50 protein-coding genes, 1 other RNA gene and 1 pseudogene (1 of these 52 only partly in view) are annotated in these 56,367 nt (G+C 65.7%); 36 read left to right on the top strand and 16 right to left on the bottom strand.

Annotated elements, in window-relative coordinates:
• The first annotated feature begins 43 nt into the window (after positions 1-43).
• From JHD77_RS07480 to JHD77_RS07495, 4 genes are all read left to right on the top strand, one after another.
• On the top strand, positions 44-562 hold the full coding sequence (locus JHD77_RS07480) for an Hcp family type VI secretion system effector (protein WP_003083317.1): 519 nt from the start codon (positions 44-46) through the stop codon (positions 560-562).
• Between the two features lie 199 nt (positions 563-761).
• Positions 762-2,837 carry a type VI secretion system Vgr family protein gene (locus JHD77_RS07485; protein ID WP_031755294.1) on the top strand — a complete coding sequence of 692 codons (2,076 nt, stop codon included), beginning with the start codon at positions 762-764 and terminating at the stop codon, positions 2,835-2,837.
• The gene (locus JHD77_RS07490) at positions 2,834-6,103 is read left to right on the top strand and encodes a hypothetical protein (protein WP_023115812.1); all 3,270 of its coding nucleotides are present in this window, start codon (positions 2,834-2,836) and stop codon (positions 6,101-6,103) included. The genes JHD77_RS07485 and JHD77_RS07490 overlap by 4 nt, the downstream gene beginning before the upstream one ends.
• 578 nt (positions 6,104-6,681) lie before the next feature.
• Entirely contained in the window at positions 6,682-7,305 is a 624-nt protein-coding gene (locus JHD77_RS07495) for a hypothetical protein (RefSeq protein WP_003099240.1), read from the top strand.
• Between the two features lie 143 nt (positions 7,306-7,448).
• On the opposite strand, the gene argH is transcribed toward JHD77_RS07495, so the two are convergent.
• Positions 7,449-8,843 carry an argininosuccinate lyase gene (argH, locus tag JHD77_RS07500; protein WP_003114030.1) on the bottom strand — a complete coding sequence of 465 codons (1,395 nt, stop codon included), beginning with the start codon at positions 8,841-8,843 and terminating at the stop codon, positions 7,449-7,451.
• Between the two features lie 224 nt (positions 8,844-9,067).
• Here argH and algZ point away from each other — a divergent pair, with 224 nt between their 5' ends.
• From algZ to rsd, 8 genes are all read left to right on the top strand, one after another.
• On the top strand, positions 9,068-10,144 hold the full coding sequence (gene algZ, locus JHD77_RS07505; protein WP_003096404.1) for an alginate biosynthesis two-component system sensor histidine kinase AlgZ: 1,077 nt from the start codon (positions 9,068-9,070) through the stop codon (positions 10,142-10,144).
• Between the two features lie 4 nt (positions 10,145-10,148).
• Positions 10,149-10,895, top strand: a complete 747-nt coding sequence (algR, locus tag JHD77_RS07510) for an alginate biosynthesis regulator AlgR (protein WP_003096397.1) — start codon at positions 10,149-10,151, stop codon at positions 10,893-10,895.
• Between the two features lie 108 nt (positions 10,896-11,003).
• A complete protein-coding gene (hemC, locus tag JHD77_RS07515) occupies positions 11,004-11,945 on the top strand; it encodes a hydroxymethylbilane synthase (RefSeq protein WP_003114031.1) in 942 nt (313 codons plus the stop codon).
• On the top strand, positions 11,942-12,697 hold the full coding sequence (locus JHD77_RS07520; RefSeq protein WP_031755295.1) for a uroporphyrinogen-III synthase: 756 nt from the start codon (positions 11,942-11,944) through the stop codon (positions 12,695-12,697). The genes hemC and JHD77_RS07520 overlap by 4 nt, the downstream gene beginning before the upstream one ends.
• A 26-nt stretch (positions 12,698-12,723) precedes the next feature.
• Positions 12,724-13,854 (top strand): uroporphyrinogen-III C-methyltransferase, encoded by a 1,131-nt coding sequence (locus JHD77_RS07525; protein WP_003123705.1) that lies wholly within the window; start codon positions 12,724-12,726, stop codon positions 13,852-13,854.
• A complete protein-coding gene (locus JHD77_RS07530) occupies positions 13,851-15,089 on the top strand; it encodes a heme biosynthesis protein HemY (protein WP_003096390.1) in 1,239 nt (412 codons plus the stop codon). Before JHD77_RS07525 ends, JHD77_RS07530 begins: the two co-directional genes overlap by 4 nt.
• A gap of 178 nt (positions 15,090-15,267) precedes the next feature.
• A complete protein-coding gene (locus JHD77_RS07535) occupies positions 15,268-15,759 on the top strand; it encodes a disulfide bond formation protein B (protein ID WP_023122875.1) in 492 nt (163 codons plus the stop codon).
• A gap of 279 nt (positions 15,760-16,038) precedes the next feature.
• Positions 16,039-16,521, top strand: coding sequence for a sigma D regulator (gene rsd / locus JHD77_RS07540; RefSeq protein ID WP_003120370.1), 483 nt, complete (start codon positions 16,039-16,041; stop codon positions 16,519-16,521).
• A 61-nt stretch (positions 16,522-16,582) separates the two neighbouring features.
• Here the strand turns inward: rsd and JHD77_RS07545 are convergent, their stop codons facing one another.
• Positions 16,583-17,212 carry an FKBP-type peptidyl-prolyl cis-trans isomerase gene (locus JHD77_RS07545; RefSeq protein ID WP_004347374.1) on the bottom strand — a complete coding sequence of 210 codons (630 nt, stop codon included), beginning with the start codon at positions 17,210-17,212 and terminating at the stop codon, positions 16,583-16,585.
• A gap of 125 nt (positions 17,213-17,337) precedes the next feature.
• On the opposite strand from JHD77_RS07545, the gene JHD77_RS07550 reads away from it, so the two are divergent.
• Complete coding sequence (locus JHD77_RS07550; RefSeq protein ID WP_034022345.1) at positions 17,338-18,411, top strand: AlgP family protein; 1,074 nt, start codon at positions 17,338-17,340, stop codon at positions 18,409-18,411.
• Here JHD77_RS07550 and JHD77_RS07555 read toward each other — a convergent pair.
• Positions 18,408-18,887 (bottom strand): TIGR02444 family protein, encoded by a 480-nt coding sequence (locus JHD77_RS07555; RefSeq protein WP_003099227.1) that lies wholly within the window; start codon positions 18,885-18,887, stop codon positions 18,408-18,410. The genes JHD77_RS07550 and JHD77_RS07555 overlap by 4 nt on opposite strands.
• Positions 18,888-18,932: 45 nt before the next feature.
• Here JHD77_RS07555 and JHD77_RS07560 point away from each other — a divergent pair, with 45 nt between their 5' ends.
• The 6 genes from JHD77_RS07560 to JHD77_RS07585 all read left to right on the top strand — a co-directional run bounded on the left by JHD77_RS07560 (position 18,933) and on the right by JHD77_RS07585 (position 25,606).
• On the top strand, positions 18,933-20,849 hold the full coding sequence (locus JHD77_RS07560) for an ATP-binding cassette domain-containing protein (RefSeq protein ID WP_031640894.1): 1,917 nt from the start codon (positions 18,933-18,935) through the stop codon (positions 20,847-20,849).
• The gene (locus JHD77_RS07565; RefSeq protein WP_003457815.1) at positions 20,849-21,427 is read left to right on the top strand and encodes a mechanosensitive ion channel family protein; all 579 of its coding nucleotides are present in this window, start codon (positions 20,849-20,851) and stop codon (positions 21,425-21,427) included. Before JHD77_RS07560 ends, JHD77_RS07565 begins: the two co-directional genes overlap by 1 nt.
• 6 nt (positions 21,428-21,433) lie before the next feature.
• Positions 21,434-22,192, top strand: coding sequence for a TerC family protein (locus JHD77_RS07570; RefSeq protein ID WP_003123699.1), 759 nt, complete (start codon positions 21,434-21,436; stop codon positions 22,190-22,192).
• 229 nt (positions 22,193-22,421) lie between these two features.
• Entirely contained in the window at positions 22,422-23,051 is a 630-nt protein-coding gene (locus JHD77_RS07575) for a LysE family transporter (RefSeq protein WP_003096365.1), read from the top strand.
• A gap of 104 nt (positions 23,052-23,155) precedes the next feature.
• Positions 23,156-25,057, top strand: a complete 1,902-nt coding sequence (locus JHD77_RS07580; RefSeq protein ID WP_031640262.1) for a cytochrome c/FTR1 family iron permease — start codon at positions 23,156-23,158, stop codon at positions 25,055-25,057.
• Positions 25,058-25,123: 66 nt separating this feature from the next.
• Positions 25,124-25,606, top strand: a complete 483-nt coding sequence (locus tag JHD77_RS07585) for a YaiI/YqxD family protein (RefSeq protein ID WP_031640893.1) — start codon at positions 25,124-25,126, stop codon at positions 25,604-25,606.
• Here JHD77_RS07585 and JHD77_RS07590 read toward each other — a convergent pair.
• The 3 genes from JHD77_RS07590 to JHD77_RS07600 form a co-directional block, all read right to left on the bottom strand.
• On the bottom strand, positions 25,591-26,064 hold the full coding sequence (locus JHD77_RS07590) for a thioesterase family protein (RefSeq protein ID WP_003118044.1): 474 nt from the start codon (positions 26,062-26,064) through the stop codon (positions 25,591-25,593). The genes JHD77_RS07585 and JHD77_RS07590 overlap by 16 nt on opposite strands.
• 95 nt (positions 26,065-26,159) lie before the next feature.
• A complete protein-coding gene (elbB, locus tag JHD77_RS07595; RefSeq protein ID WP_003099212.1) occupies positions 26,160-26,828 on the bottom strand; it encodes an isoprenoid biosynthesis glyoxalase ElbB in 669 nt (222 codons plus the stop codon).
• A gap of 163 nt (positions 26,829-26,991) precedes the next feature.
• Complete coding sequence (locus JHD77_RS07600; protein ID WP_003096354.1) at positions 26,992-27,582, bottom strand: DedA family protein; 591 nt, start codon at positions 27,580-27,582, stop codon at positions 26,992-26,994.
• Between the two features lie 244 nt (positions 27,583-27,826).
• On the opposite strand from JHD77_RS07600, the gene hemB reads away from it, so the two are divergent.
• Positions 27,827-28,840, top strand: coding sequence for a porphobilinogen synthase (hemB, locus tag JHD77_RS07605; protein ID WP_003096352.1), 1,014 nt, complete (start codon positions 27,827-27,829; stop codon positions 28,838-28,840).
• A gap of 17 nt (positions 28,841-28,857) precedes the next feature.
• On the top strand, positions 28,858-31,068 hold the full coding sequence (gene ppk1, locus JHD77_RS07610; protein ID WP_003099209.1) for a polyphosphate kinase 1: 2,211 nt from the start codon (positions 28,858-28,860) through the stop codon (positions 31,066-31,068).
• On the opposite strand, the gene ppx is transcribed toward ppk1, so the two are convergent.
• Positions 31,055-32,560, bottom strand: a complete 1,506-nt coding sequence (ppx, locus tag JHD77_RS07615; protein ID WP_003114040.1) for an exopolyphosphatase — start codon at positions 32,558-32,560, stop codon at positions 31,055-31,057. The genes ppk1 and ppx overlap by 14 nt on opposite strands.
• 198 nt (positions 32,561-32,758) lie before the next feature.
• Between ppx and trxA the strand changes: the two genes are divergently transcribed.
• The 5 genes from trxA to JHD77_RS07640 all read left to right on the top strand — a co-directional run bounded on the left by trxA (position 32,759) and on the right by JHD77_RS07640 (position 39,161).
• Positions 32,759-33,085 (top strand): thioredoxin TrxA, encoded by a 327-nt coding sequence (gene trxA, locus JHD77_RS07620; protein ID WP_003096336.1) that lies wholly within the window; start codon positions 32,759-32,761, stop codon positions 33,083-33,085.
• 244 nt (positions 33,086-33,329) lie between these two features.
• A complete protein-coding gene (gene rho / locus JHD77_RS07625) occupies positions 33,330-34,589 on the top strand; it encodes a transcription termination factor Rho (protein ID WP_003096334.1) in 1,260 nt (419 codons plus the stop codon).
• Between the two features lie 70 nt (positions 34,590-34,659).
• Complete coding sequence (locus tag JHD77_RS07630) at positions 34,660-36,648, top strand: acyltransferase family protein (RefSeq protein ID WP_031755290.1); 1,989 nt, start codon at positions 34,660-34,662, stop codon at positions 36,646-36,648.
• A 78-nt stretch (positions 36,649-36,726) separates the two neighbouring features.
• Positions 36,727-38,193, top strand: coding sequence for a 4-hydroxy-3-polyprenylbenzoate decarboxylase (gene ubiD / locus JHD77_RS07635; RefSeq protein WP_003096332.1), 1,467 nt, complete (start codon positions 36,727-36,729; stop codon positions 38,191-38,193).
• Positions 38,193-39,161, top strand: coding sequence for a CDP-6-deoxy-delta-3,4-glucoseen reductase (locus JHD77_RS07640; protein ID WP_003096331.1), 969 nt, complete (start codon positions 38,193-38,195; stop codon positions 39,159-39,161). Before ubiD ends, JHD77_RS07640 begins: the two co-directional genes overlap by 1 nt.
• A 36-nt stretch (positions 39,162-39,197) precedes the next feature.
• Here the strand turns inward: JHD77_RS07640 and glpT are convergent.
• Positions 39,198-40,543 (bottom strand): annotated as a pseudogene (gene glpT, locus JHD77_RS07645) (glycerol-3-phosphate transporter).
• 249 nt (positions 40,544-40,792) lie between these two features.
• On the bottom strand, positions 40,793-41,770 hold the full coding sequence (locus JHD77_RS07650) for an NADPH:quinone oxidoreductase family protein (RefSeq protein ID WP_003114042.1): 978 nt from the start codon (positions 41,768-41,770) through the stop codon (positions 40,793-40,795).
• 154 nt (positions 41,771-41,924) lie between these two features.
• On the opposite strand from JHD77_RS07650, the gene JHD77_RS07655 reads away from it, so the two are divergent.
• The 4 genes from JHD77_RS07655 to JHD77_RS07670 all read left to right on the top strand — a co-directional run bounded on the left by JHD77_RS07655 (position 41,925) and on the right by JHD77_RS07670 (position 47,499).
• A complete protein-coding gene (locus JHD77_RS07655; protein ID WP_003096328.1) occupies positions 41,925-42,344 on the top strand; it encodes a flagellar basal body-associated protein FliL in 420 nt (139 codons plus the stop codon).
• 206 nt (positions 42,345-42,550) lie between these two features.
• Positions 42,551-43,624: an HlyD family secretion protein gene (locus JHD77_RS07660; RefSeq protein ID WP_003136086.1), complete on the top strand. Its 1,074-nt coding sequence runs from the start codon at positions 42,551-42,553 to the stop codon at positions 43,622-43,624.
• On the top strand, positions 43,621-46,371 hold the full coding sequence (rbbA, locus tag JHD77_RS07665) for a ribosome-associated ATPase/putative transporter RbbA (protein WP_003114043.1): 2,751 nt from the start codon (positions 43,621-43,623) through the stop codon (positions 46,369-46,371). The genes JHD77_RS07660 and rbbA overlap by 4 nt, the downstream gene beginning before the upstream one ends.
• 3 nt (positions 46,372-46,374) lie before the next feature.
• Entirely contained in the window at positions 46,375-47,499 is a 1,125-nt protein-coding gene (locus JHD77_RS07670; protein WP_003099197.1) for an ABC transporter permease, read from the top strand.
• 9 nt (positions 47,500-47,508) lie between these two features.
• On the opposite strand, the gene JHD77_RS07675 is transcribed toward JHD77_RS07670, so the two are convergent.
• Positions 47,509-47,967 carry an EVE domain-containing protein gene (locus tag JHD77_RS07675; protein ID WP_023105651.1) on the bottom strand — a complete coding sequence of 153 codons (459 nt, stop codon included), beginning with the start codon at positions 47,965-47,967 and terminating at the stop codon, positions 47,509-47,511.
• 184 nt (positions 47,968-48,151) lie between these two features.
• Between JHD77_RS07675 and JHD77_RS32655 the strand changes: the two genes are divergently transcribed.
• On the top strand, positions 48,152-48,283 hold the full coding sequence (locus JHD77_RS32655; RefSeq protein ID WP_003096323.1) for a hypothetical protein: 132 nt from the start codon (positions 48,152-48,154) through the stop codon (positions 48,281-48,283).
• Between the two features lie 50 nt (positions 48,284-48,333).
• Here JHD77_RS32655 and JHD77_RS07680 read toward each other — a convergent pair whose 3' ends face one another.
• The 4 genes from JHD77_RS07680 to JHD77_RS07695 form a co-directional block, all read right to left on the bottom strand.
• On the bottom strand, positions 48,334-48,945 hold the full coding sequence (locus JHD77_RS07680) for a 5-formyltetrahydrofolate cyclo-ligase (RefSeq protein WP_003096321.1): 612 nt from the start codon (positions 48,943-48,945) through the stop codon (positions 48,334-48,336).
• A gap of 9 nt (positions 48,946-48,954) precedes the next feature.
• A non-coding RNA gene (gene ssrS, locus JHD77_RS07685) (6S RNA) lies at positions 48,955-49,133 on the bottom strand.
• Between the two features lie 33 nt (positions 49,134-49,166).
• A complete protein-coding gene (locus JHD77_RS07690; RefSeq protein WP_003096316.1) occupies positions 49,167-49,481 on the bottom strand; it encodes a cell division protein ZapA in 315 nt (104 codons plus the stop codon).
• Complete coding sequence (locus JHD77_RS07695; RefSeq protein WP_003096314.1) at positions 49,478-49,687, bottom strand: TIGR02449 family protein; 210 nt, start codon at positions 49,685-49,687, stop codon at positions 49,478-49,480. Before JHD77_RS07695 ends, JHD77_RS07690 begins: the two co-directional genes overlap by 4 nt.
• Positions 49,688-49,875: 188 nt before the next feature.
• On the opposite strand from JHD77_RS07695, the gene JHD77_RS07700 reads away from it, so the two are divergent.
• From JHD77_RS07700 to JHD77_RS07720, 5 genes are read left to right on the top strand one after another with little or no spacing between them, the layout of a single operon-like run.
• On the top strand, positions 49,876-50,430 hold the full coding sequence (locus JHD77_RS07700; RefSeq protein WP_003099193.1) for a YecA/YgfB family protein: 555 nt from the start codon (positions 49,876-49,878) through the stop codon (positions 50,428-50,430).
• 9 nt (positions 50,431-50,439) lie between these two features.
• On the top strand, positions 50,440-51,774 hold the full coding sequence (gene pepP, locus JHD77_RS07705) for a Xaa-Pro aminopeptidase (protein WP_003096308.1): 1,335 nt from the start codon (positions 50,440-50,442) through the stop codon (positions 51,772-51,774).
• 7 nt (positions 51,775-51,781) lie between these two features.
• Positions 51,782-52,966, top strand: a complete 1,185-nt coding sequence (ubiH, locus tag JHD77_RS07710) for a 2-octaprenyl-6-methoxyphenyl hydroxylase (protein WP_003099190.1) — start codon at positions 51,782-51,784, stop codon at positions 52,964-52,966.
• Positions 52,967-52,970: 4 nt separating this feature from the next.
• Complete coding sequence (locus JHD77_RS07715; protein ID WP_003099189.1) at positions 52,971-53,453, top strand: hotdog fold domain-containing protein; 483 nt, start codon at positions 52,971-52,973, stop codon at positions 53,451-53,453.
• Positions 53,454-53,481: 28 nt separating this feature from the next.
• Complete coding sequence (locus JHD77_RS07720; RefSeq protein WP_003120388.1) at positions 53,482-54,699, top strand: 2-octaprenyl-3-methyl-6-methoxy-1,4-benzoquinol hydroxylase; 1,218 nt, start codon at positions 53,482-53,484, stop codon at positions 54,697-54,699.
• A gap of 36 nt (positions 54,700-54,735) precedes the next feature.
• On the opposite strand, the gene JHD77_RS07725 is transcribed toward JHD77_RS07720, so the two are convergent.
• Positions 54,736-55,557: a hypothetical protein gene (locus JHD77_RS07725; RefSeq protein ID WP_003124860.1), complete on the bottom strand. Its 822-nt coding sequence runs from the start codon at positions 55,555-55,557 to the stop codon at positions 54,736-54,738.
• Between the two features lie 38 nt (positions 55,558-55,595).
• Positions 55,596-56,367 carry the 3' portion of an MFS transporter gene (locus tag JHD77_RS07730; RefSeq protein WP_003124861.1) on the bottom strand. The gene runs 422 nt beyond the window's last position, so 772 of the gene's 1,194 nt are visible here — the last part of the coding sequence; the start codon falls outside the window, past its right edge — the gene reads right to left on this strand; its stop codon occupies positions 55,596-55,598.

Raw genomic sequence — 56,367 nt, forward strand, 5'->3', positions numbered from 1 at the left:
CCGGCATATCGCCTGGGCACTTTCAACGACAAGGAACGTATCCATGGCAACCCCCGCCTACATGTCCATCACCGGCACCAAGCAGGGCCTGATCACCGCCGGCGCCTTCACCGAGGATTCGGTCGGCAACACCTACCAGGAAGGCCACGAGGACCAGGTGATGGTCCAGGGCTTCAACCACGAAGTGATCATCCCGCGCGACCCGCAGTCCGGCCAGCCGACCGGCCAGCGCGTGCACAAGCCGGTGGTCATCACCAAGGTCTTCGACAAGGCCTCGCCCCTGCTGCTGGCCGCCCTGACCTCCGGCGAGCGCCTGACCAAGGTCGAGATCCAGTGGTACCGCACCTCCGCCGCCGGCACCCAGGAGCACTACTACACCACCGTCCTGGAAGACGCGATCATCGTCGACATCAAGGACTACATGCACAACTGCCAGGACCCGGGCAACGCCCACTTCACCCACCTGGAAGACGTGCACTTCACCTACCGCAAGATCACCTGGACCCACGAAGTCTCCGGCACCTCCGGCTCCGACGACTGGCGCTCCCCGGTCGCCGGCTGAGCCGCGACCGCCGCACGCGGCCAGCCTCGCTGGCCGTCGTGCCCTCGATGACCCATAGCGCCGTGGCCAGGAAAGCCCGCGCCGGGTCGATGCCGCTTTGTTTGTTGTAGGCAGCTTCCGATCGAGCCTGCGCGCCCTTGTCTCGCCCGCGCCAGGCAGGACAATCGAATCGGTCGCCTGCGCCAGTGAGGGACAACGGATGTTCGCAGCAGCCAACCAGACCCATTTCAGCCTCGCCATCGACGGCCTCGCCCTCGACCTGCAGGTGCTCTCCTTCAGCGGCCGCGAAGCCATCAGCCAGCCGTTCGCCTTCGACCTGGAGCTGGTCGGCGAACGCCCCGTGCCGGACCTCGAAAGCCTGCTGCACAAACCCGCCTTCCTTACCCTCGGGCCCGCCGGCAACGGTATCCACGGCCTGGTGCGCAGCGCCGGACAGGGCGACTCGGGCAAGCGCCTGACCCGCTACCGCATCACCCTCGTCCCGCAACTGGCCTACCTCGCCCAGCGCACCAACCAGCGCATCTTCCAGCACCTCACGGTGCCGCAGATCGTCGGTCGGGTGCTGGAGGAACACGGCATCCTCGCCGACGCCTACCGCTTCCAGCTCGGCACCCGCTACCCCGAGCGCGAATACTGCGTGCAGTACGACGAGAGCGACCTGCAGTTCGTCCAGCGCCTGTGCTGCGAGGAGGGCATCCATTTTCATTTCCAGCACAGCGCCACGGCGCACCTGCTGGTATTCGGCGACGACCAGACGGTGTTCCCGCGGCTCGCGCCGGTGGCCTACCAGCAGGACTCCGGCCTGGTCGCCGACCGGCCGGCGGTCAAGCGCTTCGGCGTACGCCTGGAAACCCGCACCAGCCGCGTCACCCGCCGCGACTACGACTTCGAGAAACCGCGCCTGACGCTGGAAAGCACCGCCCGCGGCGAAGCCCGGCCGGACCTCGAGGACTACGACTATCCCGGTCGCTTCGTCGACCGCGAGCGCGGCAAGCACCTGGCCAGGCGCGCCCTCGAACGGCAGCGCAGCGACTACCGCCTGGCCGAGGGCCGCAGCGACCAACCGTTGCTGCTCAGCGGCCACTTCCTGCCGCTGGCCGCCCATCCCCAGGCGGGCTGGAACGACCTCTGGCTGCTCACCGAGGTGATTCACGAGGGGCGGCAGCCTCAGGTGCTGGAGGAAAGCATCGTCTCCGATGCCTCGGCGAGCCCGGACGACTTCCGGCAGGGTTACCGCAACCGCTTCCAGGCCACGCCCTGGGAGGCGTTCTTCCGTCCCCCACCGACGCCGCCGAAGCCGCGCATCCTCGGCACGCAGAGCGCGGTGGTGACCGGCCCGAAGGGTGAGGAAATCCACTGCGACCGCTACGGTCGGTTGAAGGTGCAATTCCACTGGGATCGCGAGGGCCAGGCCGACGACAGCAGCAGTTGCTGGTTACGCGTTGCCTCCGGCTGGGCGGGAAGGAACTACGGCGCCATCGCCATCCCGCGGGTCGGCATGGAGGTACTGGTGACCTTCCTCGAAGGCGATCCCGACCAGCCGCTGGTCACCGGCTGCCTGTTCCACAGGGAACATCCGGTGCCCTACGAACTGCCGGGGCACAAGACCCGCAGCGTCTTCAAGAGCCTCAGCAGTCCTGGCGGCGGTGGCTACAACGAGCTGCGCATCGAGGACCGCAAGGGCCAGGAGCAGATCTTCGTCCATGCCCAGCGCGACTGGGACGAAAACATCGAGCACGACCAGAAGATCCGCGTCGGTCACCAACGCCACGACACCGTGCAGGCGAATAGCTACAGCGAGTTCAAGGCCGAGGAACACCGCACCACCCACGCCGAGCGCAAGGTGGAGGTCCGCGCCAGCGACCACCTCACCGTAGCCAACGACCAGCACCTGAAGATCGCCAGCGGCCAGTTCGTCGAGGCCGGCCAGGAGATCCACCTGAGCAGCGGTCTGAAGGTGGTGCTGGAGGCCGGCGCCGAACTGACCCTCAAGGGCGGCGGCAGCTTCCTCAAGCTCGACGCCAGCGGCGTGACCCTCTCCGGGGCCAACGTCCGGGTCAACTCCGGCGGCAGCCCGGGCAACGGCAGCGGCGCGGCGCCGCTGTTGCCGGGGCCGCCGCTCGACGCGGATGCGGCGACAGCGGGCCAGGTACTGGACAACCCGGCGCGTAGCCGTCCCGAGCGGAAGGGGCCGGAACAATTGATCGTCGATGTCTGGGGAGACCCGGCGCAAGGAAGCCAGGTCGTACTGTTGCCACCGGAGAGCGAGGCATGAGCGGATTCCAGGACCAGAGTATCGACGAAGGCGTGCGCAAGCGCACCGCCTACCAGAACGATCGGCGTGCACGACTGGCATTGAACGTCGAGCGACAGGACGGCGGTATCCTGCAGATTCCGGTGGCCAGCGATATGCTCGGCCATGAGGAGCACGAGCGTATCCAGCAGAACACCTTCCTGGCTGTGATGCCGCTGGTCCGCCTGCCAACGCTGGGCAAGGCCGGTTATGGCGACCAGCTGCCCGCCGGCGCGCTACCGCGGGCGGGACGGATCTACCTGTTCCAGGACGGCAAGTTGTGGCGCGAACTGGAATGTGATGGCAAGGGCAACCTGTTCGAAGTCGATCTCCTGCAGGGGCGCAGCCAGCGTGCGGACAAGCGTCCGGCCGTAGGCAAGACACAAGCGCTGATCCTGGTGCCGGTGCTGGTCAAGGGGCAGTTCGTGATCCCACGCTACACCATGGCCTATAGCGAAACTCCCTGGCCTTGGTCGTACATCGACTGGCTGGAGGAGGACCCGCAGCGGGTCAACCGGCGCTGCCAGCAGATGGCGTCCGCTTGGAACGCCTCGGTGGCCAACCAGCACTGGAAAGCCTCCATCCATCAACCCGCGCTGGTCATTGATCATCACGCCCAGGGTTTGCGACCTCGCGACTTCAACGTCGAGAGCGCGCTGGAAGACCCGGCGGAATTCACACCTGCGTTCGCCGCCTTTCGCGAAGAGTCGCTGGTGTGCCAGTTGCAGCGACGCCAGCAGGAATTGGCGCCCCTGCTGAAGCAGGCTCCGCCCTCTGCGCTACCTACTCTGGAAGCCGGAGAGGACGTACTGGAAACCCTCAAGCTGCGTGGCCATCCCAACCTCATCGGGCTGATGCTCGACGACTCGCTGTTCGCCTTGCGCCACGCTGCGGCGCAGGCGCGCCACTGCGCCGCCTACTTGCGCAGCCTCAATGCACTGCTGCCGCACCGTCCCAACGGACGCTATGCACAGGTGCTGAGCAACATGCTCGACGGCCCGCTCGCCAAGCTCAGGGGCGAGGTCGATCAGGCCGAACTGGACGAGGCGATCTTCGCCGAGGAGCGACAGTCTTGCCGAATCCACCTGACGCAGCAGGTCGAGCATCTGGTTGCCCTGCTGGAAGGCCCCTTGCACCCGGTGTTGCAGGACTGGACCTACCAGTGCGACGAAGCCCTGCTGGAGCCCTACAGCCTGATGAGCGAGGCACTGGCTGCGCTGAACCAGCTTCCCGACCGCTGCGACGCACTGTACAGCGGTACCGCCTACCGGGCGCTGGCGGCACATGTCGAGCGGGTGGTCAGCACGGTTCTGCAGGCAAGCCACCCGCTTGGCGCCATGCTCCTGGCCAAGGACGAAGGACAACTTCCCGAGCCGGTTCGGCGCCTGCAGGCGCTGCGCGATAGCCCGGGGACGCCGGACCCCGACGCAATGGGCCTCAGCACGCTGATGCTGGGAGCCAGTCTGCTGGGCGAGGTCGACCAGCCCAGCGCCGGCAAGAGCCTCGCCTACTTCCTCGGCGACCTGCTGGACGTGTTCGGCGCCAGCGTAGTCGAGCAACTCGGCCGGCTGTCCCAGGGTGCCACCCAGATCCAGCTCGACCGCTTGTTCGCACCGACCTTCAATACTCTGAGCGCCCTCTCGGTGAAGATGAAAGGTATCCGCCTGCTGCCCGACAGTCAGGTGCCGCTCGACATGGTTGTCGTCGGCGTGCGCGGAGCCGGCCTGCGCAACGGTCTGACCGAGGTCGAGCGCCAGGAGCTGAGGCGCAAGAGCTATCGGCGCGCCATCGTTCAGGACGGTGCCGGCAATCCCCTGGCCGGCACCAGTCCCCGCGACACCGGCATGAGTCGCGCCAACCTGCGCAACGTCATGGTGGTGGCGGTACCCAAGGATCACCCGGACCTGCTTGCCTACACGAAATTCCGTACGCAGTTAGGCACGTTGACCCAGGTGATGGAGAACACTCGCATCGTGCCGACGATGATGCTGGGGTTTGCGATTTATAACTTGAATGTGCAGGTGCAGGCATACAGTGGCTTTGTAGACAGTGGAGAAAAGCACAGAGGGACGATCGGGGCTATCGGTGCAGTAATCGATTTAACAGCCGCTGGAGGAAGCCATGCAAAGCTGCTTTTCGGACCATCTACTGCAAAGTATCTAGAAACCCCACGTATATCGGTAGCCCAAATATCCCCTCGATGGGCCAGGAATCTAGAAGTTCAAACAGGCAGCCCTAAGTTAGGGTTGCTACGTGGGCTTGGTGGCGCAGCCACACTATTCGGTGCAGGCATCAGTGTATGGGATGGCTACCGAGCTTTGAGGCAGGGAGATAGCGATGCGGCTGCGGCCTACGGTGTGGCCGCAGTGGGTGGGGGCCTTTGGGGTGCCTACGTCCTAGGATGGATAGTAAACCCTTATGCTTTGCTGGCTGGTGCGGTTTTGGCGATCGGAGGCACTGTGGTCGCTAATCTACTGACTGACAGCGATGCGGAAACCATCGTCAAGAAAGGCCCCTTCGGCCGGCAATTCGCCGAGGCTGGCCTGCTCGATTCGCTGATGGGCCAGGACCAGCGCTTCGCCCATCTGAAAGACCCGCAAACGGCCTATCGCCAATTGCTGGGAGTCCTCGGCCATCCGCGGGTCTTTGTCCATCGCCTGGAAGACTGGCGCAAATTGGCGCCGGCGGCGCATCGATCTGTCTTGCAGGAAGCGGAACGGGGTCGCCAAGCGGTCAGCCGCACTGCGCTATCCTGCATCGACCCCAAGTTGCAGGCGCTGGAGGCAAACGATTGGGCCGTGGTGCTGAGTTCCCCGCTCCTGGCCATGTTCGAGAATGGCCAGAAGGCGTTCCGCCTGGTGGCCCAGGAGTTTCTCAGCAGCTTGCCGATCGATCCGGGCACCCTGTTCGGCGTCAAGCGCTACCATCGGGTCCCCGCGGGCCCCGCCAAGCTCGAAGCCTTGCCGTTGGATGCTGCCAGCGTGCTCTATGTGCTGCCGGCCAGCCTGCCGATTCCGCAGTTGTCTCCTCGGGCCCGCTATAGCATGCGCATGACCCAGGGTTTGAAGATCAGCGCACAGTTCGAACTCAATGCCGACCAGCCTGAGCAGCGGCTTGTCCTGCCTCAACCCAGCCCGAAGAGTTGGAGTGCATTCACATCCGCCAATCGGTACCTTCCCCCGGACGACTTGGGCCCCCATGCTGCGCCACCTTATTGGTTGATAGAGAACAGTGAGTTCAACGTATGACTGTACACATGGATGCCACGTACTCAGCCAGTGCTTATCGCAGTGAAGTCAACGACTCTTTACCGCCGCCAAGGTGGAAGGAGGAGTCTAACCGTAATGGTATTTTTGACACCCATCTTGCCTTTGGGAACTATGCCAATCTAGATCCGGAAATGGAGATTGTAGGGCAGCTTTCGATCGGGACTGAGGATAAGTCAGAGGTTGGAGGTGCTGAGGCATATTGCAACTCTATGCGTTGGCAGTTCCAGAACTCTAGCAGAATTCCTTATATAATATTCACGCTTAGGATGCTGTGCTATTTTTTTGTATGGATTGCTTTGGGAATTGGCATAATGGGAGAAGCCACCGGAGAGTGGAGGAGGGACATACAGCAACTCTACACCTTGGTTTGCTCATTCTTTGTGGTGGCTGTTTCAGTAATATCCATGGTGGCCTTTCTTTCGAATAAAAAATATCTTCACGTTATTCAGATGTCGGGTTTTTTATTTTCAATCCCATTGGCTTTGTACCAGTATGGAACAATATTTGGAACCAATGGTTTGCAAATAGCAATTTGGATAGGCGTAGCTACTTATTTTATGGGTGCAGTCGGCTTCAGCGCCATCCTTTGGCTCTACAGCAAAGTCTTCAAGCAAGATGGCAGTGAATTCAATCGCCTGGACGGCATGCTCCGCTTCAAGCGTCGCTTCCGCCGCCTGTTCGTCGCTCCCTTCGACGAGTTCGATCCGGTGCTGCAATTGCTGCCCAGTGGCTACGGCAGCCACGACTATGCGCTCTGGTTGCATCACCGCTATACCGACAACAAGGTCTGTCTGGCCACCCGCGTCCACTCCCTCGGTCTCGACAAGGTCAATGCCCTGGCCTTCTGGGACTGCCTGCAACGCTACATGGACGTGACCCAGCCGTTGCCCGACCTGCCGGTCCTGGAGCCGAGCCGCCCCTTAGATCCGGTCACCGCCGAGCATGATCGGCATACCGGACGCGATCCCCATTACTGGCGCCAGCGCACCTACCAGGGCTGGCCAGCCAAGGAGCGCAAGGAGCTGGACCGACGCCTGCATGAGTATCCCTGGCAACAGCAGCCCTGCATCGTCAGGGCGCGCATCGATCCCGGGCTAAGCATCGAAGCCTATTACCGGCGCCAGGAAGCCAAGGGCATTTTTGCCACGCCCAGGGCCGATGATTTCAATGATGAGCACTGATGCTGAGTTATTCCGCCATTGCGACCGGTTAGCGAAGAAGGACTTTCACTAGAGTGGCTGTCGATCTACAAGGGCGTTCCTGTCCCGCCGTGCGATCAAGTCTCGGGTAGGACAGGGAGATCTGCCGGGCACTGGGCGCGACTTCAGCGCTGTGCCAGCAGTTTTCTGCCGCGGGCGACGGCGGCACGGACCTGGTTCGGCGCGGTGCCGCCGATATGGTCGCGGGCGTTGACCGAGCCTTCCAGGGTCAGCACGTCGAAGACGTCGGCGTCGATCTGCTCGCTGAAGCGGCGCAGTTCGTCGAGGCTCATCTCGGCGAGGTCCTTGCCGCTGTCTACGCCGTACTTCACTGCGTGGCCGACGATCTCGTGGCAGTCGCGGAACGGCAGGCCCTTGCGCACCAGGTAGTCCGCCAGGTCGGTGGCGGTGGAGAAACCGCGGCGTGCCGCCTCGCGCATGATCTCGCGCCGGGGCCGGATCGCCGGGACCATGTCGGCGAAGGCGCGCAGGCTATCGCGCAGGGTGTCGGCGGCGTCGAACAGCGGTTCCTTGTCTTCCTGGTTGTCCTTGTTGTAGGCCAGCGGCTGGCCCTTCATCAGGGTCAGCAAGCCGGTGAGGGCGCCGAACACCCGGCCGGACTTGCCGCGTACCAGCTCCGGCACGTCGGGGTTCTTCTTCTGCGGCATGATCGAGGAGCCGGTGCAGAAGCGGTCGGGCAGGTCGATGAACTGGAACTGCGCGCTGGTCCACAGCACCAGCTCTTCCGAGAAGCGCGACAGGTGCATCATCGCCAGGCTGGCGGCGGCGCAGAATTCGATGGCGAAGTCGCGGTCGGAGACGCCGTCCAGGGAGTTGCCGCCAACCGCGTCGAAGCCCAGCAACTGGCAGGTGATCTCGCGCTGGATCGGGTAGGTGGTGCCGGCCAGGGCCGCCGAGCCGAGCGGCATGCGGTTGACCCGCTTGCGGCAGTCGACCAGGCGCTCGTAGTCGCGGCCGAGCATCTCGAACCAGGCCAGCAGGTGGTGGCCGAAGGTCACCGGCTGGGCGGTCTGCAGGTGGGTGAAACCGGGCATGATGGTGTCGGCTTCCGCTTCGGCCAGGCCCAGCAGGCCCTCCTGCAGGCGGGTGATCTCGGCGAGGATGGTGTCGATCTCGTCGCGTAGCCAGAGGCGGATGTCGGTGGCCACCTGGTCGTTGCGCGAGCGGCCGGTGTGGAGCTTCTTGCCGGTGACGCCGATGCGGTCGGTCAGGCGCGCCTCGATGTTCATGTGTACGTCTTCCAGGTCGACGCGCCAGTCGAAGCTGCCGGCTTCGATTTCCGCCTGGATCTGTTGCAGGCCGTCGACGATCGCATCGCGCTCGGCGTCGCTCAGCACGCCGACCTTGGCCAGCATCGTGGCGTGGGCGATGGAACCCATGATGTCGTGGCGGTAGAGACGCTTGTCGAAGTCGACGGAGGCGGTGAAACGGGCGACGAAGGCGTCGACGGGCTCGCTGAAGCGGCCGCCCCAGGACTGGTTGGTCTTCTCTACGCTCATGGTATCTCTCGCTGCAACAAGAAACGGACAGGCCGCGCGGCCTGCGTGACGGGCAAAGTGCGACGATGATAGCAGGCCGGGAGAAAAAACCGGCGGCTCGTCGACGAAGCCGGAACGAGCGCTGTTTCGCGGTTTTTTGCGGCAGATGGCATTTCGGTGCTTTATTTCGCCCGTACGCCCGCGGCTGTCTTGCGGGCGCCCCGGGCCTTGCGGAAACTCTGTCGATGCCTATCCGATTCAAGCCCGGCCGCTCGACCCGGCCGGCCGTCCAAGACGACTTCTTCATTCCCGAGCTCTGCGAAGCCGAAGCCCTGTTCACCCTGGTGCTGCTGGCGGAGCTGCTGGTGCTGGTGCTGGTGCTGGCGGAACCGATGACGCCGAGCTTCAACTGGGTGCGCCTGGCCCTGGCGTCGCTGTTCGTGCAGTGGATCGTACTGCTCTCGGCGGCGCTGTTCTGCCGCCTGCGGCCATTGCTCGCGCGCCTGCCGGTGGCGCTGGCGGGGAGTGCCTGCTGCCTGTTGGTGGTGGCCCTCACCCTGGGCTGCACGGCGGTCGCCGAGCACTATCAGCTGGGCGGAGAACTGACGCGTGCCGGCGAGGTCAATCTGTATCTGCGGCACGCGCTGATCGCGCTGATCATGTCCGCCCTGGTGCTGCGCTACTTTTACCTGCAGAGCCAGTGGCGCCGGCAGCAGCAGGCCGAGTTGCAGGCGCGCCTGGAATCGCTGCAGGCGCGGATTCGCCCGCACTTCCTGTTCAACAGCCTGAACAGCATCGCCAGCCTGATCGAGCTGGACCCGCTGAAGGCCGAGCATGCGGTGCTGGACCTGTCCGACCTGTTCCGGGCCAGCCTGGCGAAGCCCGGCACTTTAGTTTCCTGGGAGGAGGAACTGGCGCTGGCAAGGCGCTATCTTTCCATTGAGCAGTATCGTCTTGGCGATCGCCTGCAACTGGACTGGCAGGTGCACGGGGTGCCGGCCAACCTGCCGATCCCCCAACTGACCTTGCAGCCGCTGCTGGAAAATGCGCTTATCTATGGCATCCAGCCGCGGGTCGAAGGTGGCTTGGTGCAGGTCGAGGCGGTTTATCGTGAAGGAGTGTTCCAGCTATGTGTGAGCAACCCCTACGACGAGGCGCTCGAGTCGCCCCCGTCGAAAGGCACGCGACAGGCGTTACACAATATCGATGCACGACTTGGGGCACTTTTCGGGCCTAAAGCGAGTCTCAGCGTCGAGCGCCGTGACGGACGGCACTACACCTGTCTACGCTATCCATGTGCGCGACTCATGCAGGAAGCCTGAGCTTATGAATGTCCTGATTGTCGATGACGAACCTCTGGCGCGAGAGCGCCTGGCCCGATTGGTAGGGCAACTGGACGGCTATCGCGTCCTCGAGCCCTCGGCCAGCAATGGCGAAGAAGCGCTGACGCTGATCGACAGCCTCAAGCCCGATATCGTCCTGCTGGATATCCGCATGCCCGGTCTGGACGGCCTCCAGGTCGCGGCCAGACTCTGCGAGCGGGAAGCGCCGCCGGCTGTGATCTTCTGCACGGCCCATGACGAATTCGCCCTGGAAGCCTTCCAGGTCAGCGCCGTGGGCTACCTGGTCAAGCCGGTGCGCAGCGAAGACCTGGCCGAGGCGTTGAAGAAAGCCTCGCGACCGAACCGCGTGCAACTGGCCGCGCTGACCAAGCCCCCGGCCTCCGGCGGCAGCGGTCCGCGCAGCCACATCAGTGCACGGACCCGCAAGGGGATCGAGCTGATCCCGCTGGAAGAGGTGATCTTCTTCATTGCCGACCACAAGTACGTGACCTTGCGCCATGCGCAGGGCGAGGTGCTGCTGGACGAGCCGTTGAAGGCGCTGGAAGACGAGTTCGGCGAGCGCTTCGTGCGCATCCACCGCAACGCGCTGGTCGCCCGCGAACGGATCGAACGCCTGCAGCGTACGCCGCTGGGGCATTTCCAGCTCTACCTGAAAGGCCTCGACGGCGATGCGCTGACCGTCAGCCGGCGGCACGTGGCCGGGGTCAGGCGTCTGATGCATCAGCTCTGACGGCGGTCGGCGGTTCGCCAGCGACCCGGGTGCGGCTATCGGGCCCAGCGTCCGCGCACTCGGGTTCGAACTGTTATCATGGGCGCATCCCTGTGCACGGAATATCCCATGTCGTCCCGCGAAATCCGCATCGCCACTCGCCAGAGCGCCCTCGCCTTGTGGCAGGCCGAATACGTCAAGGCGCGCCTGGAGCAGGCGCATCCCGGCTTGACCGTCACCCTGCTGCCGATGACCAGTCGCGGCGACAAGCTGCTCGACGCACCGCTGGCGAAGATCGGCGGCAAGGGCCTGTTCGTCAAGGAACTGGAAACCGCCCTGCTCGAAGGCGCCGCCGACATCGCGGTGCATTCGATGAAGGACGTGCCGATGGACTTTCCCGAGGGGCTCGGCCTCTACACCATCTGCGAGCGCGAAGACCCGCGTGACGCTTTCGTCTCGAACACCTACGCCAGCCTCGAGCAACTGCCCGCCGGCAGCGTGGTCGGCACCTCCAGCCTGCGCCGCCAGGCGCAGCTGCTGGCGCGCCGGCCGGACCTGCAGATCCGTTTCCTGCGAGGCAACGTCAATACCCGCCTGGCCAAGCTGGATGCCGGCGAATACGACGCGATCATCCTCGCCGCCGCCGGCCTGATCCGCCTCGGCTTCGAGTCGCGCATCCGCTCCTCGATCAGTGTCGACGACAGCCTGCCCGCCGGCGGACAAGGCGCCGTCGGCATCGAATGCCGTACGGCCGACAGCGACCTGCATGCCTTGCTGGAACCCTTGCACCATACCGACACGGCTCTGCGGGTCACTGCCGAGCGCGCGCTGAACAAGCGGCTCAACGGCGGTTGCCAGGTGCCGATCGCCTGCTACGCCATCCGCGAGGGCGACCAGCTGTGGCTGCGCGGCCTGGTCGGCCAGCCTGATGGCACCCAGTTGCTGCGCGCCGAGGGGCGGGCGCCACTGGCGGAAGCCGAGGCGCTGGGCGTGCGGGTGGCCGAGGACCTGCTGGAGCAGGGCGCCGAAGCGATTCTCGAAGCCGTCTACGGCGAGGCCGGACATCCGTGAGCGGCTGGCGGCTCCTGCTGACGCGCCCCGACGAGGAGTGCGCGGCCCTGGCCGCCCGCCTCGGCGAGGCGGGCGTCCATAGCAGCAGCCTGCCGCTGTTGGCGATCGATCCGCTGGAAGAAACCCCGGAGCAGCGTACGCTGATGCTCGACCTGGACCGCTACTGCGCGGTGGTGGTGGTCAGCAAGCCGGCGGCGCGCCTGGGGCTGGAGCGGCTCGACCGCTACTGGCCGCAGCCGCCGCAGCAGACCTGGTGCAGCGTCGGCGCGGCGACCGCGGCGATCCTCGAGGCCTACGGCCTCGACGTAACCTACCCTGAACAGGGCGACGACAGCGAAGCGTTGCTGGCGCTGCCGGCGTTCCAGGATTCCCTGCGCGTGCACGATCCGAAAGTGCTGATCATGCGCGGCGAAGGTGGCCGAGAATTCCTCGCCGAGCGCCTGCGCGGCCAAGGCGTGCAGGTGGACTACCTGCCACTCTACCGGCGCCGGGCTCCGGACTATCCGGCCGGAGAGCTGCTGGCAAGGGTGCGGGCGGAACGCCTGAACGGCCTGGTGGTCAGCAGTGGACAGGGTTTGCAAAATCTGTATCAGTTGGCGGCAGCCGATTGGCCCGAGATAGGCCGGTTGCCGCTGTTCGTACCCAGCCCGCGGGTCGCCGAGATGGCGCGCGAACTGGGTGCGCAACGGGTGATTGATTGCCGGGGCGCGAGCGCGCCGGCCTTGCTGGCGGCCCTGACGAGCGCCGCCTAGAACTTTCTTGACCAAAGGATGGACCTGTGAGCGAAGCAGTCACTCCCCAAGACGACGCAAGAACTTCCACTTCCACCCCTTCTCCCGTTGCACCCGATGCATCCAGGCGTTCCGGTACCGCCACCGGCCTGGCGTTGCTCGCCCTGCTGGTTGGCGTGGCGGGACTCGGCGCGGGTGGCTGGAGCTTCTGGCAGGTCCAGCAGTTGCAGGGCACCGAGCGCGACCAGCTGGCGCAGCTGGAAGATGCCCGTGGCAAGACCGAATCCCTGGCCCAGCGCAACCAGCAACTGGCTGCCCGCCTGGACGCTTTGCCTACCGCGGACGAACTGGAGGCCCGGCGACGCCTTGTGGTGGAGCTGCAGGGCGACCAGCAGCATCTCAGCGAGCAACTGAAGAAGGTCCTCGGCCAGAGCCGCCAGCAATGGCGACTGGCCGAGGCCGAACACCTGCTGCGCCTGGCCAGCCTGCGCCTGTCCGCCTTGCAGGACGTGGGCAGCGCCACCGAGCTGGTGCAGGGCGCCGATGACATCCTGCGCGCGCAGAACGATCCCGGCGCCTATGCCGCCCGCGCCAAGCTGGCGGCCAGCCTCGAGGCCCTGCGTGCGTTGCCGGAGCCGGACCGTACCGGGCTGTTCGTGCAACTGGCGGCGTTGCGCGAGCAGGTCAACCAGTTGCAACCGCTCACGCCGACCTTCAAGGAAGGCGAAAGCGGTGCCAGCAATGTCGCCTGGGGCGACGGCAACAGCACCTGGGAGCTGTGGTGGGAGAAGATCTCGCGCTACATCCGCATCGACTTCAATGCCGGCCAGGACATTCGTCCGCTGCTGGCCGGCGAGCAATTGGCGCAGGTGCGCCTGACCATCGGCCTGGCCCTGGAGCAAGCCCAGTGGGCGGCGCTGAATGGCAAGCAGGAAGTCTACGAGCAGGCGCTGAAGCAGGCCCAGGACGTGCTGGACGGCTATTTCAACGTAGAGCTGGCCGACAGCCGCGCGTTGAAGTTGCGTATCGATGAGTTGGCGAAGCAGCCGGTCACCGTGCAGGTCCCTGACCTCGCACCGGCCCTGAGCGCCCTGCAGTCCTACGTGTCGCGCCGCGAGGCCGCCGGCAACCTGGTGCCCGAGGCGCAGGCGGCTCCGGCCACGGAGGGCCGTCCATGAGACGCATCTACCTCCTGGTCCTGGCGGTGGTGCTGGTCGCCACGCTGGTTGGGCTGGCGATCTCCGAGCAGGCCGGCTATGTGCTGATCGCCTACAAGAGCTTCCGTTACGAATCCAGCCTGTGGTCGTTCCTCGCCCTGCTGGCGGTGGTCTGGCTGCTGGTGGTGCTGGTGCGCCTGGTCCTGCGCCTGCTCGGCAGCTCGGGGCGGGTGGTCAACCCCTGGTCGCGCTACAACCGCCGGCGTCGCGTGCAGATGGCCGAGCACAGCGGCCTGCGCGATCTCGGCGAAGGCAACTGGCCGCAGGCGCTGCGTCATTTGCGGCGGGCTGCGGAGATGGGCGAGCGGCCGCTGATGCATTACCTCGGCGCGGCGCGGGCCGCCAACGAACTCGAGCGCTACGACGAGGCCGACGACCTGCTGAACCGGGCTCGCGAGCGCGAGCCGGATGCCCAATTGCTGGTCGGCCTGACCCGTGCGCAACTGCTGATCAATCGCGGCGACTACCCGCAGGCACGCAATACCCTCGAAGAGCTGCACGGGCTCCAGCCGCAGCACCGCACGGTATTGCGGCTGATGCAGCAGCTGTACGTCACCCAGCACGACTGGCAGGCCCTTTGCGTCCTGCTGCCGGAGCTGCGCAAGGAGCGTGTGCTGAAGGATTCCGAACTGCGCGACCTCGAACGCCGTGCCTGGGTGGCTTCCTTGCAGGAAGCCGGCGAGCGTGGACTGAACGAGGGCGAGACGGCGTTGCAGCCGCTGACCCAGCGCTGGCAGAACGTGCCTTCGGCGCTGCGTGCAGACCCGGCGATCGTCGCGGGCTATGCCGCCCAACTGCTTCGCCTGGGCGCCGAGGAAGAGGCCGAAGAAGTCCTCCGCCATGCGCTCAAGCAAGGCTTCGACGCGACCCTGGTGCAACTCTACGGGCAGGTGCGCGGGCGCGATCCGGGCAAGCAATTGCAGGCCGCGGAAGGTTGGCTCAAGGAACATCCGAACGATCCCGGCCTGCTGCTGACCCTGGGGCGCCTGTGCCTGATCAACAAGCTCTGGGGCAAGGCCCGGGAATACCTGGAGGCCAGCCTGAGCTTCCAGCGCAGTGCCGAGACCTGCGCCGAGCTGGGCCGCCTGCTGGCGCAGCTCGGCGAGGTCGAGCGCAGCAACCAGTTGTTCCAGGAGGGCCTGGTCCTGCTCGATCGGCGTACTCCGGGGCTGCCCGTGGTGGTGGCGGGCATTTGAGCATGGGGAACGCCCCCGGCGTTCCCCGTTCGGCTCCATCGGCAGGACTGTGGCGGCTTGTCGCGGGCGCCCGGCATGATTCGGGATGTCTTGCCGCAGAGCGGACTTGCGGCTTGAAACGGCCGGAGGCTTTCCACTACCGTAGGCGGCCTTTCCCCTGTGTACCTGTGGATCCGCCATGCCCCTGGCCAGCCCCCGTCAGCTTTTCCTTCTCGCGTTCCTGGCCTGCGTCGCCATCATGGGCGGGGCGCTGTACCTGGAACATGTGGTTGGCCTGGAGGCCTGCCCGCTGTGCGTCGTGCAGCGGATCTTCTTCATCCTGATCGGCCTGACCTGCCTTGCTGGCGCGATCCAGGGGCCCGGCCTGCGTGGGCGGCGTATCTACTCCGTGCTGGTGTTCCTGCTCGCTCTCGGCGGCGGGGCCACGGCCGCCCGCCAGGTATGGTTGCAGACCGTTCCGCTGGACCAACTGCCGGCCTGCCTGCCCAGCCTCGACTACATGATGCAGGCGCTTCCCTTCCAGGAAGTGATCCGCCTGGTCCTGCATGGCACCGCGGATTGTGCCCAGGTGAGCTGGACGCTATTCACCCTGAGCATTCCGGAATGGAGCCTGCTGGCGTTCGTTGCCTATCTCGGCTTCTCCATCGTGCAGTTCCTCCGACGTACCTGATGCGGGCTGTCGCGTGGTCTTTCGTCAGCTCTCGAGTGTCGGCCGTATCGATTTGGCGAAAACCAGAGCGGATGCGGGATACCGATCAAACATCCGTATGAATTTTTCTGTACGGGCGTCTTGATGGGGTCATCCCGGGGGCATAATCTGGCTTTCCATAGCGCCGGAGTCCGCCCCTTGCACAGGCGTTCTCCCACAGAGCGCAGAGAGTGCGTCAGCAATGCGTCTCGGAGCGGACGATGATTCTCCGGGACGTCCGAAGAGGGAAGCGAGGACAACATGCTCGAAAGCTGCCGTAATGCCCAAGAGCGGTGGGGGGGTGTGCACCAACTGATCGATCGCTGGCTGCATGAGCGCCAGCAACTGGTGCAGGCCTTCGATGCCCTGAGCGGTATTCAGGCACCGGCGCCCAACGCCGAAGAACTCCAGCATTTCTGCCAATTGCTGCTGGACTACGTATCTGCCGGACACTTCGAGGTCTACGAGCAACTGACGGCGGAAGGCAAGGCCTTCGGCGATCAGCGCGGCCTGGAGCTGGCCAAGCAGATCTTCCCCCGGCTGGAAGCCATCACCGAATCCGCGCTGAACTTCAACGACCGCTGCGACAACGGCGATTGCCGTGAAGGAGCCTGCCTCATCGCGGAGCTGAAGGTCCTGCGGCAACAATTGCACGAACGCTTCGAGCTGGAGGACTGCCTCATCGAAGTCCTGCACAACGCCCACAGCCAGAGCGGCGCAGAGGGTTCGGCAGTACCGGTCTGATTCACCGGCGAGTCGTTACGAAACGGCGCGTCTCCATGCGGGAGAGCGCCGTTTTTGCATTTCAGCGGAAGCCCAGCAGGTCGATCTCGAAGACCAGCGGAGCGTCGGGCGGGATCAGGTCGCCAGCGCCTTCGTGGCCATAGGCTTGCGCCGAAGGAATCACCACTCGCCAGCGCGCGCCGACAGGCATCGCTCGCAACGCTGTGCGCCATCCCTCTATCACACTGTCCAGGGCGAACCACTCGGCGCTTTCGCTCTGGTCGAACACTTGACCGTCGGCAAGCAGGCCGCGGTAACGGACGTGTACCTGGGTTGCCGCGCCGATGCCGTTACCTTGGCCACGACGTAATTCGCTGACGAGGACGCCGCCGGTCAATTCGCGGACGCCGAAGCGGGCTTTTTCGTTGGCCAGGAAGCGGGCCTCGGCGGGTGTGGTCCGCGGTGTTTCCGTCGTGGCGTTCTCGTGTTGCAGCAGAAGTTTTTCGATGCGTTCGGGGGGGATTTCAAGTGCCTCGCCGCGATAGGCCTGGCGCAGTCCGAGAAGTAGTTCGGATAGCTCTAGGTCGGGCATTTCCTGCTGTAGGCGCGTGCCCAGGCGGGCGCCTACGGCATAGGCCAGTTCGTCCTTGGGGGGCGCGGCGAAAAGCGGCAGCGGCAGTAGAAAAAGACCGATGAAAAGGCGGCGCGGCATGCGGTTTCTCCAGACGAATCGGCGGGCAATCCTGGCGCACGTCGCTTGTAGCACATCGAACCCGTTGGCGAGAGGGGGTTTGCGGGTCTAGTATGGGCGCAACCACGTCCGCCTGGAGGCACGTCATGTCGGCCAACAAGAAGCCCGTCACCACCCCCTTGCACCTGTTGCAGCAACTTTCCCACAGCCTTGTCGAGCACCTGGAAGGTGCGTGCAAACAAGCGCTGGTCGATTCGGAAAAGCTCCTGGCCAAACTTGAAAAGCAACGTGGCAAAGCCCAGGAAAAACTGCACAAGGCTCGCACCAAGCTGCAGGATGCTGCCAAGGCCGGCAAGACCAAGGCACAGGCCAAGGCGCGCGAGACCATCAGCGACCTGGAAGAAGCGTTGGATACCCTGAAGGCCCGGCAGGCGGACACCCGTACCTACATCGTCGGCCTCAAGCGTGACGTACAGGAAAGCCTCAAGCTGGCGCAGGGTGTCGGCAAGGTGAAGGAAGCTGCTGGCAAGGCTTTGGAGAGCCGCAAGGCGAAACCCGCGACCAAACCTGCTGCGAAGGCGGCAGCCAAGCCTGCGGTGAAAACCGTAGCGGCGAAGCCTGCGGCCAAGCCGGCTGCGAAACCGGCGGCCAAGCCTGCGGCGAAAACCGCGGCAGCGAAGCCCGCAGCCAAGCCGGCTGCGAAACCGGCGGCCAAGCCTGCGGCGAAAACCGCAGCCGCGAAGCCCGCAGCCAAGCCGGTGGCGAAGCCTGCTGCGAAACCGGCGGCCAAGCCCGCGGCGAAAACCGCAGCCGCGAAGCCCGCAGCCAAGCCTGCGGCGAAAACCGCAGCCGCGAAGCCCGCCGCCAAGCCGGCGGCGAAGCCTGTCGCGAAACCGACGGCCAAGCCCGCGGCGAAAACCGCAGCCGCGAAGCCCGCCGCCAAGCCGGCGGCGAAGCCTGTCGCGAAACCGGCGGCCAAGCCTGTGGCGAAACCCGCGGCCGCGAAGCCTGCAGCCAAGCCGGCTGCGAAGCCTGCGGCGAAACCGGCGGCCAAGCCTGCGGCGAAACCCGTAGCCGCGAAACCTGCCGCAGCCAAGCCCGCCACCGCTCCTGCTGCGAAGCCTGCGGCGACTCCCAGCGCCCCGGCAGCCGCCTCCAGCGCTGCTTCGGCAACGCCTGCCGCGGGCAGCAACGGCGCCGCCCCGACCAGCGCCTCCTAAGGCGCTGTCTGCAAAGCCGCCGAGCCAAGCACCAGCAAAGCCCGGCGCTCTGCTTCCGTGCAGATGTCCCGGCTGCAGGCTTGCAGCCAGGCATCCGCACTGCGATTCGCTTCCTGGCCCTCCAGCCAGGCTGTGGCCAGGTCGGCCAGGCGTTGCAGGTGTTCCCGTTCCGCTCGTAGTTCCTGGGCCTTCATTTCCTCGCGGAGTTCGGCCAGGCAGGCGTCGTGGGTTGCCGCTTCGCGCCAGGCGCAACGCAATCTGCGCAGGGGTTCGATGACCGTTTCGCGCCAGGGACGCGCGGCGTTCTCCAGGATCTGGGCGCGTTCTTTCGAGCAGCTCACACCGCGCCTGCCAAGCCAGGCGGCGACCAGCAACAGGCAGACGTCCGCACCTTGCTCCTGAAGCGCGAGGCAAGCCGTTTCCACGCCCGGCCGGGCATAGACGTCCACCGCGAATTTCCAGACATTTCCAGTCATACAGCCTCACGCTCCGCAAGGGCGAAACTGATAAACTCCGCCGCCATGATCCGACTCCTCAATCTTACGCTACAGCGCGGGCCGCAGCGCCTCCTGGAAGCTGCTGAACTGACCCTGCACGCCGGCCAGAAAGCCGGTCTCATCGGGGCCAATGGCGCTGGCAAGTCCAGCTTGTTCGCGCTGTTGCGCGGCCAGCTCGGCCAGGATGCCGGCGACTGCCTGTTGCCCGCCGACTGGCGCATCGCGCACATGCGCCAGGAGGTCGATACCCTGGATCGCCTGGCGGTGGATTACGTGCTCGACGGCGACAGTCGCCTGCGCGAGATCCAGGCGGCACTGGCCGCCGCCGAAGCGGCGCACGACGGTTCTGCCCTGGCGCGCCTGCATACCGAACTGGACAACGCCGACGGTTACACCGCCGATGCACGGGCGCGCAAGCTGCTGGCCGGACTCGGCTTCAGCAGCGAGCAGATGGAGCGCCGGGTCGGTGATTTCTCCGGTGGTTGGAGGATGCGCCTGAACCTGGCGCAGGCGCTGATGTGCCCGTCCGACCTGCTGTTGCTCGACGAACCGACCAACCACCTCGACCTGGACGCCATCCTCTGGCTGGAAGAGTGGCTCAAGGGTTATCCCGGCACTCTGGTGCTGATCTCCCACGACCGCGACTTCCTCGATGCGGTGGTGGACCACGTGGTGCATCTGGAAAACCGCAAGCTGATCCTCTACCGCGGCGGCTATTCCGCTTTCGAGCGGACCCGCGCCGAGCGGCTGGCTCAGCAACAGCAGGCCTACGAGAAACAGCAGGCGCAGCGTGCGCACATGGAAAGCTTCATCGCCCGCTTCAAGGCCAAGGCCACCAAGGCGCGCCAGGCGCAGAGCCGGATCAAGGCGCTGGAGCGTCTAGAGGAACTGGCGCCGGCACATGTCGATTCGCCGTTCAATTTCAGTTTCCGCGAGTCGGACAAGATCTCCCGGCCGTTGCTGGATCTCGGCGAAGGCCGTCTCGGCTATGGCGACAAGGCGGTGCTGGAGAAGGTCAAGCTGCAACTGGTGCCCGGTGCGCGGATCGGCCTGCTCGGTCCCAACGGCGCCGGCAAGTCGACGCTGATCAAGACCCTGGCCGGGGACCTGCCCGAGCTGGGCGGCCGCCTGCTGCGCGGCGAGAACCTGGCCATCGGGTACTTCGCCCAGCACCAGCTCGATTCGCTGGATCCACAGGCCAGCCCGTTGCTACATCTGCAGCGTATCGCCCCCGGCGAGCGCGAACAGACCCTCAAGGACTTCCTCGGCGGCTTCGACTTCCGCGGCGTTCGGGTGGACGAGCCGGTATTGAACTTCTCCGGTGGCGAGAAAGCGCGCCTGGCCCTGGCGCTGATCGCCTGGCAGAAGCCCAACCTGCTGCTGCTCGACGAGCCGACCAACCACCTCGACCTGGAAATGCGCCTGGCCTTGACCATGGCTCTACAGGAGTTTTCCGGGGCGGTCCTGGTGGTTTCCCACGACCGGCACCTGCTCAAAAGCACCACCGATGAATTCCTCCTGGTCGCCGATGGGCGCGTGGTGCCGTTCGATGGCGATCTCGACGATTACGCCCGTTGGCTGGTCGACTATCGCGCGCGCAAGGCGCCGCAGGCCGAGACCGCGCCGGGTGCGCCGACCGAACGCACCGACAAGCGCGCCCAGCGCCAGGCAGCGGCCGCGCTGCGCCAGCAGCTGGCGCCGCACAAGCGCGAGGCCGACAAGCTGGAGCGCGAACTCGGCGGCCTGCACGAAAAGCTAGCCGCTATCGAGGCGCGGCTGGGCGACAGCGCCCTGTACGACGTATCGCGAAAGGACGAATTGCGCGAGTTGCTGTCCGAACAATCGAGCCTGAAGGTTCGCGAAGGCGAGCTGGAGGAACGTTGGCTGGAGGCCCTGGAAACCCTCGAAGCCCTGCAGAAAGAACTGGAGGCCAGTGAGTGATGGAAGACTTGCAGGTGTTGACGCAGACCTGGAGCGGGCCGCTGGTGGTGGCGCTGCAGATCCTGCTCATCCTGCTGGTCGCCTGGCTGCTACAGCGCCTGGTCCGACGCACGGTGACCCGTATCGGCGAGCGTTATCCGGTGCCGCCGGAGCTGCTCCTGCCGCTGCGTGGGGGCCTGCGCTGGCTGATCATGGTCAGCGCACTGATCATGGTGCTGGAGCGCCTGGGCGTGTCCGCCGAAGTGCTGTGGACCGCGCTGACCGGTTTCGCCGCGGTGGCGGCGGTAGCCTTCTTCGCCATCTGGAGCGTGCTCTCCAACCTGTTCTGTGCGTTGCTGATCTTCACCGTCGGGCCGTTCCGCATCGGCGACCGCGTGGAGCTGATCGATAGCGCCGACAAACCGGGCGTCACCGGACGCGTGGTTGCCATCAATCTCTTGTATACGACACTGGAAGAAACCCTCGAGGATGGCTCGCCGGGCCCGCTGCTGCAGGTTCCCAACAGCCTGTTCTTCCAGAAAGCCGTGCGTCGCTGGCGTGGGCCAGGTTTTTCAACTCCAACAAAAAACGGGACATAACCATCTATGGAATGGCTCGCCAGTCCTGAAATCTGGGTCGCGTTCCTGACCCTGACCGCCCTGGAAATCGTCCTCGGCATCGACAACATCATCTTCATCTCGATCCTGGTCGGGCGCCTGCCGCCGGCCCAGCAACCGAAGGCGCGCTTCTTCGGCCTGGCCCTGGCCATGGGCACGCGGATCCTGCTGTTGCTCTCGATCACCTGGGTCATGCGCCTGACCACCGACCTGTTCCACCTGTTCGGCCAGGGCATCTCCGGGCGTGACCTGATCCTCTTCTTCGGCGGCCTGTTCCTGCTGTTCAAGAGCACCATGGAGATCTACCACAGCCTGGAAGGCGCGGAAGAAGAGCAGAAGAGCGGCGGCAAGGCCCACGGCTTCATGGGCATCATCGTCCAGATCGCGATCATCGACATCATCTTCTCCCTGGACTCGGTGATCACCGCCGTCGGTCTGGTGCAGAACGTGCCGGTGATGGTCGCGGCGATCGTCATCTCGGTCGGCGTGATGATGCTGGCGGCAGGCACCATCAGCGACTTCATCGAGAAACACCCCTCGCTGAAAATGCTCGCCCTGTCGTTCCTCATCGTGGTCGGCACTGTGCTGGTGGCCGAGTCCTTCGAAGTGCACGTGCCGAAAGGCTACGTCTACTTCGCCATGGCCTTCTCCCTGGCGGTGGAGGCGCTGAACATCCGCTTGCGCGGGGCCCTGGCGCGCAAGCGCGGCGAGGAGCCGGTGAAGCTGCGCAAGGGTTCGCCGGACTGAGAGCGTTCGGAGCCAGGGCGAATAGCCGCATCGCGGTGGTCCGCCCAACATGGCTGAGCGCGTATCCTCGGGAAAGCCCGGCATCTGCCGGGTTTTTTCTGTCCGCCAGGTTGCGCCCGCAAAGGTTGGGAGAGGCGCGTGGTCGGAAAACCTGTGCGGCTGCTCCGCCTTGGTGCACACTGGCTTTTTCGTTCCCGCCGCCAGCCGTGTTCGCTTTCCGAGGTGTGCAATGCTCGTCAGTACCTGGTTCGCCTTCTTCCTCGCCTGCTGGGCCATCAGCCTGTCGCCGGGCGCCGGAGCCATCGCCTCGATGTCCTGCGGGTTGCAGTACGGCTTTGCGCGAGGCTACTGGAACGCGCTGGGCCTGCAGATCGGCCTGGCCCTGCAGATCGCCATTGTCGCCGCCGGCGTCGGTGCGTTGCTGGCGACCTCGGCACTGGCTTTCAGCCTGATCAAGTGGTTCGGCGTGGCCTACCTGGTGTACCTGGCGGTGCGCCAGTGGCAGGCGCCGCCACAGGCCTTGAGCACCGATGGCGAACGGCCTCTGGGGCGACCGTTGACCCTGGTGCTGCGTGGTTTCCTGGTCAACGCCAGCAATCCCAAGGCGGTGATCTTCATGCTCGCGGTGCTGCCGCAGTTCATCGACCCGCACCAGCCGCTGCTGGCGCAATACCTGATCATGGGCGGCACCATGATCGTCGTCGACCTGATCGTCATGGCCGGCTACACCGGGCTGGCTGCGCGCGTGCTACGCGTACTGCGTTCGCCGCGCCAGCAGAAGCTGGTGAACCGTACCTTCGCCAGCCTGTTCGTCGGTGCCGCGGGGCTGCTGGCGACGGTACGCCGAGCGCCGCTCTGAGCCGCCCGACACGCTGATGGGCGTGATTGTTACAGAGTATTTCTTGCATGGGCGGGAAGGCGAAGGGACAATTTAATCTCTTCCATTCTCACTTCGTCTTCGCCATGCACCCTCCGAAAATCCTGCTGTGGCTGCTGCCGCTGGTCTGCGCGTTCAGCCTTGGAGCTCTAGCCGACACGGCCGTCGACCCCTCCCAAGCCTTGCATCTGTTGAGTTACCTGGCGGCCGACTATCCGCCGACCGTGGCTGACGGCAAGATCGTCGACCCCAGCGAATACCAGGAACAGGTGGAGTTCGTCGGCAACCTGCAGGCATTGGTCCTGACCCTGCCGATGCGCCCCGAGCGCGCCGAGCTGGAGAGGGGCGTCGCCAGCCTGCGCCAGGCCATCGAGCAGCGCTTGCCGGGAAGGGACGTGGCCCTCCAGGCGCGCAACCTCGAGGCACGGGTGGCGGATATCTACCAGGTGGTGCAGACCCCCGCGATCACCCCCGACCCGAGCCGCGCGGCGCCGATCTATGCCCAGCAGTGCGCGATCTGCCATGGCGATGCGGGCAAGGGCGACGGCCCCGCCGGCATCGGCCTGGAACCGCCGCCGGCGAACCTCACCGATCGCCAGCGCCTCGACCACCTGAGCCTCTACGACCTGCGTAACGTCATCGGCCTGGGCGTGGCCGGCACCGACATGCCGGCGTTCGCCGACCAGCTCGACGAACGCCAGCGCTGGGACCTGGCCAGCTATGTGGCCGGCCTGAGCGCCGGCAGTGCGCAGCCGGACAAGGCCCATGCCTACCCGCTGGCGACCCTGGCCACGCAGACTCCGGCCGAAGTCGCCGAGCACGACGGCGAGGCCGCTGCGGAGAGCTTCCGCGCCCTGCGTGCGCATCCGCCGCTGGAGCAGCGCGGTCCTGGGCAGTTGATCGACTATACCGCCGCCACCCTGGACAAGAGCTTCGCGGTCTATCGCGAAGGCGACCGCGACCAGGCCTACGACCTGTCGGTGGCGGCCTACCTGGAGGGCTTCGAGCTGGTGGAAAGCTCGCTGGACAACGTCGACGCCGATTTGCGCCGCTCCACCGAGAAGCAGCTGATGGCCTACCGCCAGGCGTTGCGCGATGGCCTCCCGGAAACCCAGGTGGCGCAACAGCTGGAGCTGGCCAAGGGCAAGCTGGCAGAGGCCGCCAAGCAGCTTGGCGGCGACTCGCTGAGTTTCTCCATCAGTTTCGTTTCCGCCTTGTTGATCCTGTTGCGCGAAGGGGTAGAGGCAATCCTGGTGCTTGCCGCCATCCTCGCCTTCCTGCGCAATACCGGGCAGGAAAGTGCCGTGCGTGGCGTGCACGTCGGCTGGGGGCTGGCCTTCGTCGCCGGCTTCGCCACCTGGGCGTTGGCCGCCTATGTGATCGATATCGGCGGTGCCCAGCGCGAGCTGATGGAGGGCTTCACCTCTCTGTTCGCCTGCGTGATGGTGCTCTGGCTCGGCGTCTGGATGCACGACCGCCGCCACGCGGCAGCCTGGCAGGACTACATCCGCAGCAGCCTGGTGGGCGGTGGCGGACGCTTCGGCTTCGCAGTGCTGGCGTTCTTCTCGGTCTACCGCGAGTTGTTCGAGGTCATCCTGTTCTACGAAACCCTCTGGTTGCAGGCCGGACCGGCCGGGCACAATGCCGTGATCGGCGGCGCGGCGACCGCCGTGGTCCTGCTGATCGGCCTGGCCTGGGTGATCCTGCGTGGTTCGGCGAAACTGCCGCTGGGGTTGTTCTTCAGCATCAACGCGGCGTTGCTCTGTGCGCTCTCGGTGGTGTTCGCCGGACATGGCGTCATCGCCTTGCAGGAAGCCGGGGTGATCGGCACCCGTCCGGTGCCGTTCTTCGACTTCGACTGGCTGGGGATCAAGGCTGACGCCTATTCGCTGTCGGCCCAGGCCATGGCAATGGTGGCCATCGCGCTGCTCTACGGACGTAGCCGGATCGTCGAGCGCCGGCGTGCGGCGGCCAACGCCGCCGACTGAGCGGGTTCGCGCAACCACGACGGCCAGTGCGATACTGGCCGTCGTCATTTCTACGGAAGTCCGTTCATGCGTATCTGGATCGATGCCGACGCCTGCCCCAAGGCGGCCAAGGAACTGGTCTGCAAGTTCGCTCTCAAGCGCAAGCTGGAAGTCTGGATGGTCGCCGGCCAGCCGCAGGTCAAGCCGCCGTTCGCCTGCGTGCGTCTGGTGGTGGTGGAAAGCGGGATGGATGCGGCTGACGATTACCTGGTGGAGCAGGCCGAGCCGGGCGACCTGGCGATCTGCAGCGACGTACCGCTGGCCGATCGGCTGATCAAGAAACAGGTTGCCGCCCTCGATCCTCGCGGCCGCGAGTTCGACGCGCGGAACATGGGCGATAAGCTGGCCATGCGCAACCTGATGGCCGACCTGCGTGACCAGGGGCAGATGGGCGGCGGCCAGGCGCCCTACGGTGATCGTGACCGCCAGGCGTTCGCCAACGCCCTGGACCGCTTGCTTACCCGCCTGCAGCGGGTAGCCGATCTACGCGCGAGTCAGCCGCACAGATAGGTACCGGTACCGACGGCGACCAGCGTGCCGTCGTCGCTATGCAGTTCCGAGCGCACCACTGCGACCTTGTTGCCCGAGCGAAGCGGCACCGCATGGGCGGTGAACGTCCGGCCGCGTCCCGGGCGCAGGTAGTCGACGCGCAAGTCGATGGTGCCGAGCTTCGACAGCCGCGCCATGCGCTCGTGGCCTGGCAGTTCGCGATGCCGTTCGAGGGCGCCGATCAGGGCCATCGCTCCGCCGGTGACGTCGAGCAGGCTGGAGATCACCCCGCCGTGGAGAATGCCCTGAACGAAGTTGCCGATCAGTTCGTCCTTCATCGGCAGGTCGAGGACTACCCGCTCGCGGCCGAGGCTCACCACGCGGATGCCGAGCATGCGGTTGAAGGGGATGCGCTGGAAGAAATCCGCCACCAGTTGGTGGACGTCGTCAGGCAGGGCGGAGGAGGGCGTTTCGCTCATCGCGGCGTCTCGATTCGATGGTTTCGAGACGCACGCTGGCGTAGCGGCACGGATTTGAAAAGGGCGGCGGCGCGACCGCCCTCGTGCTTGGCCGATCAGGCCTTGTCCTGGTCCACCAGTTCGAGCACCCGGTCGACCAGCTTGTTGATCCCGGAAGCGGCTTCGGCTATCGACTGGGCGAGCATGTAGGCCGGGGTGGTCACCAGCTTGCGCGCGCTGTCTTCGACGATCTCGTCCACCGGCGCGTCGATGTGCTCGGCACCCATCTGCTTCAGCGCGTCGGCGGTGTCGGCGTCGTTGCCGATGGTGCATTGGACGCCGGCGCCGTAGATCTTCGCCGCCATCGCCGGAGCGATGCAGATCAGCCCGACTGGCTTGCCGGCTTCGGCGAAAGCCTTGGCCAGCGCCAGCACGTCCGGCTGCACCTGGCATTGCGCGCCGTTGATGGCAAAGTCGCTGAGGTTCTTCGCAGCGCCGAAGCCACCGGGCACGATCAGCGCGTCGTAGTCCTCGGCGCGGGCTTCGCGCAGGTCCTTGACTTCGCCGCGGGCGATACGCGCGGACTCGACCAGGACATTGCGGCTTTCCGGCATTTCCTCGCCGGTCAGGTGGTTGACCACATGGTGCTGGGCGATGTTCGGCGCGAAGCATTGTGCCTCGGCGCCTCGCTGGCTGAGGCGGAGCAGGGTGATCACGCTTTCGTGGATTTCCGCGCCATCGTAGACGCCACAACCGGAGAGGATGACGGCAACTTTCTTGTGCATGAGGCTTACTCCTTGGGAACGCAGGATCCGGACCGGACGGCCTGGCCGGGGTCGGTATCGCGCAAGCATAGCGAGCCGCCGGCCCCGGCGGCCAGCCGGAGCGGAGGGTACAAGGAGTTGGAGTGTGCGAAGGGGCCGGCTGTTCAGTCGCGCCGGCGCGGGTTCACTCGGATTTGTCGGCGTTGCCGCCCGCGCCGTTGCCGCGCGGTGTCTTGAAACGCCGCCATAGCCAGAGCAGCAGGCCCAGCACGATCAGGCCGCCGAGGACCATGAGTTCGTATTTCTTGATGTTGCCGAGCATGCCTTCCAGTACGCTGCCGAAATAGTAGGCGGCGGAGCCCAGCGCAGCGGCCCAGACGATGGCGCCGATGCCATTGAGAAGAAGATAGCGGGCCGGTGGATAGCCGGACAGGCCGATGGCCACCGGCATCACCGTACGCAGGCCGTAGACGAAGCGGAAACTCAGCACCCACAGGTCAGGATGGCGGCGCACATGGTCCAGCGCCTTGTCGCCGAGCTTCTGCCAGCGCGGCTTGCGCGCCAGCAACCGGCGGCCGTGGCGGCGTCCGAGGAAGTACCAGAGTTGGTCACCGGCGTAGCTGCCGAGGAAGGCGGTGAGAATCACGGTATCCAGCTGCATGTAGCCGCGGAAGGCAAGGAACCCGGCCAGCACGAGAATGGTTTCGCCCTCGAAGAAAGTACCGAGAAAAAGGGCGAAATAGCCGAAGTCCTGCAGGAATTGTTGGAGCATCATCGGGGCAGCGAAGCGAAATGAACGCGCAGCCTAACTCGGTTGAGGGCGTGGGGAAAGCGCGATCGTCACGGCTCAGGTCATTGATTGTGCAATGAATGGCCTTTGCCGCTGGCTTTTTGCGATGATTGGCGGTGCGGCAGGATGCCGCGACCTTGAGTCACTGTCGTCGCTTGTTGCCAATCCGTCATAATCAGGGACTATAACTGTCACACTGTGCCCGTTATCTGGGCCCTGGAGTAAAACCGTGAGCTTCACTCCCGCCAACCGCGCCTATCCCTACACCCGCCTGCGGCGCAATCGCCGCGATGACTTCTCCCGCCGCCTGGTCCGCGAGAATGTCCTCACCGTCGACGACCTGATCCTGCCGGTGTTCGTCCTTGATGGGGTCAACCAGCGTGAAAGCATTCCGTCGATGCCCGGCGTCGAGCGCCTGTCCATCGACCAGTTGCTGATCGAGGCGGAAGAGTGGGTGGCCCTGGGCATTCCGGCGCTGGCGCTGTTCCCGGTGACCCCGGTGGAGAAGAAGTCCCTGGACGCCGCCGAGGCATACAACCCGGAAGGCATCGCCCAGCGCGCCACCCGCGCCCTGCGCGAGCGCTTTCCGGAGCTGGGCATCATCACCGACGTGGCGCTCGACCCGTTCACCACCCATGGCCAGGACGGCATCCTGGATGACGATGGCTACGTCCTCAACGACGTCAGCATCGACGTGCTGGTACGGCAGGCGCTGTCCCACGCCGAGGCCGGCGCCCAGGTGGTAGCGCCCTCGGACATGATGGACGGTCGCATCGGTGCGATCCGCGAGGCCCTGGAGTCTGCCGGCCACACCAATGTGCGGATCATGGCCTACTCGGCCAAGTACGCCAGCGCCTACTACGGTCCGTTCCGCGATGCGGTCGGCTCGGCTTCGAACCTCGGCAAGGGCAACAAGGCCACCTACCAGATGGATCCGGCGAACAGCGACGAGGCACTTCACGAAGTGGCCGCCGACCTGGCCGAAGGCGCCGACATGGTGATGGTCAAGCCGGGCATGCCCTACCTCGACATCGTGCGTCGGGTGAAGGATGAATTCCGCGCCCCGACCTTTGTCTACCAGGTCAGCGGCGAGTATGCGATGCACATGGGCGCCATCCAGAACGGCTGGCTGGCCGAATCGGTGATCCTCGAGTCCCTTACCGCCTTCAAACGTGCCGGCGCCGATGGCATTCTGACCTACTTCGCCAAGCAGGCCGCAGAACAATTAAGACGGGGGCGTTGACCCCCTCGGGAAGATGAATGAATACGCAGCAAGGACTTGATGAGATCGAACGTATCGCCGCCGACGAAACCGTAGTGGCGAACGTGGAAAGCGAAGCAGAAGTGAAGATGGCCGAAACGATCCCGGTGGAAACGCCACCTGCGGTGGTTCCCAGCGTGGATGACAGCAGCCTGTACATTCATCGCGAGCTCTCCCAGTTGCAGTTCAACATCCGCGTGCTGGAGCAGGCGCTGGACGAGTCCTACCCGCTCCTGGAGCGGCTGAAGTTCCTCCTCATCTTCTCGAGCAACCTCGACGAATTCTTCGAGATCCGCATCGCCGGCCTGAAGAAGCAGATCACCTTCGCCCGCGAGCAGGCCGGCGCCGACGGCCTGCTGCCGCACCAGGCCCTGGCGCGGATCAGCGAGCTGGTCCACGAGCAGGTGTCGCGGCAGTACCGGATCCTCAACGAGACCCTGTTGCCGGAGCTGGCCAAGCACCAGATCCGCTTCATCCGCCGGCGTCACTGGACGCTGAAGATCAAGACCTGGGTGCGGCGCTTCTTCCGCGACGAGATCGCGCCGATCATCACCCCGATCGGCCTCGACCCGACCCACCCGTTCCCGCTGCTGGTGAACAAGAGCCTCAACTTCATCGTCGAGCTGGAGGGGATGGATGCCTTCGGCCGCGACTCCGGCCTGGCGATCATCCCGGCGCCGCGCCTGCTGCCACGGATCATCAGGCTGCCGGAAGACGTTGGCGGCGAGGGCGACAACTACGTGTTCCTGTCGTCGATGATCCACGCCCACGCCGACGACCTGTTCCCCGGCATGAAGGTGAAGGGCTGCTACCAGTTCCGCCTGACCCGCAACGCCGACCTGTCGGTGGACACCGAGGATGTCGAGGACCTGGCCCGCGCGCTGCGCGGCGAGCTGTTCTCGCGTCGCTACGGGGATGCGGTACGCCTGGAGGTGGTGGATACCTGCCCGCAGAACCTGACCAACTACCTGCTCAAACAGTTCGGCCTGTCCGAAAGCGAGTTGTACAAGGTCAGCGGCCCGGTCAACCTGACCCGCCTGTTCAGCGTCACCGGCCTGGAAAGCCATCCGGAGCTGCAGTACCCGCCCTTCACCCCGGCGATCCCGCGTCTTTTGCAGAAGAAGGAAAACCTCTTCAACGTCCTCAGCAAGCTCGACGTGTTGCTGATGCACCCGTTCGAGTCCTTCACCCCGGTGATCGACCTGCTGCGCCAGGCCGCCAAGGATCCGAACGTGCTGGCGATCAAGCAGACCCTGTACCGCAGCGGCGCCAACTCTGAGATCGTCGACGCCCTGGTCGAGGCGGCACGCAACGGCAAGGAGGTCACCGCGGTGATCGAGCTGCGCGCCCGCTTCGACGAAGAGTCCAACCTGCAACTGGCCAGCCGCCTGCAACAGGCCGGCGCGGTGGTGATCTACGGCGTGGTCGGCTTCAAGACCCACGCCAAGATGATGCTGATCCTCCGTCGCGAGGACGGCGAACTGCGCCGCTACGCGCACCTGGGCACCGGCAACTACCATGCCGGCAACGCTCGCCTGTACACCGACTACAGCCTGCTGACCGCCGACGTGGCGCTCTGCGAGGACCTGCACAAGCTGTTCAACCAACTGATCGGGATGGGCAAGACGCTGCGCATGAAGAAGCTGTTGCATGCGCCGTTCACCCTGAAGAAGAACCTGCTGGAAATGATCAACCGCGAGGCGGCCCAGGCGGCGCTCGGCCAGCCTGCGCACATCATGGCCAAGGTCAACTCGCTGACCGATCCGAAGGTCATCCGCGCCCTGTACAAGGCCAGCCAGGCCGGGGTCAGGATCGACCTGGTGGTGCGTGGCATGTGCTGCCTGCGGCCGGGCATCCCGGGGGTCTCGCACAATATCCACGTGCGCTCGATTATCGGGCGCTTCCTCGAGCACAGCCGCATCTACTACTTCCTCAACGGCGGCGACGAGAAGCTCTATCTCTCCAGCGCCGACTGGATGGAGCGCAACCTCGACATGCGCGTCGAGACCTGCTTCCCGGTGGAAGGCAAGAAGCTGGTGCAGCGGGTCAAGAAGGAACTGGAAACGTACCTGACCGACAACACCCAGGCCTGGGTGTTGCAGGCCGACGGTAGCTACCAGCGGCTCAGTCCCACCGGTAACCAGAACCCCCGCAATACCCAGGCGACCCTGCTGGAGAAGCTGGCCGCGCCGGTGCTTACCGCACGTTGAGGCTGTAGCCGACCCGCTTGAGCCATTCGGCTTCCTGGGCGAAGTCGGCCTGGGTCAGCGGGTTGGCTTCCAGCCAGCCCTCGGGGAAGGTCACCGAAAGGCTCTTGGGCTCTGCCTTCAGACGCACCGAGGGCATTTCCTGGGTGCCGCGAATGTGGTGGAAGAGGATCGCGAAGCGCAGCACGATGCACAGGCGTACCAGCTTGTCGCCTTCCTCGGCGAACTCCGCCAGCTTGTCCGCCGGAATGTTGCGGCGGTGGCCGCGTACCAGTAGCGACAGCATCTGCTGGTCCTGGCGCGAGAAGCCAGCCAGGTCGGAGTGCTCGATCAGGTAGGCGCCGTGCTTGTGGTAGTGGTAATGGGCGATGTCCAGGCCGATCTCGTGGACCCGTGCGCCCCAGCTCAGCAGGTCGCGGTGCAGTTCGCCGTTCAGCTCCCAGGCGTCGCCGACTTCGGCAAGCACCTTGAGGGCCTTGGCCTCCACCCGCGAAGCCTGCTCCGGATCGACGTGGTAGCGCTGCATCAGCGAGCTGATGGTGCGTTCGCGCACGTCCTCGTGCTGGTGACGGCCGACCAGGTCGTAGAGAACGCCTTCGCGCAGGGCGCCCTCGGAGTGAACCATCTGTTCCAGTTCCAGCGCGTCGAAGATCGCTTCGAGAATGGCCAGTCCGGCCGGGAAGATGGTCCGGCGGTCCGGCTTGATCCCTTCCAGATCGAGCTTCTCCACGTCGCCGAGCTTGAGCACCTTGCGCTTCAGCCAGGCCAGTCCGTCCGGGCTGATCTCGCCGTTGCCGTGGCCGCCGGCCTTGATCGCCAGCGCCACTGCGCGGATGGTGCCGGAGGCGCCGACCGCCTGTTGCCAGCCGAGGCGCCGCAGGCTGTTCTCGATGCCCATCAGTTCCAGGCGTGCAGCAGTGTACGCCTGGGCGTAGCGGGCCGGGGTGATCTTGCCGTCGCGGAAGTAGCGTTGGGTGTAGCTGACGCAACCCATCTGCAGGCTTTCCCGCAGCTCGGACTCGAAACCCTGGCCGATGATGAACTCGGTGCTGCCGCCGCCGATGTCGCTGACCAGCCGGCGACCGCCGCTGTCGGGCATGCTGTTGGCGACGCCGAGGTAGATCAGGCGGGCTTCCTCGCGGCCGGAGATGACTTCCACGGGATGGCCGAGAACCTCTTCCGCACGACGGATGAAATCGCTGCGGTTGCGCGCCTCGCGCAAGGCGTTGGTCGCGACCACGCGTACGGAACCCTGGGGCATGCCGCTGATGAACTGGGCGAAGCGGCGCAGGCAGTCGAGGCCGCGCTGGGTGGCCTCTTCGCTGAGATTGCGCTCCTCGTCGAGGCCGGCGGCCAGTTGGACCTTCTCGCCCAGCCGTTCGAGGATGCGGACTTCGCCGTGGATATTGGCCTTGGCCAGACAGAGGTGGAAACTGTTGGAACCCAGGTCCAGGGCGGCAATCAGCGGGAATGCCTCGGCAGGTTTTTGCGGCATGCTTTGCAAGTCCATTGGAAAACTGCGCCATCCTGCCACGATAGGGCGAGGGTCGCCAATGCGGCAGCCGATCAATCGGGAATCAGCCGACCAACGATAGAGACTCTCAATCGGCTGCGCCTTCCGGCGAGGGTCAAGGCGGGATATGATGGTCGGCACTTTCGCGTTTCAATTCGCGTCCGACTACGGAGAGATTTCATGAGCGAACATATCGTCAACGTTACTGATGCCAGCTTCGAGCAGGACGTGCTGAAGGCCGACGGCCCTGTGCTGGTGGACTACTGGGCCGAGTGGTGCGGTCCGTGCAAGATGATCGCGCCGGTGCTGGACGAAGTCGCCAGGGACTATCAGGGCAAGCTGAAGGTCTGCAAGCTGAACATCGACGAGAACCAGGATACCCCGCCGAAATACGGCGTGCGTGGCATCCCTACCCTGATGCTGTTCAAGGACGGCAATGTCGAGGCGACCAAGGTCGGCGCACTGTCCAAGTCGCAGCTGGCGGCCTTCCTCGACGCCAATATCTGAGCCGGGCCCAGGCCTCGCTGGAAAGCCCCGCGATTCGCGGGGCTTTTTTTTGCGTTTCTATAGACGCCACGCGGCCACGGTGTTAAATTCGGGTTCGCGACGTTTTTTCCGTCGCCTTCTGCATGCCGTCCCGGACGCACTTCCTACTCGAACTTTCTAGCGCTCCTGTCGCCCCCTTGCGACACGGCTTTCCCAAGCTCGACGCTTTCTCCAATTCCTCTTTCTGCGTACCTATCTCTTTCCTATGAATCTGACCGAACTCAAGCAAAAGCCGATTGCCGAACTGCTGGAAATGTCCGATGCCATGGGCCTGGAAAACATGGCCCGTTCGCGCAAGCAGGACATCATCTTCGCCCTGCTGAAGAAGCACGCGAAAAGTGGTGAAGAGATCTCCGGCGATGGCGTGCTGGAGATTCTTCAGGACGGCTTCGGCTTCCTGCGCTCCGCCGACTCTTCCTACCTGGCCGGCCCCGACGACATCTATGTCTCGCCGAGCCAGATCCGGCGCTTCAACCTGCGCACGGGCGACACCATCATCGGCAAGATCCGGCCGCCGAAAGAGGGCGAGCGTTACTTCGCCCTGCTCAAGGTCGACTCGATCAACTTCGATCGTCCGGAGAATGCGAAGAACAAGATTCTCTTCGAGAACCTGACGCCGCTGTTCCCCAACGAGCGGATGAAGATGGAAGCCGGCAACGGCTCCACCGAAGACCTGACCGGCCGCGTCATCGATCTCTGCGCGCCGATCGGCAAGGGCCAGCGCGGCCTGATCGTGGCGCCGCCGAAGGCGGGCAAGACCATCATGCTGCAGAACATCGCCAGCAACATCACCCGCAACAACCCCGAATGCCACCTGATCGTCCTGCTGATCGACGAGCGCCCTGAGGAAGTGACCGAAATGCAGCGCACCGTGCGCGGCGAAGTGGTCGCCTCGACCTTTGACGAACCGCCGACCCGTCACGTACAGGTCGCCGAGATGGTGATCGAGAAGGCCAAGCGCCTGGTCGAGCACAAGAAGGACGTGGTCATCCTGCTCGACTCCATCACCCGTCTGGCGCGGGCCTACAACACCGTGATCCCCAGCTCCGGCAAGGTGCTCACCGGCGGTGTCGACGCCCATGCCCTGGAGAAGCCGAAGCGCTTCTTCGGCGCCGCGCGGAACATCGAAGAGGGCGGTTCTCTTACGATTCTCGCCACGGCGTTGGTGGAAACCGGCTCGAAGATGGACGAGGTGATCTACGAGGAATTCAAGGGTACCGGCAACATGGAACTCCCATTGGATCGCAAGATCGCCGAGAAGCGCGTGTTCCCGGCCATCAACATCAACCGTTCGGGTACCCGCCGCGAAGAGCTGCTGACCAGCGAGGACGAGCTCCAGCGCATGTGGATCCTGCGCAAGATCCTGCACCCGATGGACGAGATCTCCGCGATCGAATTCCTCATCGACAAGCTCAAGCAGACCAAGACCAACGATGAGTTCTTCGATTCGATGAAACGGAAGTAGTCTTCCAGGGAATTGAAGAAGGCGCTCCGGTTTGACCGGAGCGCCTTTTTTCATGCCTGGAGAAAAATAGATGTCGAGCCTGCCTTATCGAAGAGATATCGATGGATTGCGCGCACTGGCCATCTTGCCGGTGGTGTTCTATCACTTGGGCTTGGGCGGTTTCACCGGCGGGTATGTCGGCGTCGATGTCTTTCTGGTGATTTCCGGCTACCTGATCACTTCGATCATCCGGCGCGATCGGCAGGCCGGGCGTTTCAGCTTCGTCGATTTCTGGGCTCGCCGGGCGCGACGCATCCTCCCCGCTTTGTTCGTTATGATGGCCGTCAGCCTGGCGGCCGGCTGGTTCCTGATGGAGCCGCGGGACTACGAGCAACTGGGTCGTGCGGTGCGTTACCAGACGATGTTCGCCTCGAACATCCTGTTCTGGAAGCAGGATGGCTATTTCGACGCCGCGTCCGAATTCAAGCCGCTATTGCATACCTGGTCGTTGTCGGTGGAAGAGCAGTTCTACATTCTCTTCCCGCTACTGCTGGCCGCGATCTCCGGGCGCCTGCTGCGCTGGCGGCTCGCCATCCTCCTCGCGGTCCTGGCGCTATCGCTGGCGGCCAGCGTCTGGGCGGTGAGCCAGCGACCTGGCAGTGCATTCTTCCTCCTGCCGATGCGCGCCTGGGAACTCCTGGCGGGTGCCGCGCTGGCGTTGCTGCCGGGCGCTAGCCGCGGTCATTCGCAATGGTCCCTGCAACTGGCGGCCACCCTCGGCATAGCGGCGATTCTCCTGCCGGTGTTCTTCTACGACAGCGACACTCCTTTCCCCGGCCTCGCGGCGCTGCCGGCGGTGCTTGGCACCGCCCTGCTGATCTGGGCCAACGGCGCCGGCGACACCTGGGCTCGCCGCCTGCTGGGCTGGCAACCGCTGGTCTGGTTCGGTCTGATCTCCTATTCGCTGTACCTCTGGCACTGGCCGCTGTACGTCTTCGTCCAGTACCACGCACTGGAAACCCTGGGCCTGCCGGCACGCCTGGGGTTGCTGGCGGCGAGCATCGGCTTGGCGGCACTGTCGCTGTACTACGTCGAGGCACCGTTCCGCGAGCGCAAGCTGTTCGCCGGGCGCCGGCAGATGCTTGGCGCGGCGCTGTGCAGCTTGCTGCTGCTGGGAGTCATCGGCCAGTTGGTGCGGCATTACGACGGCGTGCCGTCGCGTCTTTCCGAGGAAGCCTTGCGTTATGCCAAGGCGTCCAAATGGCGCGATGGGCAGACCGACTGCATGTTCGACAAGAAGGCGCTCAGTCAGGAAAGCATCTGCCGCTTCCCGGCGGAACTGGCTGCCGAACGACCGCTGCTGGTCAGTTGGGGCGACAGCCATTCCGCGGCGTTGAGCCCGCTGCTGCGCGAACTGGCTACCAGTCGCCGACTGCCGATCTGGCAGGCTTCGCTGGCGGGCTGTCCGCCGTTGCTGGGGATGCTGGAAAAGGACACTTGCCTGCGTTTCAACCAGCAGATGCTCGAGTTCGTCGAACAGCAGCGGCCGGGCGGGGTGATCCTCGCCGGGCGCTGGGACATGTATATATACGGCGACTCGCAGGACGGTACCCGCAACATTCTCCGCGAGCCGGACGACACGCCGGACAGCTCGATCGCCGAGGCGCTGCTGCGGCAACGCCTGAGCGGGATGATCGAAAGGCTGAACGCGGCCGACGTACATGTCTGGCTGGTCAAGGACGTACCGCTGCTGCCATTCAAGGCACCGGCGCGGCTGGTGCGGCTGAGTCTGAGCGGGGAGGATGTCGGGCGCGCACGTTTTCCCTTCGCTGAGCACGCTGCGCGCGTCGCCTACGTGAATGCGCTGTTCGATGCGTTGGCCGAAGGCAACCCGCGGGTGAGCGTGCTCGACCCCTCCAGCGTGCTCTGCGATGGCCTGGATTGTTTCGCCGAACGTGATGGCTGGTCGCTGTACATGGATAACAACCACCTTTCGACCCAGGGGGCCCATGAACTCGGGCCTTTGTTCGAGCCGATGCTACAGAGCCTCGACGACTCGAGGATCGCCAGCCAGCAGTGACCGAATGCCGCGTTTGCCTGCTGCCGGATGGGCCGGGAGCAGGTAGGATGTGGGGTCTTGCAGTGAATGGTTAGGCCAATGACGTTCAAGGATCTCCGCGATTTCATCGCCCAGCTGGAGCAGCGCGGTGCGTTGAAGCGCATCCAGGTGCCGATTTCCCCCGTGCTCGAGATGACCGAGGTGTGCGACCGCACGTTGCGCGCCAAGGGCCCGGCATTGCTGTTCGAAAAGCCGACCGGCTTCGACATGCCGGTGCTCGGCAACCTGTTCGGTACGCCGGAGCGCGTGGCGCTGGGCATGGGCGCCGAGGACGTCGGCGCGCTGCGCGAGATCGGCAAGCTGCTGGCGCAACTCAAGGAGCCCGAGCCGCCGAAGGGCCTCAAGGACGCCTGGGCCAAGCTGCCGATGTACAGGAAGGTCCTGTCCATGGCGCCGAAGGTGCTCAAGGACGCTCCCTGCCAGGAAGTGGTCGAGGAGGGCGAGGACGTCGACCTCGGCCGGCTACCGGTCCAGACCTGCTGGCCGGGCGATGTCGGGCCGCTGATCACCTGGGGCCTGACCGTTACCCGCGGGCCGAACAAGGAACGGCAGAACCTGGGCATCTACCGCCAGCAGGTGATCGGCCGCAACAAGGTGATCATGCGCTGGCTCAGCCACCGCGGCGGCGCACTGGACTACCGCGAGTGGTGCCAGAAGCATCCGGGCCAGCCCTATCCGGTAGCCGTGGCGCTGGGCGCCGATCCGGCGACCATCCTCGGTGCGGTGACGCCGGTGCCGGACACCCTTTCCGAATACGCTTTCGCCGGCCTGTTGCGCGGGCATCGTACCGAGCTGGTCAAGTGTCGCGGGAGCGACTTGCAGGTGCCGGCCAGCGCCGAGATCGTCCTCGAAGGGGTGATCCACCCCGGCGAGATGGCCGACGAAGGTCCCTATGGCGATCACACCGGCTACTACAACGAGGTCGATCGCTTCCCGGTGTTCACCGTCGAGCGCGTCACCCGCCGGCAGAAACCGATCTACCACAGCACCTACACCGGGCGTCCGCCGGACGAGCCGGCGATCCTCGGGGTGGCGCTGAACGAAGTGTTCGTGCCGATTCTGCAGAAGCAGTTCCCGGAAATCGTCGATTTCTACCTGCCGCCGGAAGGTTGTTCCTACCGGATGGCGGTGGTGACCATGAAGAAGCAGTACCCAGGGCACGCCAAGCGCGTGATGCTCGGGGTCTGGTCGTTCCTGCGGCAGTTCATGTACACCAAGTTCGTCATCGTCACCGACGATGACATCGATGCGCGCGACTGGAACGATGTGATCTGGGCCATCACCACGCGGATGGACCCCAAGCGCGACACGGTGATGATCGACAACACGCCCATCGACTACCTCGACTTCGCCTCGCCGGTTTCCGGCCTCGGCTCGAAGATGGGGCTTGATGCCACCCACAAGTGGCCGGGCGAGACCAGCCGCGAATGGGGGCGCGCCATCGTCAAGGACGAAGCGGTGACACGGCGCATCGACGCGCTCTGGTCGAGCCTCGGGATCGACTGATGCGTATCGTCCTGCAACCGTCCGGCGCCTGCCTCGAGCTGCTGCCGGGGGAACGTATCCTCGATGGCGCCCGGCGGCTTGGCTACGACTGTCCGCAGAGCTGCCGCAACGGCAACTGCCATATCTGCGCGGCGCTGCTGGTGGAGGGGCGGGTACGCCAGAACGGCGAGGTACGCGATCATGGCGAACTCTTCACCTGCCTCGCTGAGCCGCTGGAAGACTGCGTGCTGCATTGGGACGGGGTGCTGGCGCCGGGTGAACTGCCTCTGCGCAAGCTGACCTGCCAGTTGAGCTTCTGCGAAGAGGTCGGCGGCGACGTCTACCGGGTCGGCCTGCGCGCGCCGGCCGGCAAGCCGCCACGCTATCACGCCGGGCAGTACCTGTTGCTGGAGCGTGACGGCGGCGACAGCGCGGCGTTTTCCCTGGCCTCCGCGCCGCATGCGGGACGCGACCTTGAGTTGCACATCCTGGCCAAGGAAGACAGTGCCGTCGCGCTGATCGCGCAATTGCAGCGCGAGCGCCTGGCACGGATCCAGCTGCCGTTCGGCGACGCGCACCTGGCGGAACTGCCCGACGGTCCGCTGGTGCTGATCGCCGCGGGAACCGGCATGTCGCAGATGCACAGCCTGATCGAGCACTGCCGCGCCGCCGGCTTCGCCCATCCTGTACATCTCTACTGGGGCGTTCGGCGTCCGGAGGATTTCTACCGTCTGCCGCACTGGACGGAGTGGGAAGGCCTGCCGAACCTGTTCCTGCACCGGGTGGTCAGCGACCTCTGTGGCTGGGAGGGGCGTTGCGGCTTGCTGCACGAGGCGGTGCGCGAGGATTTCGCCGACCTGTCGAGCCTGCATGTGTATGCCAGCGGCTCGCCGGCGATGGTCTACGCGACCCTGGATGCCCTGGTCGAAGCAGGGATGGACGCGCACCAGATGCGCGCCGACGTGTTCGCCTACGCGCCGCGGGACTGAACGCGGCTCCGGCCTGGCGCCGGAGCCGCCGCGTCATCAGCCGGCTTGCTGCGGCGCGGCCTGGACCGCGGGTTTGCGCAGGGTCAGGCAGAGGAACAGGATGGCCAGCAGGCAGGCGCCGATCAGCAGCTTGAAGCCACCGTCCCAGCCGAAGTGATCCACCGTGTAGCCGACCAGGGCGTTGGCCGCCACCGAGCCGCCGAGGTAGCCGAACAGACCGGTGAAGCCGGCGGCGGTGCCGGCCGCTTTCTTCGGCGCCAGCTCCAGGGCCTGCAAGCCGATCAGCATCACCGGGCCGTAGATCAGGAAGCCGATCATGATCAGCGCGGCCATGTCGATCGCCGGGTTGCCGGCCGGGTTCAGCCAGTAGATCAGGGTGCCGACGGTCACCAGGATCATGAACACCACGCCGGTGGCGCCGCGATTGCCCTTGAACAGCTTGTCCGACAGCCAGCCGCAGAGCAGGGTGCCGGGAATCCCCGCCCATTCGTAGAAGAAGTACGCCCAGGACGACTTGTCGACGTTGAAGTGCTTGGCCTCCTTGAGGTAGGTCGGCGCCCAGTCGAGCACACCGTAGCGCAGCAGGTAGACGAACACGTTGGCCAGGGCGATGTACCAGAGCAGCTTGTTGCGCAGCACGTAGGTGACGAAGATCTCCTTGGTCGACAGCTCGCGCTCGTGGTGTTCGTCGTAGCCTTCGGGGTAGTCGTCCTTGTGCTTCTCGATCGGCGGCAGGCCGCAGGATTGCGGGTGTCGCGCATGGCGAAATAGGCGAATACGGCTACGCCCACGGCGACGATGGCCGGCACGTAGAAGGCCGAGCGCCAGTCGCCGAACAGCGCCAGGCCGAGCAGGAACAGCGGGCCGATCAGGCCGCCGCCGACGTTGTGGGCGACGTTCCACACCGAGACCACGCTGCCGCGCTCCTTCTGCGACCACCAGTGGACCATGGTCCGTCCGCTCGGCGGCCAGCCCATGCCCTGGGCCCAGCCGTTGATGAAGAGCAGGACGAACATGATGGCGACGCTGGAGGTAGCCCAGTGCGCGAATCCGAAAATGAACATCACCGCCGCCGACACCAACAGGCCGAACGGCAGGAAGACCCGTGGGTTGGAACGATCCGAGACCAGGCCCATGATGAATTTCGACAGGCCGTAGGCGATGGCGATGGCCGACATCGCGACGCCCAGTTGACCGCGGCTGTAGCCGTCCTCGATGAGGTAGGGCATGGCCAGGGAGAAGTTCTTGCGCAGCAGGTAGTAACCCGCGTAGCCGATGAAGATACCGGCGAAGATCTGCCAGCGCAGGCGCCGGTAGGTGCTGTCCACCTCGGCATCGGGCAGTGGCGCCTGGTGTGGCGCGGGACGAAAGATTCCGAACATCGCGAGCTCCGCTTGTTGTTGTGTCGCGCCTTTTTACGCGGTTGCGAACACTACATTTTTCGTAAATGAAAAAATAGCGGAAATGTTACAGGTTGAGTGCATTGGTCGGAAATAAGAAAGCCCCGGTCGGAAACCGGGGCCTTCATAGGGGAAAAACATCTGACAGCGTGGGCCTCGGCCGGTGTATCGCTCCGGCCCGCCATGCCTTTCTCCGCACGGGCGGGAGGCAATACTCGCCGCCTTCGTGGCTCAGCGAACCTCCACCACCACCTTGCCGACCGCCCTGCGCTGGCCGAGGGCGTCGATAGCGTCGCCGGCCCGTTCCAGCGGGAAGCGCTGCGACACCAGCGGCTTCAGTTTGCCTTCGGCGTGCCAGGCGAACAGCTGGCGGAAGTTGTCAGCGTTGTCCTGCGGCTGGCGTTGGGCGAACGATCCCCAGAACACGCCGACCAGCGAGGCGCCCTTGAGCAGGGTCAGGTTGGCCGGCAGCGAAGGGATGCTGCCGCTGGCGAAGCCGACCACCAGCATCCGTCCGTTCCAGGCGATGCTGCGGAAGGCCTCCTCGAACAGTTCGCCGCCCACCGGATCGTAGATCACATCGACGCCCTGGCCGCCGGTCAAGGCCTTGAGCTGCTCGCGCAGGCTACCTTCGCTGTAGTTGATCAGTTCGTCGGCGCCGGCGGCCTTGGCCACGGCGAGCTTGTCGGGGGTACTGGCGGCAGCGATCACCCGGGCGCCCATGGCCTTGCCGATCTCCACGGCAGCCAGCCCGACCCCGCCGGAAGCGCCGAGCACCAGCAGGGTCTCGCCGGGTTGCAGGTTGGCGCGCTGTTTCAGGGCGTGCATCGAGGTGCCGTAGGTCATGCCGAAGGCGGCGGCGCTGGCGAAGTCCATGCCTTCGGGAATCGGCATCACGTTATAGCCGGGCACCTTGACCTGCTCGGCGAAGCTGCCCCAGCCGGTCAGGGCCATGACCCGGTCGCCGGGCCTGACGTGGGCGACCTTTTCGCCGACCGCGGCGACCACCCCGGCCGCCTCGCCGCCCGGGGAGAAGGGGAAGGGCGGCTTGAACTGGTACTTGCCTTCGATGATCAGGGTGTCTGGGAAGTTGACCCCTGCGGCGTGCACATCGAGGAGGATTTCGTTCTTCGCCGGGCTCGGGCTGGCGATTTCTTCCAGGACCAGGCTGCTGGCCGGGCCGAAGGCTTTGCAGAGGACGGCTTTCATCGGGGACGCTCCAGTTTGCGGTCCGGCCAGTGTAGGAGGGAGACGCCGGGGGTCAATCAGCATCGCCGCAACTGATGGTTGTCCATAAACCCCGGGCTTGGGCCCGGCCGAGAGTCTGGCTATGCTTGCCGGCATTCGTCGAGGAGATGCGCCCGTGAGAACCCCCATTGCCCTGTCGCTGGCCCTGTGCCTGAGTCTGTTCCCGTCGTTCGCCTCGGCCGAGGAGGCCGCGCCGGAAGGCGAGGGCGCGAACAAGCCGGTCTACGTCGACCTGACCCCGGCGCTGGTCGGCAACTACGGCAGCGGGCCGCGCCTGCAGTACTACAAGGCCGACATCGCCCTGCAGGTGGCCGACAAGGACGCGGCGACCAAGGTCGAGCATCACGAGCCCTTGATCCGCAACCAGTTGATCATGCTGTTCGCCCAGCAGACCGACCAGAGCCTGGGTACGGTCGAGGCCAAGGAAAGCCTGCGCCAGGAGGCGCTGAAGCAGGTCCAGCAGACCCTCGAGCAGGAAGAGGGCAAGCCGCTGGTGACCGACCTGCTGTTCAACAACCTCATCGTCCAGCCCTGAGGTCAACTATCCGTTCTGTCCCGCGCTCCCGGATGCGAGGCACCGGCGATTCTGCTTTCCTGTGAGATTCGGTCGGGCGCGTCTGACGTGCATCAACACCCGCGCGCCGCCCTGGAGGGACAATCGAGCCAGTGAAGTCCGCGGCGGCCGCGCTTTCCAGCGTGAGCGCCATCGCCGCGGCCTGGCCGGACGTGCGAGGAGAAGGGATGAAACAGGAAAGCAAACGGTGGCTGAGCCGTGCCCTGGTCGTGGCGGCGCTGCTCGGCGTAGGCGTGCTGGTCTGGCAGGTATCGCGACCGACCGGCCTGGGCGAGGGATTCGCCAGCGGCAACGGACGCATCGAGGCCACCGAGGTGGACGTGGCGGCCAAGCTTCCCGGGCGGGTCGCCGAGATCAAGGTCGACGAGGGCGACTTCGTCAAGGCCGGCGAAATCGTCGCGCGGATGGATACTCAGGTGCTCGAGGCGCAGTTGGCCCAGGCCCAGGCCCAGGTGCGCCAGGCGGAGAACGCCAAGCTCACCGCGACCTCGCTGGTGGCCCAGCGCGAGAGCGAGAAGAGCACTGCCCAGGCCGTGGTGGCGCAGCGCCAGGCCGAGCTGACAGCGGCGCAGAAGCGCTTCACCCGTACCGAGGCGCTGGTCAAGCGCAATGCCCTGCCGCAACAGCAACTCGATGACGATCGGGCGACCCTGCAGAGCGCCCAGGCGGCGTTGTCCGCGGCACGCTCGCAAGTGATTTCGGCGCAGGCGGCGATCGAGGCCGGGCGTTCCCAGGTAATCGAGGCGCAGTCGGCCATCGAGGCGGCCAAGGCCAGCGTCGCCCGGCTCCAGGCGGATATCGACGACAGCCTGCTCAAGGCGCCGCGCAACGGCCGCGTGCAGTACCGCGTGGCACAGCCGGGGGAAGTGCTGCCGGCCGGTGGCAAGCTCCTCAACATGGTCGACCTGGCCGACGTCTACATGACTTTCTTCCTGCCATCCATGCAGGCCGGCAGGGTCGGACTGGGCCAGGAAGTGCGCTTGGTGATCGACGCGGTGCCGGACTACGTGATCCCGGCCAAGGTTTCCTATGTCGCCAGTGTCGCCCAGTTCACCCCGAAAACGGTGGAAACCGCCAACGAGCGGGAGAAGCTGATGTTCCGGGTCAAGGCGCGGCTCGATCCGGCGCTGCTGGAAAAATACATCACCTACGTCAAGACCGGCGTGCCCGGAATGGCCTACCTGCGACTGGACCCTGAGGTCGAGTGGCCGGCCAACCTGCAGATCAAGGTTCCGCAATGACCGCTGGCGGGAGCGGCGTGGCGAGCCTCCGGGGCGTTTCGCTGCGCTACGGCGAGACGCGTGCGGTTGACGACGTCAGCCTGGAGATCCCGGCCAACCGCATGGTCGGCCTGATCGGTCCGGACGGGGTCGGCAAGTCCAGCCTGCTGGCGCTGCTGGCCGGCGCACGGAAGATGCAGGATGGCGAGATCCGCGTGCTCGATGGCGACATGCGCGACCGCCGCCACCGCCGGGCGGTCTGCCCGCGCATCGCCTACATGCCCCAGGGGCTGGGCAAGAACCTCTACCCGACGCTCTCGGTGTTCGAGAACGTCGACTTCTTCGGTCGGCTGTTCGGCCACGACAAGGCCGAGCGCGAGCGGCGCATCGCCGATCTGCTGCAAAGCACCGGATTGGCGCCGTTCGCCGAGCGTCCTGCGGGCAAGCTGTCCGGCGGCATGAAGCAGAAGCTCGGGCTGTGCTGCGCGCTGATCCACGATCCCGACCTGCTGATCCTCGACGAGCCGACCACCGGCGTCGACCCGCTGTCGCGCAACCAGTTCTGGGAGCTGATCGGCCGTATCCGCGCGGGCCGCGAAGGCATGAGCGTGCTGGTCGCCACCGCCTACATGGAGGAAGCCGAGCGCTTCGACTGGCTGGTGGCGATGGATGACGGAAAGGTCCTGGCCACCGGTACGCCGCAGGAGCTGCGCGAGCGTACCGGGACGCAGAGCCTCGAGTCGGCGTTCATCGCCCTGCTGCCGGAAAGCAAGCGCGCCGGCCACCATCGATTGGTGATCCCGCCGCGACCGCAGAGCGAAGGCGCGCCGCGGATCGCCATCGAGGCCGAGGGCCTGACCTGTCGTTTCGGCGACTTCGTCGCGGTCGATCACGTCAGCTTCCGTATCGAGCGTGGGGAAATCTTCGGCTTTCTCGGCTCCAACGGCTGCGGCAAGTCCACCACCATGAAGATGCTCACCGGCCTGCTGCCGGCCAGCGAAGGCACGTGCGCGCTGTTCGGCCAGCCGGTGGACGCCAGCGACATGGCGACCCGTCGCCGGGTCGGCTACATGTCCCAGGCCTTTTCCCTGTATGCCGAGCTGAGCGTGCGGCAGAACCTGGTGTTGCACGCCCGGCTGTTCCACCTGCCGGCGGATGGCATCCCGGCACGGGTCGGCGAAATGCTCCGGCGCTTCGACCTGGAGAAGGTGGCCGACGAGCTGCCCAACGACCTGCCGCTGGGCATTCGCCAGCGTCTGTCGCTGGCGGTGGCGGTGATCCACAAGCCGGAAATCCTGATCCTCGACGAGCCCACTTCGGGGGTCGACCCGGTGGCTCGCGACGGCTTCTGGGAGCTGATGGTCGAGCTGTCGCGCCGCGACGGGGTGACCATCTTCATTTCCACCCACTTCATGAACGAGGCTCAGCGCTGCGATCGCATCTCGCTGATGCATGCCGGCAAGGTACTGGCCAGCGATACTCCCGATGAGCTGGTGCGCCAGCGTGGTCTGCCGACCCTGGAAGCGACCTTCATCGCTTACCTGGAGGAAGCCGCGGGTGCCGCCGCGCCAGCGCAACCGGCCGAGGCGCCGGCCGTCGCGGAGCAGCCCGGCGATGGCCAGGAGCGCCAGGCGCAACGCGAACGCTTCAGCCCCCTGCGGCTGTTCAGCTATGCGCGCCGCGAAGCCATGGAGCTGCGCCGCGACCCGATCCGCCTGACCCTGGCCCTGCTCGGCACCGCGCTGCTGATGTTCATCATCGGCTATGGCATCAACATGGACGTCGAGGACCTCTCCTGGGCGGTCCTCGACCGTGACCAGACCACCACCAGCCAGGCCTACGCGCTGAACATCGCCGGCTCGCGCTATTTCGTCGAACATGCGCCGATCACCGACCCGGACGACCTCGACCGGCGCCTGCGCAGCGGCGAGCTGAGCCTGGCGGTGGAGATTCCGCCGAACTTCGGGCGCGATCTCAAGCGTGGCTCCGATCCGGCCATCGGCGTGTGGATCGACGGAGCGATGCCGACCCGTGCCAACACCGTGCTCGGCTACGTGCAGGGCCTGCACACCAGCTACCTGGCGGACCTCTCGCGGCAGGCGGGTGGGGCCGAGGCCAGCGCGGCGGCCAGCACCGAGGTGCGCTATCGCTACAACCCCGACGTGGAAAGCCTGAAGGCGATGGTGCCGGCGGTGATCCCGCTGCTGCTGATCATGATCCCGGCCATGCTCACCGCCCTCGGCGTGGTGCGCGAAAAGGAACTGGGTTCGATCACCAACCTCTATGTCACCCCGGTGACGCGCCTGGAGTTCCTGGTCGGCAAGCAGCTGCCCTACGTCGCCATGGGCATGATCAACTTCCTGCTGATGCTGGTCCTGGCCATCGTGGTATTTCGCGTGCCGCTCAAGGGCAGCTTCCTGGCGTTGACCATCGGCGCTTTCCTCTATGTGGTCACCAGCACTGGCCTCGGGCTGTTCCTCTCGACGTTCATGCGCAGCCAGATCGCCGCTGTATTCGGCGTGGCGATCGCCACCATGATCCCGGCGATCCAGTTCTCCGGGCTGATCCACCCGGTGTCCTCGCTGGAGGGTGCGGCGGCCTGGATCGGCAAGCTCTATCCGACCTCGCATTTCCTGGTGGTCAGCCGCGGCGCCTTTTCCAAATCGCTGGGCCTGTCCGATCTCTGGGCCTACTACCTGCCGCTTGCCGCTTCCATCGTGGTGCTGACCCTGCTCAGCGTGGCCTGCCTGAAGAAGCAGGAGGACTGAGCGATGCGCAGCCTGGCCAACATCTTCAACCTGGGCATCAAGGAGTTCCGCAGTCTCGGCCGCGACTACGCGATGCTGGCACTGATCGTCTGGGCCTTCACCCTGGGCGTCTACAGTTCCGCCACCGGTATTCCGGAAACCTTGCATCACGCGCCGATCGCGGTGGTCGACGAGGACCGCTCGCAGCTCTCGTCGCGTATCGTCAATGCCTTCCAGCCCCCATACTTCCGGCCGCCGGAAATGATCGGTCATGCCGAGATGGATCGCGGCATGGACGTCGGCCTGTATACCTTCACCCTCGATATCCCGCCGGACTTCCAGCGCGACGTGCTCGCCGGGCGCAAGCCCTCGATCCAGGTCAACGTCGACGCGACCCAGACCGGGCAGGCCTTCTCTGGCGCGGGCTACATCCAGAACATCGTCGCCACCGAGGTGCGCGAATTCGTCAGCCGCTACCGCGCGGAGCCGAGCATGCCGGCGCAGATCGAGGTGCGCATGGAATTCAACCCGAACCTGACCCAGGCCTGGTTCGGCGGGGTGATGGAAGTGATCAACCAGATCACCATGCTGTCGATCATCCTCACCGGCGCCGCGCTGATCCGCGAGCGCGAGCACGGCACCGTCGAGCACTTGCTGGTGATGCCGCTGTCGGCCTTCGAGATCATGATGGCCAAGGTCTGGTCGATGGGGCTGGTGGTGCTGGTGGCGGCGGGGCTCTCGTTGCAGTGGGTGGTGCGTGGCTGGCTGGACGTGCCGATCAGCGGCTCGGTGGGACTGTTCCTGCTCGGCGCCGGATTGCATCTGTTCGCCACCACCTCCATGGGCATATTCCTCGGCACGGTGGCGCGTTCGATGCCGCAGCTCGGACTGTTGACCATCCTCGTGCTGCTGCCGCTGAACATCCTTTCGGGCGGCACCACGCCACGGGAAAGCATGCCGGAACTGGTGCAGAACATCATGCTGGCGGCGCCGACCACGCATTTCGTCAGCCTGGCCCAGGCGATCCTGTTCCGCGGCGCCGGTTTCGACATCGTCTGGCCGCAGTTCGCCGGTATCGTGGTGATCGGTTCGGCGTTCTTCTTCGGCGCGCTCTGGCGTTTCCGCCGGACCATCTCGCAGATGGCCTGAGCGATGGCTTCAGCGTTTCGCCAGCGGCAGGATCGCCTGCCATTCCTCGGCGCTGACCGGCATTACCGAGAGGCGGCTGCCCTTCTGCACCAGGGCGAGGTTGGCCAGGGCGTCCTGGGCCTTCAGCCGGGCCAGTGGAACGACCTCGGCGAAGGCTTCGACGAAGCTGACGTCGCGGGCGCTCCAGGGGTTCTTCCCGGCGCTGGCCTTGGGGTCGTGGTAGGGGCTGGCGGGATCCAGGGCCGTGGGATCGGGGTAGGCTTCGCCTTCGATGCGGGCGATACCGGCGATGCCGGGCTGCGGGCAACTGGAGTGGTAGAAGAAGAACAGGTCGCCGGAGTTCATGCTGCGGATGAAGTTGCGCGCCTGATAGTTGCGCACGCCATCCCAGCGGGCGGTTCCGAGGTGTTGCAGGTCGCGGATTGAGAGTTCGTCCGGCTCGGATTTCATCAGCCAGTAGGCAGGCATGAACTTTGCTCCTCTTTCGTAGATATACGTAGGAAACGTCTGCGCGTGACCACCGGTCGCCGGTGTAATTGCGTATGACTTCAGCTTATCGGAAAATGCCGTTTTTCAGCGGGGCAGGGTGCTCAGGCGATAAGATAATCGCAAGGACCGGCCTCGAAAATTGCCTGGAAGGGGGAGGCAATCGATGAAGCGCAAGCCAGACTTGCTGTGGGTTTTGGTCATCATCTTCGGACTTGGGGTCGTCACCACCGGTTATACCCAGAGCCTCTGGGAACGACAGGCCAGTACGCCCGCCCAGGTGACGCAACAGCCGTAAGACTCGCCGGGTATCGCATGGAACGCGGTACCCAGGGTTCTCCCTCCTTCCTAGCGTTTCCCTGCCACGTACCAGCCCGCATCGGTCACCGTTCCCGCCAGGGGAATGTCCCAGCTGGCCAGCGCCAGTCGATCCACCTTCTGACATTCATGGGCCAGGCCGATCAGCGTCGGTTTGTGACCATTTTTGCGCCTCGCCAGGTAGGCCAGGCTGCGGTCGTAGAAGCCGCCGCCCATGCCCAGGCGCCCGCCCTGTTCGTCGAACCCCACCAGCGGCAGCAGTACCAGGTCCAGCGCCCAGGCCTTGCGCTGGCGGCCGGCGTCGGCCAGCGGTTCGCTGATGCGGAAGCGGTTGCGGGTCCAGCGTTCGCCGCTGCCGACCCGCTGGAACACCATGCGCGTCCGCGGCCAGGGCGCCAGCACCGGCAGGTAGGTGGCCTTGCCGCGCTTCTGCGCCGCACGCAGCAGCGGACGCGGGTCGATCTCGCCGTCGTTGGGCAGGTACAGGGCGATATGGCGGGCACGGCGAAAAAGGGGATGCTGCGCCAGTTGTCGATAGAGGGCGCGGGCGGCGAGGCGTTGCTGCAGGGGGGAGAGCGCGCGGCGCGCCTGGCGGAGCTTGCGGCGCAGGGCCGGGCGGCTGAGGTCTTGCGATTCGATCATGTGGAAAGGTAGCTCCCCGGTCGTGCCGCTGTCGGGTTAGCCCTTGAACCCGAAAGTTCAAGGTGGCGGTTGCAGTAGACCTTAAGGCTTTCCGTCGTGCGGACATGCACACCGGTCCAACTGGCAACCTCCGTTGTTGCAGTTATCGGCTCAGGGACATCACCGACTGGCCAACACACCAGGGAGCGGAGGCCAGTATACCCGAATTGGCCGCGCCCGGGTCAGGCTTCGCCGGCATCGGCCGGATTCGCCAGGGCGCGGTCGACGCGATCGAGCAGTTCGCGCACGCGCTCGCGGGTCGAGCTGCTTTCCTGGTCCAGGCGCTCCTTGCGGTGCAGCAGGTCGTGGGTGATGTTGAGGGCGGCCATCACGGCAACCCGGTCGGCGCCGATGACTTTGCCGCTGGAGCGGATCTCGCGCATCTTGCCGTCCAGGTAACGGGCGGCGCTTTCCAGGTTGGCGCGCTCGTCGTCCGGGCAATTGATGCAGTATTCCTTGTCGAGAATCTGCACGGTGAGGGTATTCGACTGGCTCATGTGTCCTGCTCCAAGGCTTTCAGACGCAAAATCATCGCTTCGACCTTGTGTCTCGCCATTTCGTTCTTTTCGATCAGATGAGCGCGCTCTTCGCGCCAGGACTTTTCGTTCGCCCGCAGCAGCCGGTTCTCCGCCTTGAGCTGTTCCAGCTTCTGGAGCAGCTGGTCGAACTTGGCCGTCAACAATTGCAGATCGGCGTCTTCCATGGGCTCTCGCTTGGGAATTGGGGTGATTGGACAACTATATAGGATCGTCCCCGGTCGGGGCCAATGCCCCGGCCGGGCCGGCGCGCCGGCAACCGGTCGCATGGTCTTGCCGGGGCGGGCGGTGCTAGGATAACCACCTTCATTTCACGTGTAGCGCCCCAATGGCGCCCAGCCGTCAGGGTCCCGAGATGTCCACTCAGAATTCCGCCTACAGCGCCTTTTCCTCCCTTCTCGCCGAGGCGGCCATGCCGGTCTCGCCGGCCGAACTGCACGGCCATCTGCTGGGTCGGGTCTGCGCCGGCGCCGGCTTCGACGAGGCCGCCTGGCAACACGCTGCCGCCGAACTGCTCGGCGGCGCGCCGGGCGAACGACTCAAGGCCGCGTTGTCCGGCCTGCTCGGCATGGTCCGGCAGGACTTTTCCGCCGGCGAGGTCGCCGTCGTCATGCTCCTGCCCGACGACGAAACCCCGCTCGCCCAGCGCACCGAGGCGCTCGGCCAATGGTGCCAGGGTTTCCTCGCCGGTTTCGGCCTCACCGCCCGCGAAGGCAGCCTGACCGGCGAAGCCGAGGAAGTGCTGCAGGACATGGCCGCCATCGCCCAGGTCCAGGGCCAGTTGGAAGACAGCGAGGACGGCGAGACGGACTATATGGAAGTCATGGAATACCTGCGGGTCGCTCCGCTGCTGCTGTTCGCCGAGTGCGGCAAGCCGCTGGAGCCCGCTCCCAAGCCTTCACTGCACTGAGGTTTCTGCATGATCCGTATCCCCAAGTCGGAGTACGCCCGTCGGCGCAAGGCGCTGATGGCGCAGATGGAACCCAACAGCATCGCCATCCTGCCGGCGGCGCCGATGTACATCCGCAATCGCGACGTCGAGCATGTCTACCGCCAGGACAGCGACTTCCAGTACCTCACCGGCTTCCCCGAGCCGGAGGCGGTGATGGCGCTGATTCCCGGCCGTGCCCACGGCGAATACGTGCTGTTCTGCCGCGAGCGGGATCCGGAGCGTGAACTGTGGGACGGCCTGCGCGCCGGCCAGGACGGTGCGATCGGCCAGTACGGCGCCGACGACGCCTTTCCCATCGGCGATATCGACGACATCCTGCCCGGCCTGATCGAAGGCCGCGACCGGGTCTACTACGCCCTTGGCGCCAATCCCGACTTCGACCGCCGGCTGATGGACTGGATCAACGTGATCCGCTCCAAGGCCCGCCAGGGCGCGCAGCCGCCGAACGAGTTCGTTGCCCTCGACCACCTGCTGCACGACCAGCGGCTGTACAAGAGCGCCAACGAAGTGAAGGTCATGCGCTACGCCGCCGAGGTCTCCGCCCGGGCGCACATCCGGGCGATGGAGGTGTGCCGGCCGGGGCTGTTCGAGTACCACCTGGAAGCCGAACTGGAATACGAGTTCCGCAAGGGCGGGGCGAAGATGCCGGCCTACGGTTCGATCGTCGCCGCCGGACGCAACGCCTGCATCCTGCACTACCGCGAGAACGATGCGGCGATCAAGGACGGCGACCTGATCCTGATCGATGCCGGCTGCGAGATCGACTGCTACGCCAGCGACATCACCCGTACCTTCCCCGCCAATGGCCGCTTCAGTCCCGAGCAGAAGGCGATCTACGAACTGGTGCTGGAAGCCAACATGGCGGCGTTCGACTACATCGCCCCCGGTCGCCACTGGAACGAGGCCCATGAGGCCACCGTACGGGTCATCACCGCCGGGCTGGTGCGCCTGGGCCTGCTGGAGGGCGACGTCGACGAGCTGATCGCCCACGAGGCCTACAAGGCTTTCTACATGCACCGCGCCGGCCACTGGCTGGGGATGGACGTGCACGACGTCGGCGAGTACCGCGTCGGCGGCGAATGGCGGGTGCTCGAACCGGGCATGGCGATGACCGTCGAGCCGGGCATCTACATCGCCCCGGACAATACCTCGGTGGCGAAGAAGTGGCGCGGTATCGGCGTACGCATCGAGGACGACGTGGTGGTCACCCGCAATGGCTGCGAAGTGCTGACCAACGGCGTGCCGAAGACCGTCGCCGAGATCGAGGCGCTGATGGCCGCGGCCAAGAGCGAGGCAGCCTGAGGTGACGATGAGCAAGGTCAACCTGGCGATCATCGGCGGGGGCCTGGTCGGCGCCTCGCTGGCGCTGGCCCTGCAGGCCGGCGCTCGGGAGCGCGGCTGGTCGATCGTGCTGATCGAACCCTTCGCCCCCGGCAACGCCTACCAGCCCAGCTACGACGCCCGCTCTTCGGCGCTGTCCTACGGCAGCCGGCAGATCTACGAGCGACTCGGCCTGTGGCCGGCGATCGCCGAGCGGGCCGAGCCGATCCTGCATATCCATGTTTCCGACCGCGGCCGCTTCGGCGCCACCCGCCTGACCGCCATCGAGGAAGGCGTGCCGGCGCTGGGCTACGTGGTGGAGAACGCCTGGCTCGGCCAGTGCCTGTGGAAGGCGCTCGACCCCGAGGTGGTGCGCTGGCACTGCCCGGCCGAAGTGAAGACCCTGGAAGCCCGGGAGGGCGGTTACCGGCTTACCCTCGACGACGAGACGCAACTCGATTGCGAGCTGGCGATCCTCGCCGATGGCGGTCGTTCCGGGCTGCGCGAACAACTTGGCATCGCCGTGGAGCAGACGCCGTACCGGCAGACTGCGCTGATCGCCAACGTATCGCCCTCCGAGGCGCACCTCGGGCAGGCCTTCGAGCGCTTCACCCCCAGCGGTCCGATGGCCCTCCTGCCGTTGCCGGATAACCGTTGCGCGCTGATCTGGACCCGCCCAGGCAAGGACGCCGAACGCCTGCGTGGCCTCGATGACGCGGCCTTCCTCGGCGAGCTGCAGGCTGCCTTCGGCTACCGCCTCGGCGCCTTCCGCCAGGTCGGCGCACGGCACTGCTACCCCTTGCACCTGGTCGAGGCCCGCGAGCAGGTGCGTCCGCACCTGGTGGTGCTGGGCAACGCTGCGCACAGTCTGCACCCCATCGCCGGCCAGGGCTTCAACCTGTCGTTGCGCGACACCCTGGCGCTGGTCGACGCCCTGCTCCACGACGACGCGCCGCTGGGCGAGTTCGCCGTGCTGCAGCGCTACCTCGATGGGCAGCGCCTGGACCAGCAGATGACCGTCGGCTTCTCCGACCGGGTGACCCGGCTGTTCTCCAACGACCGCGCGCTGCTCGGCGCCGGGCGCAACCTCGGCCTGCTCGGGCTCGACCTGCTGCCGCCGGCCAAGCGCTGGTTCGCCCGCCAGGCCATGGGCCTCGGCGCGCGGCCGCTGTAGCGCCATGCCGGTCTGGTCGAGGGCGCGCAAGGCCCGCCTGCTGCGCTTCGCCATGAATCTCTACCCGCCCTTCCTGGGGGCGGGCATCCGTGTGCGGCACATCGCTGGCGATTTCCGCGAGGTTCGGGTGCGCATGGGCCTGAACCGGCTCAATCGCAACTATGTAGGCACCCAGTTCGGCGGCAGCCTCTACGCGATGACCGACCCGTTCTTCATGCTGATGCTGATGGAGAACCTGGGCCGCGACTACGTGGTCTGGGACAAGGCGGCCAACATCGAGTTCGTCAGCCCGGGCAAGGGCCCGGTGCATGCGCATTTCAGCATCGACCAGAAGCTGCTCGACGAGGTCCGCGAGCGGACCGCCGGCGGCGAGAAGTACCTGCCCCGGCTGCACGCCGAAGTGCGCGACGACGCCGGCACCCTGGTGGCGCGGGTTCAGAAAACCCTGTACGTGCGGCTCAAGCCGCGCCTGCGGAACGCGGCCTGAAGAGGGCCCACGAGTGGAGAACGAGGATATGCACGCGGATCTGGTCATCGTCGGCGCCGGCATGGTCGGTAGCGCCCTGGCCCTGGCCCTGGAGGGCAGCGGCCTGGAGGTGCTGCTGGTGGACGGCGGCTCGCTCGACGTGGCGCCGTTCAAGCCGGAGGCGCCCTACGAGCCGCGGGTCAGCGCGCTGTCCGAAGCCAGCCGGCGGATTCTCCAGCGCCTGCATGCCTGGGACGGCATCGTCGCGCGCCGCGCCGAGCCCTATCGCGAGATGCAGGTGTGGGATGGCTCCGGCACCGGGCGGATCGGCTTCAGCGCCGCCAGCGTGCACGCCGAGGTACTCGGCCATATCGTCGAGAACCGGGTGGTGCAGGACGCCCTGCTGGAACGCCTGCACGATTCCACCACCGGCCTGCTGGCCAATGCGCGCCTGGAACAGATGCGCCACTCCGGCGACGACTGGCTGCTGACCCTGGCCGACGGTCGCCAGCTGCGTGCGCCGCTGGTGGTCGCCGCCGACGGCGCCAACTCGGCGGTACGCCGCCTGGCCGGCTGCGCCACCCGCGAATGGGATTACCTGCACCACGCCATCGTCACCAGCGTGCGCTGCGAGAACGCGCACCGCGCAACCGCCTGGCAGCGCTTCACCGACGACGGTCCGCTGGCCTTCCTGCCCCTGCCGGACCGCGGCGACGAGCACTGGTGCTCGATCGTCTGGTCGACCACCCCGGAACAGGCAGAACGCCTGATGGCGTTGGACGAGGATGGCTTCCGCGCCGCCCTCGGCGAAGCCTTCGAACAGCGCCTGGGCGCCATCCTGCATGCCGACCGGCGCCTGTGCATCCCGCTGCGCCAGCGGCACGCCAAGCGTTACGTCGAGCCGGGCCTGGCGCTGGTCGGCGACGCTGCGCACACCATCCACCCGCTGGCCGGACAGGGCGTGAACCTGGGCTTCCTCGATGCGGCGGTGCTGTCCGAGGTCCTGTTGCACGCCCTGGAGCGCGGCGAACGGCTTGCCGACGAACGCGTGCTGAGTCGCTTCGAGCGGCGGCGGATGCCGCACAACCTGGGCATGATGACGGCGATGGAAGGCTTCGAGCGCCTGTTCCAGGCCGACCGGTTGCCGCTGCGCTGGCTGCGCAACGCCGGCCTGCGCCTGGTCGACGGCCATCACGAGGCGAAGGCGCTGTTCGTCCGCCAGGCGCTTGGCCTCAGCGGCGACCTGCCGTCGCTGGCACGAGTCTGAGCGGGGCGGCCCCCCTGACGGGAGGGCCGCCAGTCCTCAGAACAGCGCCGCGCAGTCACGCATGACCTGCGCCTTGTTGCGCAGGTAGAGCCCGAACAGGTTGCGCGCGGCTTCTTCGTTCACCTCGATTTCCATCGCCTCGACGAAGGCGTTCACCGCCGTCGTGGCGTGGGCGAAATGATTGCTCTCGGTGCCGCCGGTGTGCACCGTTACCCAGGCCACGGTGGCGCGGGCGCGTTCGGCGGGTACGCCCATGTCGCGGCTGAACCATTCCTTGTACAGCGGGTGGATGTACTCCACCTCGCCGTGGGTATAGACCTCGTGTACCAGCGTGGTCAGCAGTCCCTGCATCAGGTCGCGCTCGCGCAGGCGCTGGCGGTCGGTCCAGTCCTTGAACGCCTGCGCCGAAGGCAGGCAGTTCTCGCGCAGCAGCCAGCGGTCGTCGCCGCAAAGGGTGGTGGCCATGGTGTAGAAAAGATCGGCATGCACGGTGTTGCCGAGGGCGCCGAGGTCTTCGTCGGTGATCCGTTGCAGGCTGCCGCAGGCTCGATAGAGCTGGTCTGCCGCTGCCGAACCCTGTTCCGAACGGGCCAGCAGGGTCAGGCGATTGGCCAGTCCGGAAACGCTGGCCGCCGAGTTGTTGGTCTTCGACCAACTGGCGAAGAACTTGCGCAGCGGCTCGACCGCCTGGCGCCGGGCGGTGACCCGGGCGAAGGCGTCCTCGATGTCCAGCAACGACGCCGTCTCGTCCCAGAAGGCCCGGAACAGTGCGTGGCGCAGGGTTCCGGCGGGCATGTCGTTGAGGACCGGCTCGATGACGCCGAGCAGCTTGCTGTGGGGGGTGATGACATGGTTCATGGCTAACCTCCTGTCGGTTCTTGTTGTTCTTGCGATGGTTACGGTCTTCCTTGCGACGCGCGCAGGGCCGCGCGTTCGGCCTGTGGTGCGGACCAGCCGTAGCGGGTCAGAAGCAACGGCAGCAACTGGGCCAGGAGGATCAGGCCCAGGCAGCCCGGCCAGCCCCAGCGCTCCCAGAATGGCGCCGGCAGTACCGCGCCGAGGCTGCCGCCGGCGTAGTAGCAGGTCAGGTAGAGGCCGACGGCACCGGCCTTGTCGGTCCCGGCATTGCTGGCGGTGAAGGCGTTGACCGTGGACTGTGCGAGGAACACGCCGGTGGCGCTGAGGGCCAGGCCGACGAGAATCGTCGGCAGGCCCGGCGCCAGGGTCAGCAGCGAGCCGCACACGCCCAGCAGCGATGCGCCCAGCAGCAACTGGCGGTGCGGGCGGGTGCGGGCCAGGCGGCCGCTGGCGGGAATCACCAGCAGGGCGAGGAGGAACACCGCGTAGATCGAGCCGAGCTGAGCGGTGTCCAGGCTGTACGGCTGACGGCTGAGATGGATGCCGATATAGGTGAACATGGCGACCTGGGAAAAGAGGACACAGAACCCCACCGCGTAGGAGGACAGCAGCGGAGCCCGGAACAGTTCACGGGATACTAAGGGGCGTTTCCCGAGTGCGGGCGCGTGCCTGCCAGAATTGGCAGGGAGCAGCGCACGGATGGCGACAGCGATGAGCAGGGTCAGCCCGGCGAGGATCCGGAAGGCGACGCGCCAATCCCACTCCTCGGTCAGCAGGCCGGTGAGGAAGCGTCCGGCGAAGCCGCCGAGG

Origin of the sequence: Pseudomonas sp. P20 (genome assembly GCF_016463925.1) — a bacterium.
GTDB classification, from domain to species: Bacteria; Pseudomonadota; Gammaproteobacteria; order Pseudomonadales; family Pseudomonadaceae; genus Pseudomonas; species Pseudomonas aeruginosa.

Excerpts from the sequence above, each read along its gene's own strand:
- JHD77_RS07480 (WP_003083317.1), top strand. The coding sequence starts at position 44 with ATGGCAACCCCCGCCTACATGTCCATCACCGGCACCAAGCAGGGCCTG.
- JHD77_RS07485 (WP_031755294.1), top strand. The coding sequence starts at position 762 with ATGTTCGCAGCAGCCAACCAGACCCATTTCAGCCTCGCCATCGACGGC.
- JHD77_RS07490 (WP_023115812.1), top strand. The coding sequence starts at position 2,834 with ATGAGCGGATTCCAGGACCAGAGTATCGACGAAGGCGTGCGCAAGCGC.
- JHD77_RS07495 (WP_003099240.1), top strand. The coding sequence starts at position 6,682 with ATGGGTGCAGTCGGCTTCAGCGCCATCCTTTGGCTCTACAGCAAAGTC.
- argH (WP_003114030.1), bottom strand. The coding sequence starts at position 8,843 with ATGAGCGTAGAGAAGACCAACCAGTCCTGGGGCGGCCGCTTCAGCGAG.
- algZ (WP_003096404.1), top strand. The coding sequence starts at position 9,068 with ATGCCTATCCGATTCAAGCCCGGCCGCTCGACCCGGCCGGCCGTCCAA.
- algR (WP_003096397.1), top strand. The coding sequence starts at position 10,149 with ATGAATGTCCTGATTGTCGATGACGAACCTCTGGCGCGAGAGCGCCTG.
- hemC (WP_003114031.1), top strand. The coding sequence starts at position 11,004 with ATGTCGTCCCGCGAAATCCGCATCGCCACTCGCCAGAGCGCCCTCGCC.
- JHD77_RS07530 (WP_003096390.1), top strand. The coding sequence starts at position 13,851 with ATGAGACGCATCTACCTCCTGGTCCTGGCGGTGGTGCTGGTCGCCACG.
- JHD77_RS07535 (WP_023122875.1), top strand. The coding sequence starts at position 15,268 with ATGCCCCTGGCCAGCCCCCGTCAGCTTTTCCTTCTCGCGTTCCTGGCC.
- rsd (WP_003120370.1), top strand. The coding sequence starts at position 16,039 with ATGCTCGAAAGCTGCCGTAATGCCCAAGAGCGGTGGGGGGGTGTGCAC.
- JHD77_RS07545 (WP_004347374.1), bottom strand. The coding sequence starts at position 17,212 with ATGCCGCGCCGCCTTTTCATCGGTCTTTTTCTACTGCCGCTGCCGCTT.
- JHD77_RS07550 (WP_034022345.1), top strand. The coding sequence starts at position 17,338 with ATGTCGGCCAACAAGAAGCCCGTCACCACCCCCTTGCACCTGTTGCAG.
- JHD77_RS07555 (WP_003099227.1), bottom strand. The coding sequence starts at position 18,887 with ATGACTGGAAATGTCTGGAAATTCGCGGTGGACGTCTATGCCCGGCCG.
- JHD77_RS07560 (WP_031640894.1), top strand. The coding sequence starts at position 18,933 with ATGATCCGACTCCTCAATCTTACGCTACAGCGCGGGCCGCAGCGCCTC.
- JHD77_RS07565 (WP_003457815.1), top strand. The coding sequence starts at position 20,849 with ATGGAAGACTTGCAGGTGTTGACGCAGACCTGGAGCGGGCCGCTGGTG.
- JHD77_RS07570 (WP_003123699.1), top strand. The coding sequence starts at position 21,434 with ATGGAATGGCTCGCCAGTCCTGAAATCTGGGTCGCGTTCCTGACCCTG.
- JHD77_RS07575 (WP_003096365.1), top strand. The coding sequence starts at position 22,422 with ATGCTCGTCAGTACCTGGTTCGCCTTCTTCCTCGCCTGCTGGGCCATC.
- JHD77_RS07580 (WP_031640262.1), top strand. The coding sequence starts at position 23,156 with ATGCACCCTCCGAAAATCCTGCTGTGGCTGCTGCCGCTGGTCTGCGCG.
- JHD77_RS07585 (WP_031640893.1), top strand. The coding sequence starts at position 25,124 with ATGCGTATCTGGATCGATGCCGACGCCTGCCCCAAGGCGGCCAAGGAA.
- JHD77_RS07590 (WP_003118044.1), bottom strand. The coding sequence starts at position 26,064 with ATGAGCGAAACGCCCTCCTCCGCCCTGCCTGACGACGTCCACCAACTG.
- elbB (WP_003099212.1), bottom strand. The coding sequence starts at position 26,828 with ATGCACAAGAAAGTTGCCGTCATCCTCTCCGGTTGTGGCGTCTACGAT.
- JHD77_RS07600 (WP_003096354.1), bottom strand. The coding sequence starts at position 27,582 with ATGATGCTCCAACAATTCCTGCAGGACTTCGGCTATTTCGCCCTTTTT.
- ppk1 (WP_003099209.1), top strand. The coding sequence starts at position 28,858 with ATGAATACGCAGCAAGGACTTGATGAGATCGAACGTATCGCCGCCGAC.
- ppx (WP_003114040.1), bottom strand. The coding sequence starts at position 32,560 with ATGCCGCAAAAACCTGCCGAGGCATTCCCGCTGATTGCCGCCCTGGAC.
- trxA (WP_003096336.1), top strand. The coding sequence starts at position 32,759 with ATGAGCGAACATATCGTCAACGTTACTGATGCCAGCTTCGAGCAGGAC.
- rho (WP_003096334.1), top strand. The coding sequence starts at position 33,330 with ATGAATCTGACCGAACTCAAGCAAAAGCCGATTGCCGAACTGCTGGAA.
- JHD77_RS07630 (WP_031755290.1), top strand. The coding sequence starts at position 34,660 with ATGTCGAGCCTGCCTTATCGAAGAGATATCGATGGATTGCGCGCACTG.
- ubiD (WP_003096332.1), top strand. The coding sequence starts at position 36,727 with ATGACGTTCAAGGATCTCCGCGATTTCATCGCCCAGCTGGAGCAGCGC.
- JHD77_RS07640 (WP_003096331.1), top strand. The coding sequence starts at position 38,193 with ATGCGTATCGTCCTGCAACCGTCCGGCGCCTGCCTCGAGCTGCTGCCG.
- JHD77_RS07650 (WP_003114042.1), bottom strand. The coding sequence starts at position 41,770 with ATGAAAGCCGTCCTCTGCAAAGCCTTCGGCCCGGCCAGCAGCCTGGTC.
- JHD77_RS07660 (WP_003136086.1), top strand. The coding sequence starts at position 42,551 with ATGAAACAGGAAAGCAAACGGTGGCTGAGCCGTGCCCTGGTCGTGGCG.
- rbbA (WP_003114043.1), top strand. The coding sequence starts at position 43,621 with ATGACCGCTGGCGGGAGCGGCGTGGCGAGCCTCCGGGGCGTTTCGCTG.
- JHD77_RS07670 (WP_003099197.1), top strand. The coding sequence starts at position 46,375 with ATGCGCAGCCTGGCCAACATCTTCAACCTGGGCATCAAGGAGTTCCGC.
- JHD77_RS07675 (WP_023105651.1), bottom strand. The coding sequence starts at position 47,967 with ATGCCTGCCTACTGGCTGATGAAATCCGAGCCGGACGAACTCTCAATC.
- JHD77_RS32655 (WP_003096323.1), top strand. The coding sequence starts at position 48,152 with ATGAAGCGCAAGCCAGACTTGCTGTGGGTTTTGGTCATCATCTTCGGA.
- JHD77_RS07680 (WP_003096321.1), bottom strand. The coding sequence starts at position 48,945 with ATGATCGAATCGCAAGACCTCAGCCGCCCGGCCCTGCGCCGCAAGCTC.
- JHD77_RS07690 (WP_003096316.1), bottom strand. The coding sequence starts at position 49,481 with ATGAGCCAGTCGAATACCCTCACCGTGCAGATTCTCGACAAGGAATAC.
- JHD77_RS07695 (WP_003096314.1), bottom strand. The coding sequence starts at position 49,687 with ATGGAAGACGCCGATCTGCAATTGTTGACGGCCAAGTTCGACCAGCTG.
- JHD77_RS07700 (WP_003099193.1), top strand. The coding sequence starts at position 49,876 with ATGTCCACTCAGAATTCCGCCTACAGCGCCTTTTCCTCCCTTCTCGCC.
- pepP (WP_003096308.1), top strand. The coding sequence starts at position 50,440 with ATGATCCGTATCCCCAAGTCGGAGTACGCCCGTCGGCGCAAGGCGCTG.
- ubiH (WP_003099190.1), top strand. The coding sequence starts at position 51,782 with ATGAGCAAGGTCAACCTGGCGATCATCGGCGGGGGCCTGGTCGGCGCC.
- JHD77_RS07715 (WP_003099189.1), top strand. The coding sequence starts at position 52,971 with ATGCCGGTCTGGTCGAGGGCGCGCAAGGCCCGCCTGCTGCGCTTCGCC.
- JHD77_RS07720 (WP_003120388.1), top strand. The coding sequence starts at position 53,482 with ATGCACGCGGATCTGGTCATCGTCGGCGCCGGCATGGTCGGTAGCGCC.
- JHD77_RS07725 (WP_003124860.1), bottom strand. The coding sequence starts at position 55,557 with ATGAACCATGTCATCACCCCCCACAGCAAGCTGCTCGGCGTCATCGAG.